Annotated in this window: 58 protein-coding genes; 34 read left to right on the top strand and 24 right to left on the bottom strand. The window is 41.2% G+C overall.

Annotated features, from left to right (window positions below; translation table 11 throughout):
- Positions 1–26 precede the first annotated feature (26 nt).
- The 4 genes from PP181_RS12850 (at position 27) to PP181_RS12835 (ending at position 4,869) form a co-directional block, all read left to right on the top strand.
- Entirely contained in the window at positions 27–587 is a 561-nt protein-coding gene (locus PP181_RS12850) for a YceI family protein (protein WP_272637419.1), read from the top strand.
- A gap of 234 nt (positions 588–821) precedes the next feature.
- Positions 822–2,855 carry a transketolase family protein gene (locus PP181_RS12845; RefSeq protein WP_154918813.1) on the top strand — a complete coding sequence of 678 codons (2,034 nt, stop codon included), beginning with the start codon at positions 822–824 and terminating at the stop codon, positions 2,853–2,855.
- Positions 2,856–2,866: 11 nt separating this feature from the next.
- Positions 2,867–3,520: a fructose-6-phosphate aldolase gene (gene fsa, locus PP181_RS12840; RefSeq protein WP_138258523.1), complete on the top strand. Its 654-nt coding sequence runs from the start codon at positions 2,867–2,869 to the stop codon at positions 3,518–3,520.
- A gap of 221 nt (positions 3,521–3,741) precedes the next feature.
- Positions 3,742–4,869 (top strand): formylglycine-generating enzyme family protein, encoded by a 1,128-nt coding sequence (locus PP181_RS12835; protein WP_154918814.1) that lies wholly within the window; start codon positions 3,742–3,744, stop codon positions 4,867–4,869.
- A gap of 6 nt (positions 4,870–4,875) precedes the next feature.
- On the opposite strand, the gene PP181_RS12830 is transcribed toward PP181_RS12835, so the two are convergent.
- Complete coding sequence (locus PP181_RS12830) at positions 4,876–5,574, bottom strand: LytR/AlgR family response regulator transcription factor (RefSeq protein WP_272637418.1); 699 nt, start codon at positions 5,572–5,574, stop codon at positions 4,876–4,878.
- Between the two features lie 193 nt (positions 5,575–5,767).
- On the opposite strand from PP181_RS12830, the gene trxB reads away from it, so the two are divergent.
- Positions 5,768–6,751, top strand: a complete 984-nt coding sequence (gene trxB / locus PP181_RS12825) for a thioredoxin-disulfide reductase (RefSeq protein WP_154918816.1) — start codon at positions 5,768–5,770, stop codon at positions 6,749–6,751.
- A 65-nt stretch (positions 6,752–6,816) separates the two neighbouring features.
- Here trxB and PP181_RS12820 read toward each other — a convergent pair whose 3' ends face one another.
- The 9 genes from PP181_RS12820 to PP181_RS12780 all read right to left on the bottom strand — a co-directional run bounded on the left by PP181_RS12820 (position 6,817) and on the right by PP181_RS12780 (position 13,711).
- Complete coding sequence (locus tag PP181_RS12820) at positions 6,817–7,263, bottom strand: hypothetical protein (protein WP_138258519.1); 447 nt, start codon at positions 7,261–7,263, stop codon at positions 6,817–6,819.
- Positions 7,264–7,375: 112 nt separating this feature from the next.
- Positions 7,376–8,425 carry a pyridoxal phosphate-dependent aminotransferase family protein gene (locus PP181_RS12815; RefSeq protein ID WP_272637417.1) on the bottom strand — a complete coding sequence of 350 codons (1,050 nt, stop codon included), beginning with the start codon at positions 8,423–8,425 and terminating at the stop codon, positions 7,376–7,378.
- A 5-nt stretch (positions 8,426–8,430) separates the two neighbouring features.
- A complete protein-coding gene (locus tag PP181_RS12810) occupies positions 8,431–9,441 on the bottom strand; it encodes a dipeptide epimerase (protein WP_272637416.1) in 1,011 nt (336 codons plus the stop codon).
- A 129-nt stretch (positions 9,442–9,570) separates the two neighbouring features.
- Positions 9,571–10,302, bottom strand: a complete 732-nt coding sequence (locus tag PP181_RS12805) for a head GIN domain-containing protein (RefSeq protein ID WP_272637415.1) — start codon at positions 10,300–10,302, stop codon at positions 9,571–9,573.
- Between the two features lie 120 nt (positions 10,303–10,422).
- Positions 10,423–12,243, bottom strand: a complete 1,821-nt coding sequence (locus PP181_RS12800) for a PspC domain-containing protein (RefSeq protein WP_272637414.1) — start codon at positions 12,241–12,243, stop codon at positions 10,423–10,425.
- 2 nt (positions 12,244–12,245) lie between these two features.
- Positions 12,246–12,581: a PadR family transcriptional regulator gene (locus PP181_RS12795; protein ID WP_099545205.1), complete on the bottom strand. Its 336-nt coding sequence runs from the start codon at positions 12,579–12,581 to the stop codon at positions 12,246–12,248.
- 16 nt (positions 12,582–12,597) lie between these two features.
- Positions 12,598–12,726, bottom strand: a complete 129-nt coding sequence (locus PP181_RS12790; protein ID WP_272637413.1) for a hypothetical protein — start codon at positions 12,724–12,726, stop codon at positions 12,598–12,600.
- A gap of 50 nt (positions 12,727–12,776) precedes the next feature.
- Positions 12,777–13,229: a nuclear transport factor 2 family protein gene (locus PP181_RS12785; protein WP_272637412.1), complete on the bottom strand. Its 453-nt coding sequence runs from the start codon at positions 13,227–13,229 to the stop codon at positions 12,777–12,779.
- The gene (locus tag PP181_RS12780; RefSeq protein WP_138258513.1) at positions 13,229–13,711 is read right to left on the bottom strand and encodes a DUF4870 domain-containing protein; all 483 of its coding nucleotides are present in this window, start codon (positions 13,709–13,711) and stop codon (positions 13,229–13,231) included. The genes PP181_RS12785 and PP181_RS12780 overlap by 1 nt, the downstream gene beginning before the upstream one ends.
- Before the next feature lie 194 nt (positions 13,712–13,905).
- On the opposite strand from PP181_RS12780, the gene PP181_RS12775 reads away from it, so the two are divergent.
- The 3 genes from PP181_RS12775 to PP181_RS12765 all read left to right on the top strand — a co-directional run bounded on the left by PP181_RS12775 (position 13,906) and on the right by PP181_RS12765 (position 16,138).
- Positions 13,906–14,361, top strand: coding sequence for a DUF4442 domain-containing protein (locus PP181_RS12775; RefSeq protein ID WP_272637411.1), 456 nt, complete (start codon positions 13,906–13,908; stop codon positions 14,359–14,361).
- A gap of 185 nt (positions 14,362–14,546) precedes the next feature.
- Positions 14,547–15,347: a TIGR00266 family protein gene (locus PP181_RS12770; protein WP_272637410.1), complete on the top strand. Its 801-nt coding sequence runs from the start codon at positions 14,547–14,549 to the stop codon at positions 15,345–15,347.
- Between the two features lie 137 nt (positions 15,348–15,484).
- Positions 15,485–16,138, top strand: coding sequence for a DUF2461 domain-containing protein (locus PP181_RS12765; RefSeq protein ID WP_272637409.1), 654 nt, complete (start codon positions 15,485–15,487; stop codon positions 16,136–16,138).
- 3 nt (positions 16,139–16,141) lie between these two features.
- On the opposite strand, the gene PP181_RS12760 is transcribed toward PP181_RS12765, so the two are convergent.
- Positions 16,142–17,710 (bottom strand): M81 family metallopeptidase, encoded by a 1,569-nt coding sequence (locus PP181_RS12760; RefSeq protein ID WP_272637408.1) that lies wholly within the window; start codon positions 17,708–17,710, stop codon positions 16,142–16,144.
- A gap of 114 nt (positions 17,711–17,824) precedes the next feature.
- Here PP181_RS12760 and PP181_RS12755 point away from each other — a divergent pair, with 114 nt between their 5' ends.
- Both PP181_RS12755 and PP181_RS12750 read left to right on the top strand, forming a co-directional pair.
- Entirely contained in the window at positions 17,825–19,525 is a 1,701-nt protein-coding gene (locus tag PP181_RS12755) for a GMC oxidoreductase (RefSeq protein WP_272637407.1), read from the top strand.
- A 4-nt stretch (positions 19,526–19,529) separates the two neighbouring features.
- Positions 19,530–20,123 carry a gluconate 2-dehydrogenase subunit 3 family protein gene (locus PP181_RS12750; protein WP_272637406.1) on the top strand — a complete coding sequence of 198 codons (594 nt, stop codon included), beginning with the start codon at positions 19,530–19,532 and terminating at the stop codon, positions 20,121–20,123.
- A gap of 281 nt (positions 20,124–20,404) precedes the next feature.
- Here the strand turns inward: PP181_RS12750 and PP181_RS12745 are convergent, their stop codons facing one another.
- From PP181_RS12745 to PP181_RS12730, 4 genes are read right to left on the bottom strand one after another with little or no spacing between them, the layout of a single operon-like run.
- Positions 20,405–20,758: a TIGR04076 family protein gene (locus tag PP181_RS12745; protein WP_272637405.1), complete on the bottom strand. Its 354-nt coding sequence runs from the start codon at positions 20,756–20,758 to the stop codon at positions 20,405–20,407.
- A 2-nt stretch (positions 20,759–20,760) separates the two neighbouring features.
- The gene (locus PP181_RS12740) at positions 20,761–22,158 is read right to left on the bottom strand and encodes a Na+/H+ antiporter NhaC family protein (protein ID WP_272637404.1); all 1,398 of its coding nucleotides are present in this window, start codon (positions 22,156–22,158) and stop codon (positions 20,761–20,763) included.
- Positions 22,159–22,160: 2 nt separating this feature from the next.
- Positions 22,161–23,204 carry an aldo/keto reductase gene (locus tag PP181_RS12735; RefSeq protein ID WP_272637403.1) on the bottom strand — a complete coding sequence of 348 codons (1,044 nt, stop codon included), beginning with the start codon at positions 23,202–23,204 and terminating at the stop codon, positions 22,161–22,163.
- A gap of 3 nt (positions 23,205–23,207) precedes the next feature.
- Entirely contained in the window at positions 23,208–24,914 is a 1,707-nt protein-coding gene (locus PP181_RS12730) for a DUF885 family protein (protein ID WP_272637402.1), read from the bottom strand.
- 73 nt (positions 24,915–24,987) lie between these two features.
- On the opposite strand from PP181_RS12730, the gene PP181_RS12725 reads away from it, so the two are divergent.
- On the top strand, positions 24,988–25,590 hold the full coding sequence (locus PP181_RS12725; protein ID WP_272637401.1) for an NUDIX domain-containing protein: 603 nt from the start codon (positions 24,988–24,990) through the stop codon (positions 25,588–25,590).
- A gap of 134 nt (positions 25,591–25,724) precedes the next feature.
- Entirely contained in the window at positions 25,725–26,741 is a 1,017-nt protein-coding gene (locus tag PP181_RS12720; RefSeq protein ID WP_272637400.1) for a hypothetical protein, read from the top strand.
- Positions 26,742–26,929: 188 nt separating this feature from the next.
- On the opposite strand, the gene PP181_RS12715 is transcribed toward PP181_RS12720, so the two are convergent.
- Entirely contained in the window at positions 26,930–28,198 is a 1,269-nt protein-coding gene (locus PP181_RS12715) for a D-alanyl-D-alanine carboxypeptidase/D-alanyl-D-alanine-endopeptidase (protein WP_272637399.1), read from the bottom strand.
- 185 nt (positions 28,199–28,383) lie between these two features.
- Between PP181_RS12715 and PP181_RS12710 the strand changes: the two genes are divergently transcribed.
- On the top strand, positions 28,384–28,581 hold the full coding sequence (locus PP181_RS12710) for a hypothetical protein (RefSeq protein WP_138258500.1): 198 nt from the start codon (positions 28,384–28,386) through the stop codon (positions 28,579–28,581).
- Positions 28,582–28,660: 79 nt separating this feature from the next.
- Here PP181_RS12710 and PP181_RS12705 read toward each other — a convergent pair whose 3' ends face one another.
- Positions 28,661–29,599 carry a LysR substrate-binding domain-containing protein gene (locus tag PP181_RS12705; protein WP_154918832.1) on the bottom strand — a complete coding sequence of 313 codons (939 nt, stop codon included), beginning with the start codon at positions 29,597–29,599 and terminating at the stop codon, positions 28,661–28,663.
- Positions 29,600–29,721: 122 nt separating this feature from the next.
- Here PP181_RS12705 and PP181_RS12700 point away from each other — a divergent pair, with 122 nt between their 5' ends.
- Positions 29,722–30,201 (top strand): Dps family protein, encoded by a 480-nt coding sequence (locus tag PP181_RS12700; RefSeq protein WP_154918833.1) that lies wholly within the window; start codon positions 29,722–29,724, stop codon positions 30,199–30,201.
- A gap of 23 nt (positions 30,202–30,224) precedes the next feature.
- Here PP181_RS12700 and PP181_RS12695 read toward each other — a convergent pair whose 3' ends face one another.
- Together PP181_RS12695 and PP181_RS12690 are read right to left on the bottom strand one after the other, a co-directional pair.
- Positions 30,225–30,629 carry an iron chaperone gene (locus PP181_RS12695; RefSeq protein WP_272637398.1) on the bottom strand — a complete coding sequence of 135 codons (405 nt, stop codon included), beginning with the start codon at positions 30,627–30,629 and terminating at the stop codon, positions 30,225–30,227.
- A 55-nt stretch (positions 30,630–30,684) separates the two neighbouring features.
- Positions 30,685–31,104, bottom strand: a complete 420-nt coding sequence (locus PP181_RS12690; protein WP_272637397.1) for a DUF2141 domain-containing protein — start codon at positions 31,102–31,104, stop codon at positions 30,685–30,687.
- Between the two features lie 217 nt (positions 31,105–31,321).
- Here PP181_RS12690 and PP181_RS12685 point away from each other — a divergent pair, with 217 nt between their 5' ends.
- The gene (locus PP181_RS12685; RefSeq protein ID WP_272637396.1) at positions 31,322–33,481 is read left to right on the top strand and encodes a TonB-dependent receptor; all 2,160 of its coding nucleotides are present in this window, start codon (positions 31,322–31,324) and stop codon (positions 33,479–33,481) included.
- On the opposite strand, the gene PP181_RS12680 is transcribed toward PP181_RS12685, so the two are convergent.
- On the bottom strand, positions 33,478–33,963 hold the full coding sequence (locus PP181_RS12680; protein WP_272637395.1) for a DoxX family protein: 486 nt from the start codon (positions 33,961–33,963) through the stop codon (positions 33,478–33,480). The two genes, PP181_RS12685 and PP181_RS12680, sit on opposite strands and share 4 nt — an antisense overlap.
- 159 nt (positions 33,964–34,122) lie before the next feature.
- Here PP181_RS12680 and PP181_RS12675 point away from each other — a divergent pair, with 159 nt between their 5' ends.
- Entirely contained in the window at positions 34,123–35,175 is a 1,053-nt protein-coding gene (locus tag PP181_RS12675; RefSeq protein WP_272637394.1) for an NAD(P)-dependent alcohol dehydrogenase, read from the top strand.
- Between the two features lie 86 nt (positions 35,176–35,261).
- Here the strand turns inward: PP181_RS12675 and PP181_RS12670 are convergent, their stop codons facing one another.
- Together PP181_RS12670 and PP181_RS12665 are read right to left on the bottom strand one after the other, a co-directional pair.
- Positions 35,262–36,620 (bottom strand): glycoside hydrolase family 113, encoded by a 1,359-nt coding sequence (locus PP181_RS12670; protein WP_272637393.1) that lies wholly within the window; start codon positions 36,618–36,620, stop codon positions 35,262–35,264.
- Positions 36,621–36,622: 2 nt separating this feature from the next.
- On the bottom strand, positions 36,623–37,228 hold the full coding sequence (locus PP181_RS12665; RefSeq protein WP_272637512.1) for an FMN-binding negative transcriptional regulator: 606 nt from the start codon (positions 37,226–37,228) through the stop codon (positions 36,623–36,625).
- 105 nt (positions 37,229–37,333) lie between these two features.
- Between PP181_RS12665 and PP181_RS12660 the strand changes: the two genes are divergently transcribed.
- From PP181_RS12660 to PP181_RS12575, 18 genes are all read left to right on the top strand, one after another.
- A complete protein-coding gene (locus PP181_RS12660) occupies positions 37,334–38,164 on the top strand; it encodes an alpha/beta fold hydrolase (protein ID WP_138258492.1) in 831 nt (276 codons plus the stop codon).
- 112 nt (positions 38,165–38,276) lie between these two features.
- On the top strand, positions 38,277–38,804 hold the full coding sequence (locus tag PP181_RS12655) for a DinB family protein (protein ID WP_154918840.1): 528 nt from the start codon (positions 38,277–38,279) through the stop codon (positions 38,802–38,804).
- A gap of 123 nt (positions 38,805–38,927) precedes the next feature.
- Positions 38,928–39,320, top strand: coding sequence for a hypothetical protein (locus tag PP181_RS12650; protein WP_272637392.1), 393 nt, complete (start codon positions 38,928–38,930; stop codon positions 39,318–39,320).
- A gap of 188 nt (positions 39,321–39,508) precedes the next feature.
- Entirely contained in the window at positions 39,509–39,691 is a 183-nt protein-coding gene (locus PP181_RS12645; RefSeq protein WP_154918842.1) for a hypothetical protein, read from the top strand.
- Positions 39,692–39,965: 274 nt separating this feature from the next.
- Complete coding sequence (locus tag PP181_RS12640; RefSeq protein ID WP_272637391.1) at positions 39,966–42,383, top strand: TonB-dependent receptor; 2,418 nt, start codon at positions 39,966–39,968, stop codon at positions 42,381–42,383.
- 62 nt (positions 42,384–42,445) lie between these two features.
- On the top strand, positions 42,446–43,588 hold the full coding sequence (locus tag PP181_RS12635; RefSeq protein WP_272637390.1) for a PepSY-associated TM helix domain-containing protein: 1,143 nt from the start codon (positions 42,446–42,448) through the stop codon (positions 43,586–43,588).
- A gap of 302 nt (positions 43,589–43,890) precedes the next feature.
- Positions 43,891–44,376: a DinB family protein gene (locus PP181_RS12630; protein WP_272637389.1), complete on the top strand. Its 486-nt coding sequence runs from the start codon at positions 43,891–43,893 to the stop codon at positions 44,374–44,376.
- 265 nt (positions 44,377–44,641) lie between these two features.
- Positions 44,642–45,019, top strand: a complete 378-nt coding sequence (locus PP181_RS12625; protein ID WP_272637388.1) for a DoxX family protein — start codon at positions 44,642–44,644, stop codon at positions 45,017–45,019.
- A gap of 299 nt (positions 45,020–45,318) precedes the next feature.
- Complete coding sequence (locus PP181_RS12620) at positions 45,319–45,864, top strand: DUF2975 domain-containing protein (protein ID WP_272637387.1); 546 nt, start codon at positions 45,319–45,321, stop codon at positions 45,862–45,864.
- Positions 45,865–45,867: 3 nt separating this feature from the next.
- Positions 45,868–46,074 carry a helix-turn-helix domain-containing protein gene (locus tag PP181_RS12615; protein WP_272637386.1) on the top strand — a complete coding sequence of 69 codons (207 nt, stop codon included), beginning with the start codon at positions 45,868–45,870 and terminating at the stop codon, positions 46,072–46,074.
- A gap of 454 nt (positions 46,075–46,528) precedes the next feature.
- Complete coding sequence (locus tag PP181_RS12610) at positions 46,529–47,389, top strand: DUF5694 domain-containing protein (RefSeq protein WP_272637385.1); 861 nt, start codon at positions 46,529–46,531, stop codon at positions 47,387–47,389.
- Between the two features lie 529 nt (positions 47,390–47,918).
- The gene (locus PP181_RS12605; protein WP_272637384.1) at positions 47,919–49,265 is read left to right on the top strand and encodes an amidohydrolase family protein; all 1,347 of its coding nucleotides are present in this window, start codon (positions 47,919–47,921) and stop codon (positions 49,263–49,265) included.
- A 301-nt stretch (positions 49,266–49,566) separates the two neighbouring features.
- On the top strand, positions 49,567–49,962 hold the full coding sequence (locus PP181_RS12600) for a VOC family protein (RefSeq protein ID WP_272637383.1): 396 nt from the start codon (positions 49,567–49,569) through the stop codon (positions 49,960–49,962).
- A gap of 188 nt (positions 49,963–50,150) precedes the next feature.
- Entirely contained in the window at positions 50,151–50,621 is a 471-nt protein-coding gene (locus PP181_RS12595; protein ID WP_272637382.1) for a DinB family protein, read from the top strand.
- A 357-nt stretch (positions 50,622–50,978) separates the two neighbouring features.
- Positions 50,979–51,713 (top strand): DUF6090 family protein, encoded by a 735-nt coding sequence (locus tag PP181_RS12590; protein WP_272637381.1) that lies wholly within the window; start codon positions 50,979–50,981, stop codon positions 51,711–51,713.
- 161 nt (positions 51,714–51,874) lie between these two features.
- Positions 51,875–52,612 carry a DUF6090 family protein gene (locus PP181_RS12585; protein ID WP_154919698.1) on the top strand — a complete coding sequence of 246 codons (738 nt, stop codon included), beginning with the start codon at positions 51,875–51,877 and terminating at the stop codon, positions 52,610–52,612.
- 90 nt (positions 52,613–52,702) lie between these two features.
- Positions 52,703–53,878, top strand: a complete 1,176-nt coding sequence (locus tag PP181_RS12580) for a serine hydrolase domain-containing protein (RefSeq protein WP_272637380.1) — start codon at positions 52,703–52,705, stop codon at positions 53,876–53,878.
- A gap of 126 nt (positions 53,879–54,004) precedes the next feature.
- Complete coding sequence (locus PP181_RS12575) at positions 54,005–54,553, top strand: nuclear transport factor 2 family protein (RefSeq protein ID WP_272637379.1); 549 nt, start codon at positions 54,005–54,007, stop codon at positions 54,551–54,553.
- A gap of 74 nt (positions 54,554–54,627) precedes the next feature.
- On the opposite strand, the gene PP181_RS12570 is transcribed toward PP181_RS12575, so the two are convergent.
- Positions 54,628–55,464, bottom strand: coding sequence for an endonuclease/exonuclease/phosphatase family protein (locus tag PP181_RS12570; protein WP_272637378.1), 837 nt, complete (start codon positions 55,462–55,464; stop codon positions 54,628–54,630).
- A gap of 10 nt (positions 55,465–55,474) precedes the next feature.
- The gene (locus PP181_RS12565; RefSeq protein ID WP_272637377.1) at positions 55,475–57,499 is read right to left on the bottom strand and encodes a S9 family peptidase; all 2,025 of its coding nucleotides are present in this window, start codon (positions 57,497–57,499) and stop codon (positions 55,475–55,477) included.
- Positions 57,500–57,671 lie beyond the last annotated feature (172 nt).

Genomic DNA, 57,671 nt, shown 5'->3' with positions numbered 1-57,671 from the left:
GACAAACAACTTAATTTTAGAACATTATGAAAAACAAACTATTCCTATTAATACTTCTTTCTAGCTTGGCTGTTGGTGCCCAATCAACTTGGACCGCGGACAAGGCACACTCAAAAATTGGTTTTGCGGTTACCCACTTACTAATATCCGAGGTGGATGGCAATTTTGACGAATTCGAAATTTCCGCCACTGCAGGAGATTCGTTCATGGACCCATCCTTTGAAGTTTCTATCAATACCGCTAGTGTTGATACCGACAATGAAAGAAGGGACGGACATTTAAAAAGTGCCGACTTTTTTGACGTAGAAGCCCATCCCAAAATGACTTTTAAGACAACTTCCGTTGAAAAAACAGGTGATAATACCTTTAAAATGATGGGAGACCTTACCATGCATGGAGTTACAAAACCAGTTACACTAGAGGGAAAGGTCAACGGTGTCATCACCGATCAACGAAGCCAAAAGCTTAAGGCCGGACTCAAATTGACCGGTACGCTAGATAGAACCGAATTTGGAGTTGGTGAAGCCAGTGCTGCTATTGGCAGTGAAATCGATTTGACAATTAACTTGGAGATGGCACAACAATAACACAACATTTTAGAACAAATACTAAACCCACTTTTGTGGGTTTTTTTATGCTCAAATAGTTGCACAAAAGAGACCAATGAGAATACTGGTAAAAAACCATGCTTTTTAAATGTATATATTACACATAATATTTGTTATATCTGCTATATTAATTTTAAATAGCGCTCCAAATGGGGTATATTTGGGGCGAGAAGTTTAAAAGCAACAAGTAAAATTCAAACAACCTTTTAATACATGAACCAGGAAATTGATCAATTGGCAGCGGACAACATTAGGGCGCTGGCCGTAGCCATGGTAGAAAAGGCAAATTCCGGACATCCGGGCGGACCCATGGGCGGGGCCGATTTTATGCATATTCTGTACTCCGAATTCTTTAATTATGACCCTGCAGATATGCATTGGCCGTTCCGTGATCGCTTCTTCATGGATGCGGGTCACTTATCTACCTTGATGTATGCCCAATACTATTTGCTGGGAAACTATAAGAAAGAGGATATTGCCAATTTTAGACAGTGGGGTTCAGTGACTCCCGGCCACCCCGAAGTTGATGTGGCAAGAGGGGTTGAAAATACTTCAGGACCACTAGGTCAGGGACATACCATGGGCGTTGGTGCTGCTATTGCGGCCAAGTTTCTACAAGCTCGTTTTGGGGATTGGATGAACCATAAGGTATATGGATTTATTTCTGATGGTGGTGTTCAAGAGGAAATATCCCAGGGAGCTGGCCGTTTGGCAGGGCATTTGGGCTTGAACAATTTCATTATGTTCTACGATGCAAACGATGTTCAGCTATCTTCGAAGACTGATGAGGTAACCTCGGAAGATACCGCCAAGAAATACGAAGCATGGGGGTGGAAAGTGGTAACTATTGATGGTCATGACCATGACCAAATCAGAAAGGCCCTAGCCGATGCCAATGCGGAAACGGAGAAACCCACCTTAATAATTGGTAGGACCATCATGGGCAAAGGCTGTGTCACCGCTGATGGTGCGCCTTACGAAGGTCATACGGAACTGCATGGAAAACCTATTGGTGACACCGGGGCGGATTATGAAATGACCTTGAAAAACTTGGGTGCCGATGTTGAAAATCCGTTTGAGATTTTCAAGAAAGTGGCCGAGTTCTATGAGGATGTCCTTGGAAGAAAAAGAGCCGCTGCACATGCCAAGAAAAAGGAAATCGATGCCTGGAGGTCAGAAAATATCGAGCTTTCCAGTAAATTGGATGGCTTTTTTGACGGTAAGTTACCAGAACTTGATTTTGGTTCCATAGCCCAAAAGGAGGGTCAGGCTACCAGGGCTGCATCCTCGAATGTGTTGGCATATTTGGCTGAGAACGTGGAGAACATGATTGTTTCCTCTGCGGATCTGTCCAACAGCGATAAAACGGATGGTTTCCTAAAAAAGACGACCATTCTTAAAAATGGGGATTTCTCCGGAGCCTTTTTACAGGCTGGAGTAGCTGAGCTTACCATGGCCGCCGTTGCCAATGGAATTGCGTTACATGGAGGCGTTATACCCGTTGTGGCAACGTTTTTTGTTTTCTCGGATTATATGAAACCTGCCATACGTTTGAGTGCAATTCAGGAATTACCTGTCAAGTATGTTTGGACCCACGATGCCTTTAGGGTAGGGGAAGATGGTCCAACGCACCAACCCATTGAACAGGAGGCTCAAATTCGATTATTGGAAAAATTGAAGAACCACAGTCATGCGCAAAGCTTTGTGGCCTTGCGTCCGGCGGATTCGCAAGAGACCAACGTTGCTTGGAAAATGGCCATGGAGAACAAAAAGACGCCCACGGGGCTTATTTTATCCAGACAGAATATCAAGGACGTTGCTGCGCAGTCCGGTAGTCGCTATGAAGCTGCTCTTGGTGCAGAAAAAGGTGGGTATTTGGTCAAAGAATCCAAGGATCCGGATGTAATACTAATAGCCAATGGTTCCGAGGTTTCTACCTTAATGGACGCTTCCAAACTGTTGGAGGAAAAGAAAGGGCTTAGGGTGAATATAGCCTCCATACCATCCGAAGGTATTTTTAGACAACAGTCTAAGGAATACCAGGAAAAAGTGATTCCAAGCAATAAGCCCGTTTTTGGACTTACTGCAGGTTTGCCCGTAAACCTAGAAGGTTTGGCAGGGCCAAATGGCAAGGTTTTCGGACTTGACCACTTTGGATATTCCGCTCCGGCAACAGTTTTGGACGAAAAATTTGGATTTACGGGAGATCAAGTGTATACTGAGGTGATAGAATTTTTAAACAAATAAAATAACGAACGATGAAATTTTTTATAGATACGGCAAACCTCGACGAAATTAAAGAGGCCCAGGATATGGGGGTACTGGATGGGGTTACTACCAATCCCTCCTTAATGGCCAAAGAAGGCATTACAGGAAAAGAGAACATCCTTAACCACTACAAAAAAATCTGTGATTTGGTGGACGGACATGTGAGCGCGGAAGTCATTTCCACAGATTTTGACGGAATGGTCGAAGAAGGGGAGAAGTTGGCGGCCTTGAACTCGCAGATAGTGGTGAAACTGCCCATGATCGCCGATGGTGTAAAGGCCTGTAAGTATTTTTCAGATAAAGGAATCAAAACCAATGTAACGTTGGTTTTTTCTGCCGGACAGGCATTATTGGCCGCCAAAGCAGGAGCTACCTACGTTTCGCCATTCATTGGTAGGTTGGACGATATCTCCACGGACGGACTTGGACTGATTTCGGATATCCGCTTGATTTACGACAACTATGGCTTTGAAACGGAAATTTTGGCCGCATCCGTGCGTCACGTAATGCACGTTTTGGATTGTGCAAAAATAGGTGCAGATGTGATGACGGGCCCATTATCCGCTATAAAAGGACTTTTAAAGCACCCTTTAACAGATAGTGGTTTGGCCAAATTCTTGGAAGATTACAAGAAAGGAAACTAATAGTTCACGCATTTAAAATTGGGTAAACAGCCTGATATTTAAACGCTTACTTTTGTGTGGTATTTATCTTACCATAACAAATCCCTCCATGAGGGTTTCATTGAAAATAGCATACAAAAACACCTGGACAGGCCAGGTGTTTTTTGTTAGGTGTAATAAGGTATTGCTATTGTCTTCCTGTGGCATAATATGTAGATTTACGGATGATTAATACATTTAGGATGCAAAAATTCTTCATAGTTTATATCCCGATAGTAATCTCACTAATTCTTTTAGGATGCAAAGAGGAGGCAAAAAAACCTGCAGATGGCCCGAAAACTGAAAATGAACCTAGTCCTATCGCCGCAACAGCGGCTAGTATACTGGTAAAGAAACCAGAAAGTATTTCCACACCGGAAGGTATGGTCTGGATACCTGGCGGGCAATTGAAACAAGGGGCCGTTCAACAGGACAAAATGGCCATGCAGCATGAGAAACCTGCCATTGATGTGTTGGTGGATGGATTTTTTATGGATGTTACAGAGGTCACCAATGCCCAATTCAAAAATTTCGTCTCCGAAACGGGATACATTACGACCGCCGAAAGAGCCATAGATTGGGAGGAGTTAAAAAAACAGGTGCCGGAGGGCACGGAGAAACCCCATGACTCGGTTCTGCAGCCCGGGGCACTTACCTTTAAAAAAACGAAAACATCTGTACCCAATCTGTATGATTTTTCACAATGGTGGAATTGGACCATTGGTGCGGATTGGAAACACCCCAATGGTCCCGGTAGTTCCATTGTAGGTAAGGACGACTATCCCGTGGTTCAGATTTCCTTTGAAGATGCCATGGCCTATTGCGAATGGGCCGGTAGACGCCTACCTACCGAGGCGGAATGGGAACTGGCAGCCAGAGCCGGACAAGTCGGAACCACCTTCTTTTGGGGCGATGATATTACGGTTCTAAAGGACCGAGCCAATACGTGGGAAGGGGAATTTCCCGTTACGAATACAAAAGCCGATGGCTTTGAATTGAGGGCTCCTGTGAAGTCCTATCCCCCCAATGATTATGGGCTATATGACATGGCCGGCAATGTTTGGGAATGGACCAGTGATTGGTATAATACAAATTATTATAAGGAGGCCAAAGCTTCGGGCATGGTTCAAAGAAATCCACAAGGTGCCAAAGCCCCGTTTACTCCAAATAACCCCTTGGCCAAGGAAAGGGTAATCAAAGGTGGTTCTTTTTTATGTAGCGCTTCCTACTGCGCAAGCTATCGCGTTTCCGCCAGGATGGGCTCCAGTATGGATTCCTCATTGGAACATACGGGATTTAGGACGGTCGCCACTGCAGCCATGCTTGAATAATCACGGTCAGTTCCAATAATTGAGCAATTTGTCCAAGGCGAGGTTATTGTTTCTGCTTATGGGTAGTCTTTTGTCCCTTACTTGAACATGGGCATGATTATACATTTCTATTTTTTCTATATTGACGATATAGGATTTATGTATTCGTAAGAATTTGTCATAGGGCAGTTTTTCCATAAAGGCCTTCATGGAAGAGAGTACGACTAACTTCTTTTCTTGAGTGACAATCTTTATATAGTCTCCCAAGGCCTCCACCCAAAGAATGTTCTTGGGTTTTAGCCGAACTTCCTTTAAATTGCATCGAACCAATATACTGTTTTCATCAGTTTCAATTTCCTTAGAAAGGTTGATGTTCGTAATAACCTTATGTATTGCTTTGTTAAATCGTTCTAAGGAAAATGGTTTTAATAAATAATCATTTACATTAAAATCGAAGGCCCTTATGGCATAGTTTGGATTTGCTGAGGTTACAATGGTGGAAAAGTCACCATTAAGATGTTCCAAAACTTCAAATCCGTTGATATCCGGTAGTTCTAGATCAAGAAACAGCAGGTTTATCGGGTTAAGTTTCAAAAAATCCCTTGCCTCTTTACCGTTTCTAAAGGATTTTATTAGTTCAAGGTGGGGATTCAAATCAATATTTTTTTCCAATATCTTGAGATGGATTTTAGAATCCTCCACTACAGCACAATGCAGTGTTTTCATAATAGCTTCAAATAGGTTTCTGCCTTATATACGGGGTTTTTTCAACTAGGTTCACTTTTTTATTTTAAGGTTTCGTTCAATCCATGTTTTCATCCTTGGGAACAATTGTAGCCTGTGAAAACTTTTGATAACTTAGGTGTAAGGTTTTTGTCCAAAAACTTACTTTTGTAGAACTAAATGAAAGCGTATTATTATGTCGGATGCAATAGAGCGAGTTAAAACATTAATTATAGGTTCCGGTCCTGCGGGATACACAGCCGCCATCTATGCGGCAAGGGCCGACCTAAAGCCGGTTTTGTATACAGGTATGGAGCCGGGCGGACAACTTACCACGACCACGGAGGTGGACAACTTCCCCGGATATCCAGAAGGAATAGACGGACCTTCCATGATGGTGCAGTTACAGCAGCAGGCGGAGCGTTTTGGAACGGAAGTACGCATTGGGATGGTTACCAAGGCGGAATTCGGAAAAAAAGAGGGCGATATCCACAAAATTACCGTGGACAATGATAAGATAATCGAGGCGGAGACCGTAATAATCTCCACCGGGGCTTCGGCCAAATATCTAAACATTCCAAGTGAACAGAGATTACGCGGCGGCGGAGTTTCCGCCTGTGCCGTTTGTGACGGATTTTTCTATAAGGGACAGGACGTCGCTATTGTGGGTGCAGGGGATACCGCTGCAGAAGAAGCCTCATATTTGGCAAATATCTGTAACAAAGTGACCATGTTGGTGCGTAAGGACTACATGAGGGCTTCAAAGGCCATGCAGCACAGGGTGCAGAGCCTTAAGAACATCGAAATAAAATACAATACGGAAGTGGACGAGGTACTGGGAGACCAAGTGGTGGAAGGACTTAGAATGGTGAACAACCAAACCGGGGAAAAGGAGGAGATTGCCATCACCGGTCTGTTCATTGCCATTGGGCACAAGCCCAACACGGATATTTTCAAGGGTCAATTGGATATGGACGAAACGGGCTATATCATTACCAAGGGCAAATCAACCAAAACCAATGTTCCCGGGGTTTTTGCCTCCGGAGACGCCCAGGATAAGGAATACAGGCAAGCTGTAACGGCTGCTGGTACAGGCTGTATGGCCGCATTGGATGCAGAACGATATCTTGCAACCATTGGTTCTGTAGCTGAGACCGTAGCGGACAACTATAATATTTAGGTAATATAGAATGGTACATAAAAAAAGCGCCTTTTGGCGCTTTTTTTATTTCAAGGTTTTAGTTTTTAGTCGATTCGTTTATAATTTTCGGCATAAATTCTATTGCCGTTATCGTCCAAGGTAATCTGGCTGTAATTGTTTTCGTCCAACACCAGTTCAAACTTAAAGACTTTCACGGTGTCCTGAACCTTCATCATTTCTGCGGAGGCAAACTCCAAACGCTCTTCCAACTCGTCTTCAGTATTGGTATAGGACCCATATCCAAACCATTCTACTGGATCGTCAGGTGAGTAGCGAGTCCACATTACTTTGCCTTTACTGTAGATTTTTACTTGCCGATATCCATTTACGTTTTGTAAGGTGTCCGAAACACCTTGTTCATCATAATTATATCGGTTGATTAGCTCCCAAGTCCCTTCCAGGGAATTTGGTGTTTGCAGTTTTGTGGAGGCAATACTGGTAAGGGTAACCAATATAAACATCAAAAAAACCGACCCAATTAATTTTTTCATGGCCAAATTATTTAATGATTATTAATACCATAAAAGATACAAATAATATTAATAATTTAACAAAATTTATATATAATAATTACAAAATATTCATTAATGTTTTATCTGGATTCTACTGTTTAAATGAATTTAAGGTATTTACAAGCAACTCGATATCTGAAGAGCGGTGCGAGGCAGAAAGCACAATACGGCTCATATTGTCTGAAGCATCATCGGGATAATTGAAGTTGGTAATCACCATCTTTTGCATTTCAAGGAATTCCACCAACTTCGGATTTAGAAAGGTAAATGTTGGGTGCCCATCCATGTACCTAAAATGCTTCAGCGATTCCAACTTCTCCAAAAATCGGGCTAGATTTTCCTGCAGTATTGTTCGTCTTTCATAATAGATGGGCGTTGCTTCCAAAAAGGTGGCCACCGCGGCAGGACTTGCCGGACTTGCCCCGCCATAAAACGAACTGTTTTCCATTTGTAGCAAGTCTTCCTTGTTTCCAAAAATAGCGCCCGCTTGTATCCCAAACCCCTTTCCCAAGGAGCAACATACAAATAATTTTTTAGGGTTCAACGCCTCCAAAGAACGATAGACACCGCTCCCGTTATTTCCAATAATACCAATGCCATGGGAATCGTCCGCCACGATGACTATATCTTTTAAGGGAAGTATTTTCAAACTTTCAAAATTGGGAAAACCACCACCTGAAAAATCAATGGCGTCCATGAAAAGTACCGGTGTTTTGGCGTTGGGTTCATTCAGGTAATTTCGCAGCGCTATGTTCAAGCTGGCATAGGTTACATAGTTCTTGACCTTGTTCCTGAAAAGTGCAGAGTGGGTATTGGGTGCAAAAAAGGGCTTGTAGGATTTATTGTGGATATAATCCGATAAAAACTGTCCCGCCAAATAACCGGATGATTGTGTTATACAAGCTTCACTGCCCACCAAATCTGCAAGATAGTCCTCTGCTAGTGCAAATACCGAGAACCGGACGTTTGATTTTCTGGAAGCACTATAATTGGTGCCGTATTTCCGGATATTTTTGATAAATAGCTCTTGAAAGGGTTCGTAGTCTTGGAGCCCCAAATAGGAAGTCCCGCCAAAGTACAGGTATTTTTCATCCGCTATCGTAATCTGTCTTCCGGGAAATGAATCGATGTACAAGGCCATGAAGCTTATAATAGGGTTATACCGCTACCGGCCAATTCCGGAAAAATGACCTTTCCGTTCTCCTGTATCTCCACGCCCTTGGCAATATCTTCCTTTAAAAGCATTGCTCCGTCCATATCCACGTAATCCAATTGTGGTAATAACTGTGCAATGGCCGAAATACCAACGGAAGATTCCGTCATACATCCTACCATGACTTTTAGTCCCAATTCTTTACCCTTTTTAATCATGCGCAGGGCAGGAGTGAGACCTCCACACTTAGTGAGCTTAATGTTGATTCCATTAAAATGTAAGGCACATTTTTCCACATCGGTTTCCACAATGCAACTTTCATCGGCAATAACGGGTAGGACACTATGATGTGCTACTTTTTCCATACCCTCCCAATCATCGGCCTTTAAGGGCTGTTCCAGAAATTCCACGCCAAGTTCCTTCAGCACCGGGGCATTTGCTATGGTCTCCTTGGCCGTCCAAGCACAATTGGCGTCTATCCTAAAAACGGCATCGGTATGTTTTCGTAGCTCCCGTACGATGGCGACATCGTCCTGTGTTCCCAACTTGATTTTATAGATGGGCCAGGGCATTTCCATCATTTTGGCCACCATATCCTCCACGGGCGCTATACCAATGGTGTAATTGGTAAGTGGGTAACGGTCGTTTTGTGTCCCCCAAAGTTCGTATAAAGGCTTGCCCCTTAATTTTCCATAAAGGTCATGGGCTGCCAGATCCATGGCACAAAGCGCAAAATTGGAAAGGCCCCTTGCCCTTAGAAATCCATGGAAGTCCTCTGGATTTTGAAAATCATATGCCGCCACCTCTTTTCGAACGGCTTCTATTTCGGCCATCATGCTCTCTATGGTAATTTTATAGTACGGATTGCTCGTGGCCTCCCCAAACCCTGTATGTCCGTTTAAGCTAAGAGACACAATCAAGGTATCCTGAAAATCATGGGATTCCCTAGAAATGCTGAAGGTGTGCCGCAGGGCAAGGATGTGTTTTTGAAGCTGTATCTGCATGGGTCAAATCTTTACACGAAGATGCAAAAGACCAATCAGGTTTCCAAGACCAAATTGGGAGAAATACAAAGAAAAACCCACTGATTTTTCAGTGGGTCCGTTGGTTGATTGATTGATGAAAGACAGTTTCTAATACTTATGTACACTTCCGGAAACCGATTTGTTCTTTTTCACCGTTGGGTCGCCTTTATAGGATATATTGCCTCCACTACTGGCATCCGCCGTAAGAAGGTCGGACACGTTCACGCTGATGTTGGAACCGCTGCTGGCTTCGGCACGGCATTCTTCGGAAATCAAGTCCTTCGCCTTAATATTCGCACCGCTGCTGCCGTCTACATACACTTGCTTGGCGTTTCCTGTAATTTCAATATTGGCGCCACTGCTTGCATCTATGTCCATGTGATTGGCGTTCACCTCTATATTCAAAATGGAACCGCTACTGGAATCTACATTGATATGGTCTCCATTAATTAGGTTTTGGGTCGTTAGCTGCGCCCCGCTGGAGCTTTCCAAGGAAGTAATCTCCGGTAGGGAAACAAATACCTTTTTGGTAGCCCTTCCAATGTTCTCAATAGCGTGGATTTTTAATTTTCCGTTGCGGATATCCGTACCGATGAGGTCGATGATATTTTCGTCACCTTCTACTGAAATGCTAAAGTCCGATGCCTGGGTAACATAGACCTGTATACCTTCCGAAGCATGGACCTCATTGAAATCCTCCGTTACTTCCCTGGATTCTTCCACTACTACGCCGTTCCCGGCCTTGCCAGACCCAAAGTCCCCAAAGTTTATGTCGAAGCCACAGGAGCTAAGAAATAGTGCAAGTACGAATGCGATGGTTACTCTAACTAGTGTTGTCATGATTGTTGTTTTTTAGGTTGTTGCTTTTTTGATTGATGTAAAATTGATGTTTTGTATTCTTTTTAGTAAATGATTGCTACCGATCTGTCGTTTTCTCTTTCTGAACTGTAATCTTTGAAATTAATTCTTGGAAATGGTCTTTCGCATCGTAGTATCACCGTCCTGTGCCTGTATCTCTATCTTGCTTTCATTTGCATCGATGTTGATATCCACTTTTTCTTCGTCGTTGTCCTTCGCATTGATACGGACCCCGTTTTCATCGATTTTCATTTTAAACGATTCCCCATCGGTATCATTGATGTTGATATCGATGCCATCTTCATTGATACGCACCCTGTTGTTGGAGCCTTCGTCAAATTCCATATCGGCGGGGCAATCAAGGCAACGTAGTTCGTTATCGTTTTCCATTTGCCAGGTATAGCCGTCCAAGTCGTTCGTATCTCGATCGGTATCGGCACGCATGACCCAACTGCGACCTTCCCCGCGATTATAGGTAAGAACGGTTCCCACGGGAACAAAAAGATTTACCCGTACTTCTTGGTCATTGAACTTACTGTCTCCCGGTATTTGCAGGTAGTTGTCCAAAACTAGGCTATTGCCGGACACGCTGTAATCATAATCGATGGCTTCCGCAGTTTCCTTGGCCTTTGCAAATGAGGGGCCGTTGGCTTCCCGCCGCACCTCGATCCTAAAAATGGTATCGGTAGATTTACGAATCCTGAACCGAACGTTTTCGGATACCAAAATCCGCTCTCCATTGTCATCGTGGGTGATAATCATATTTCCCATATGCATTTTACGGTCCCGGTCATAGTCGAACGTGGCCAGGCGTATGTCCAAGGTGTCCAGGGTATTTTCAAAATAGATTTCCCGTTCTGAGGTATCGCTACCGGAATAGGCATGCGATGCCGCTTCCCTAACACCAAAGATTATCAATACGATGATGGAGATCAGCCAAAGACCCAAGAGACTGAATTTGGCAATGTTCCCGATGGATTTCAGGTTTTTGACCAAAATCTTCAACCCTAAATACAGCAGGAAAAAGAACGGGATTCCAATGGCGAAAAAGGCCAATAGGGATACCAACCAGATGGGCATATTGCTGGAGTTGACCACATTGTAGAAGTCTATGCCCGGTACGTTCACCATGTCCATTACCCCCACGGAAATCAATCCTACGAACAGCCCTATCAAGGTAGAAGCCCCTATGATAATCAATAAGATTCCTATGAATTTTCCAAAAATCTTGAATAGGAACATAATAATGTCCCCAAGGGTATCAAAGAATGTTTTGCCTCCTTTTTTGACGGTATTGCCCACTTTTTCGTAGTCAACACTTTTTACACGATCCGCAACGTCCTCAAAACCCTCCTTTACTTTTCGCTCAATATTGCTGATATTCACAGCTTCACCCCGCATATCCAGTTTTTGTGCCGTGGTAGTCGCTTCTGGTATCAATATCCATAGAAGTCCATAGAGTAGGATAAAGCCTCCGCCGGAACCTATGGTCAAAAAGACCCAAAGGATTCGTATCCATAACGGATCTATTCCCAAGTAATGAGCCAGACCCGAGGATAACCCTGCTACATATTTTTGTTCGGTATCACGGTACAGCTTTTTTACACGTGGGGCCGGACCCGTAGTTTTGGACTTTGGTTCGTCCTCAAAAATGTCCTCGTCCACCACATAATCTTCGGGCTGACCCATAATGGCGATTACCTCGTCCACCTGCTTTTGGGTGATTACCTGTCTTTCGTTCTCCAATTTTTCGTAGAAAAGTTCTGCGATCCTGGCCTCTATATCGGCTAAAATTTCATCGCTTCCCGGCGTATTGGCAAAGGAGCGTTTTACACTCTCCAAATACCTACGCATTTTGTTGTACGCATCCTCGTCTATATGGAATAGCGTATTCGCTAGATTTATATTTACTGTCTTGTTCATTGTTAGCTGTTTTTTGTGTTGGTTACCAGATTGGTGGCTTTTCTCAATTCATCCCAGGTGGTGTCCAGTTCCTTTAGGAAAAGTTTACCGGTCTCCGTTAGGGTATAATATTTTCTTGGTGGTCCGGATGTGGATTCTTCCCAACGATAGTTTAGTAGCCCGGCATTTTTTAACCTTGTCAATAGCGGGTAAATGGTACCTTCCACCACCAGCATTTTGGCATCTTTTAGCGTATCCAGGATTTCCGAGGCGTACTTGTCTTGTCCGTTTAAAATGGACAGGATGCAGTACTCCAGGACTCCCTTACGCATCTGCGCTTTTGTATTTTCTACATTCATATTGTCTTTTTCTTTTTTATGCGGCCACTTTCCAAGTGGAGATTGCTCTGTCCGCGTTGTTGTGGTCTGCATGGGTTAACGGTTCGTTTTTTTCCCGATAGCTATCGGGAGATGAATAAACATCCTTGATTGATTTTTGATTCATTTTTGATTGATTCATAAACTCCAATGGGTGTGATGAGTACCCTGATTATTTTAATGTAAACTTATTACTCTGTGCATTAGCCAATGGTCGTCCGTATTTTTCCAAATGGCTATAAACTTCAATGGTTTTGATTCTGCGTCCGGTTCTTCTTTATTAAAAAAAGTGTGCATTCCTATCTGAACTGCCCCAAAATCGTTTATGGCATGGACCTCTACACTATCCTCGACCAGGGTTCTGGTTACCTTCCCACAAATATTGTTTTCAATACTTTTTAAAATTGCTTTTTTGTCCGTTGCCAAACCGCCTTTATCATGATAGAATTCCAAGTCTTCGTCAAAAATGGCCGTCTGTGTTTCCATATCACATGTATTATAAGCGGTGAAGTAGGTGTTGTCCAATTCCAGAATGGTTCTGTACAGTTCAGAATCCTTTGAAACCTGCCCAAATGCCATGCTTGTAAAAAAAGCAACGATGCTATATATGATTATTTTCAAAAGGTTCATTATTTTATGAATTTAATAGTTATGGGATACTGAAAAGTTTGTCCCTCATTGGTTCTGATGGTTGCCAATATGGTATAGACAATATTCACTACGAATAATGCGCCCTGTAATAGTCCTGTAATTCCAACAGGTACCAACCAAGTACCAAACCTAAAATCGTCACTATCCAAGTGAAAGTTAAGATTGTTCCATTTGTTCAAATGCCCGAAACCAAAAAAATCGAAATCGAAGATGTTTGGAAAAAAGCCTATGAAAAAGGGAATACTAATAATTCCCAAAACAATGGAATAGAGTAGGAGACTAATCTGAAAATTCAAGGCCTGTTTTCCATTATGGTCCACAAAGTCATATTCCTTTTTGTTGGCTGTCCATAATATCAATGGCACAATAAAATTCCCAAAAGGGATAAAGAATTTGGAAAACGTACTCGCATGTATCAATGCGGAGAGGTTTCTTTCGTGTTTTGATAGTGATTCGGTCATGGTTCGTTCTTTAATTTGATGCTATTTTATGTTACTAGGTTTTATAAGAATATATTGATTGCATAATAACTTACAATGCAAATATATAGTTAAAAGATGGTACTATGCAACACATAGTACTTAAAATTAACTTTTTATTAACATTTTAGGATATTGATTTTTATCGATATTTTTAGAAAATAAACAGAACAACAATGGCCGTAAACATCCGTAAATTCAATACCTTCACCTTTTTTAAGTTACCTTCTGCCTGGTGGTGTGGTGTACGTTTAAAATATTTGGACCAGCAGAAGGCCGTAGTAACGGTTAAGCATAGATGGTTCAATCAAAATCCCTTTAATTCCATGTTTTGGGCAGTGCAGGGTATGGCCGCAGAACTCTCCACAGGGGCCATGATGATCGATCAGATTAATGCCACGGGCAAAAAAATTTCCATGCTAGTGGCCAACAACAACGCCAATTTCTCAAAAAAGGCCACTGGAAAAATCACATTTACATGTGAGGATGGGATACTCATCAAAGAAGCTTTGGAGAAAACGATTGCTACGGGAGAAGGACAAACGGTCTGGATGAAATCGGTTGGTGTGAATACCGATGGGGTAGTGGTGAGTACTTTTAATTTTGAGTGGACGGTAAAGTTGAAGCAATAGAATTAAAGCTTCTTGTTTTATAATCCATGTCGTTAGTTGAAAAATTTCCACAAAACTATTTTAATAATGTTCTGATAGAATTCAATATAGAATCTTCTGTAACAAATTTTTCAAATTAACAACCAATAACTATCAAGAAAAAACAAAGATTCCCGACTTCACGGGAAAGAAAAAAATTACAAACTATGAACGCACACGAAATAGATTACGAGATTTTTGGGGAAGAAATGCAATATGTGGAGATAGAGCTAGATCCGCAAGAGGCCGTCGTAGCCGAAGCCGGTAGCTTTATGATGATGGACACCGATATTAAGATGAATACCATTTTTGGGGACGGTAGCAACCAGGATAATAGCGTATTGGGTAAAATATTTTCGGCAGGTAAGCGCATGCTAACGGGTGAAAGCCTTTTTATGACCGCCTTCCTAAATATAGGTCAAGGTAAAAAGAAGGTGAGCTTTGCCTCTCCCTATCCCGGTAAAATTGTGCCCATCGACTTATCTGAACTGGGCGGCAGGTTCATTTGTCAAAAAGATGCCTTTTTATGTGCAGCTAAAGGCGTCTCTGTCGGAATTGAATTCTCAAAACGATTGGGCCGCGGGCTCTTTGGGGGTGAAGGTTTCATTATGCAAAAATTGGAGGGCGACGGTATGACCTTCGTACATGCAGGGGGGACCTTGGCCAAAAAGACGTTGGGTCCCGGTGAGGTTTTAAAAGTCGATACCGGTTGTATCGTTGGGTTTACCAAGGATGTGGATTATGATATTGAGTTTATTGGGGGAATACGAAATACGGTTTTCGGAGGTGAGGGACTTTTCTTTGCCAAGCTAAGAGGCCCCGGGACCGTTTACATTCAATCTTTACCATTTAGTCGCTTGGCCGGTCGTGTTTGGGCTGCTGCACCTAAGGGAGGCGGAAAGGATAAGGGAGAAGGAAGTATTCTAGGTGGCCTAGGCGATTTGCTGGACGGTGATAATAGGTTTTAAAACACAAATACAAGTTCAAACGCAAGAATCAAGTTCAAGTTTAGAGTTTGGAGTTAAAAGATTTAAGTTGTTAGTTTTGAGCCAAAAACTAAGGGCTAAAGTCAAAAGCCCAAAGCTATAAACCAACAACGAAACAAGTGGATTTCAAAAACTTAATTACTTTTCTCCAAGAACTAAACAAAAACAACAATAAGGAATGGATGGATGCCAATAGAAAGTGGTATCACCAAGTTCGGAATGAATTTGTTGGATGGCTTGATGAACTGAACGATAATCTTCTACGGCAGTATGATGATTATTATGATACGCCAGGTAAAAAGGGAATCAACCGTATCAATAATAATTTACTATATCATCCAAAACGGTCCATTTATAAGGACCATTTTGGAGCAGGTTTGGACAAAAAACCCAATACGGGCGATTTTTATATCGAAATCGGAATGGAGGAATCCATGTTCGCCGGGGGTCTCTGGCGACCAGATTCCAAAAGATTGGCCAGTGTTCGCGATGCCATTGATTATAATGGAGAGGAACTAAAAGTCATTCTCCAAAAACCATCCTTTAAAAGGAAATTCGGTGGTCTGGTTGAGGATGTAAAACTCACAAGGCCTCCCAAAGGTTTTTCTGAGGACCATCCCCATATCGATTTGCTCAAACACAAAACCTTTGCCGTGATGGCAAAATTTGATAATACCTTGCTGTTTCAAGATAATTTCAACGAAAAGGTTTTCGGTGTCTATAAGGAAATGCTTCCCTTTCGAACATATCTTAACAAGGCCATTACCGTTTAAATGCTATTCGTTGGAGGCCGGAATTAATCTTGCGCTTAAGTCGGGCGTTTCCATATCGGCATCCAATGGAAACATGGGACGCTTGATATTTTTATAACCTAAACGCTCCAAATCTTGGTCCACGCCTCCAGGTGTCAAGGCCATAATCCAATCACCCCGCATATCATATAGTTCAGGAACCAGATAACCTATTTTTACTACGATAATGTCCGTTTCCATGGGGTTTAGGCCCAAATTTGTGAAATCACTTTTATGGTGATAGGGTTTTCTTTTTTTAGTAACTATTACATGTACGCTTCCTACCTTAACCACAACTTCCACTTCGGCATCTCGGTCTCCCTCTTTTATTGCTTCGATTGTTCCGGTGATTTCCAGAGGTGGGGCAAATCGGTCATCCACGTCCGCTCCGGCGGTTGCACTTATTTTTCCGCCAACGCCTACTTCCAGAGCTTTTTCCACCAATTCTGGCCCAGGAATAGAGGCATAGATAAGGGAAGGACCATTTTCGGATTTAAACTCGGGCCGATTTAAAATCTGTTGCAAGGTCCATGTTACATCGCCTGCGCCACCGGCCGTGGGATTATCGCCCATGTCACTGATCATGAAAGGTTTTTTATCACTCTTAAGCGCCAACGCCAAACTTTCTTCCAGCGTACCGACAGGGGCTACAAATTCAAAATCATTACGTACCTCCCAAAAGGCATTTGCCAATTTTTCGGCTCCTTGGGTCACCTTTTCCTTATCATCTCCCGTTACCATCACTACGGCATGATTCCTAGGTTCATCTGCCCAAGCATATCCTATCCAAATAGCGGCGTCTATGACACCGTCCTGATCAGCTACTTCAGGAACTTTGGCATATAGACTTTTACCGGGTTCGATGCGGGTGCTTGTTTTTTCCCCTGGCAGCAAAATTGGAACGGGTACCCATGCTTTATAGGCTGGTTTTCCTTTACCATTTTCCAAGCGTTCCAAAAGGAGACGTATGGAACGCTCTTTAGATTCCAAAGCATCTTCATGCGGGGCCATTCTATAGCAAGTGATAAGGTCACTCTGTTTGGCCAAAGTTTCCGAAACGTTACCATGTAAATCCATGGAGGTTGAAACCAAAACATCTGGGCCAACTACCTCTCGGATACGTGTAATTAAATCACCCTCAGCATCCTCCAGACCAACGACGCTCATGGCCCCGTGAATATCGAACCAAATACCGTCATAAGGACCATTTTCTTTTAGCATTTTCAAGGTTTTATCAACCATGGATTCGTAGGCTTCCCTGGTTACAATACCTCCAGGAATAGATTTACCAAGAAGCGTTGGTACCCAATCGGCCCGTTGGCGAATATCGCTATCTGCATCAAAAAAAGAATAACGCCCGAAAATGGAATCTCCGATTCTAGCATGAAAAGCGGCTTCCTCGGTTTGTGCCGGGGAAAATGTACTGGATTCAATACCGATACCGGCAATGGCGATTTTTGGCAGCTCTTTTTGTTCTGTTATCTTTTCGGATTGGTTTTTGCACCCTATAAAGCTAAAAAGGGAAAGGACAAATAAGAGGACAATTTTTTTCATAAGGGTATCTTAAGTTTCGTTAAAAATACTACTAATTTTTGTTTGATGGACGGGCATTCTCTTGTCATATCCTCGAATAACCCTATCTTTATTGGGTTAATTTTATAATTTTTTATGGCCAATTTTAATATAGATGCAAAAAAGGACATGACCTATGACGCCATTGTCGTAGGGTCTGGAATCAGTGGTGGATGGGCAGCAAAGGAACTTTGTGAAAAAGGGCTTAAAACCCTGGTTCTTGAACGAGGCCCCATAGTGGAGCATGTAGTGGATTACCCTACTATGAATTGGGATCCTTGGGACATGGAATACCGCGGAGGTCTCACTCCCGAAGAAAAAAAGAAGCATTACAAGAACATCCGCTCAGGATGGGTGGGCAAGGATACCGAACATTTTTGGGCGGATGATGAAGCCAATCCGTACACGGAAGAAAAACCATTCTTATGGTTGAGGGGTCACCAAATGGGAGGTAAATCACTTCTATGGGGAAAACAGACGTATCGTTGGAGCGATTTGGACTTTGAGGCTAATGCAAAAGATGGTCACGGTGTAGACTGGCCTATACGATATAAGGATATTGAACCATGGTACACTTACGTGGAGAAATTTGCGGGAATTAGTGGGGAAGCCTTAGGATTACCACAATTGCCCGATAGTCATTTCCTTCCTCCCATGGAACTGAACTGTGTGGAAAAACATGTTAAGGAACGAATCGAGAAGAATTTTGAAGGTAGAAACATGATTATTGGTAGGGTTGCCCATTTGACCCAGCCTCATAATGGAAGGGGACAGTGCCAAAACCGTAATCGATGTAGTAGGGGGTGTCCTTACGGAGCCTACTTTAGTAGTAATGCGGTAACCTTACCAGCGGCGAATGCCACGGGAAATTTGACCATTAGGCCATATTCCATTGTGCAAGAGGTTATTTATGATGACGCCAAAGGGAAGGCCACGGGAGTTCGTATCATTGACGCGGAAACGAATGAGGTTATCGACTATTCTTCGAAGATTATCTTTGTTAATGCCTCGGCATTAAGTACGGCACATATACTTATGAATTCTACCTCAAAGCGTTTTGAGAACGGTTTGGGCAATGACAGTGGTGAATTGGGCCATAACTTAATGGATCATACCTACAGGGTTGGTGCTATAGGTAAGGTTGAAGGTTTTGAGGATAAATACTACAAGGGAAGAAGGCCAAATGGTATCTATATCCCTAGATATGTAAATATTGATGAAAAATCCAAATCGGATAAGTTTGTACGTGGATTTGGTTTCCAAGGTAGTGGTTATCGAGGTGGAAATCCGGCGAATATAGAATCCTTTGGGGCCGACTTTAAGGACAGTATCTTGAAGCCGGGCGATTGGGAGTTCTTTATCACCGGTTTTGCGGAATGTTTACCGTACCATGACAACAAAATCAGTCTTAATAAAGATGTGTTGGATAAATGGGGACAACCCACCTTGACCATAGATGCCGAGTTTAAGGAAAATGAAAAGGCCTTGAACAAGCAGATTCAAGAGGACGCTGTTGAAATGTTGGAAACAGCCGGACTCAAAGATGTGATGGGCTTTGATAAGGAACATCCACCGGGATATGGGGTACATGAAATGGGAACGGCCAGAATGGGTAGGGACCCAAAAACATCTGTACTAAATGGATTTAACCAAGTACATGCGGCCAAAAACGTCTTTGTAACGGATGGCGCGTGTATGACTTCCTCGTCTTGTGTTAATCCATCATTGACTTACATGGCGTTAACTGCCAGAGCTGCGGATCATGCCGTATCCGAATTGAAAAAATTTAATATCTAAAATCATGGATAGAAGAAAAGCACTTAAGAAAGCGGGCCTATTGGCAGGGGCAACGATTGCGATGCCATCCCTTTTTTCCCTTTTACAATCTTGTAAAAATGAAACAAGGCTGGATTGGCAACCTGAGTTCTTTACCGAGGACGAAGCCAAGACCATTTCCGCTTTAATAGATACTATTTTACCAACTACCGATACCCCTGGTGGATTGGATGTAAAGGCCGATATGTTCATAGACAAAGTTGTTGCCCAAACATATGATGGCGAAGGACAACAAAATATGCGCAATGCGATTGCCGAGTTTAATGCTTCCTGTAAGGAAAAATATGGAGCTATTTTTCCGGAACTAAGTGATGCCGACAAAACGGCCGTACTGAAAGAGGCAGAAGCGAGCTCTCCAAAATTCAATCCCGGTGTTTGGGGAACCACGGTAGGGGACCAACAACCTGTAGGATTTTACAGATCAATGAAATCCATGGCTATTTGGGCTTATTTTACATCCGAGGAAATGGGAGAAAATGTATTGAGCTATGACCCCATTCCTGGAACTTACGAACCTTGTAAGCCACTTTCCGAAGTAGGTAATCGTTGGAGTCTGTAAAAGGAAACTCGTACCGGTTGTTTAGTAATTTGTAGAAATATAGCCTGTTCAACTACAGGTATCAATACTCGTTTCTTCTAAAAAAATCCACCTCACTTATTAGGGTTATGCCCTTAAAGTGGGGTGTTGTTTTTCGGCCTTAACTAAGAATTTGGAATTTACCAAAAATGAATCTCTTTACAAGCTACCATTTTGGTTTTTGGAACTTGGTGCTTGGGATTTCTGAATATTGAAATCCTGAAATGCTTTTATCTTTTTCCTTAAACTATCGGTTTACATTTTTATTTTTCCCATTTAACAGGGCTAACGTCATCGTGGTTTAGAACTCTCAGGCTATCACGATCTATTCGCATGACCAGTTTGCACTCAGGGTCTGGGCAGACGACTCGGGCATCGGTTTCCATCCAGTCTGCCGGATGGTTTTTTCGCTGTTTTGTGGGTAAGAGAGGTATGGTGGATTGTAGGGCATACAAACAAAAATCGGCCTTATCCGGCATGGACAGTTTTCCACCTTTTAGGTGAAATTTATCGCCAACTTTCATATTACAGGTGCAGTTACCGACAATGTTCTCAACGACCACAGTTAAATCGTAAAGTTCAAATTGATCATCTCTCAGTTCACTTTCTGTTTTCATTTTTAATCTTTTCTTTCATTAAATTTTCCCCAGCCAAAAATTAGGGTTATAACTGCCATGAGCAATAAGCCCCAAGACATAAAGTTGAACAAACCTACCTCTAACGGACTCACTTGCGGGATATCATATTCTTGGCCGGTTTTGGTCATATTCGCCATTAATATTACAGGAATAAAATAGGGTATCAAAAACGGGAATATACAGGCGATCAAGCTTAAGAGATTGGCGCGTCTAATTTTAGATACCCCTAATCGTTCGCCTGTTTTTTTTGTAAAGTCGGCGACCATTAAAATAGCGACAATGCTATGGGTAGTCAATAACACGGCCATACTCATGACCGTAACGATCCAACCTTCGGCATGCTTTTCGGTTTTCGCTTTGGCAGCGGCAAAATCCACCAAACGGTTCATAAGTCCACTGGCCTTTAACGTTGCTACCAGGCCCATTAAGAGTATGGTAAAAAAACTGAGTCCAACGGCCCTGTTGATACCATCGATAACAAAACTTTTGGTGGTGAAATTTTCGATATCCAGGGCAATGACCTTATCGAATGGCAAAAGTCTAAATACTAGACTTAAAACTGTTCCAAAAAGTAATCCAAATAAAAGTCCGTGTAAAAGATGTTTTCCTTTCAGGAAAAGATAGATTATGAATGCAGGCACCAATAACATAGGGAGTCCTTTCGGATTGCCCAACCCACCTATATCAGCAATGCTTGAACCTACGTTGTTGTAGGCCATCACACCATAGGAGACCAAAGCAAACAATGCTGCAGGAAAAACATATTTCAATCGGCTTTTTATGGTAGGGCCGATTTTGGCATCTTGACTTAGGGCGCTGGCAATGGTCGTGTCTGAAATAGGAGCGATAAAATCCCCAAAGGTGGCTCCGCCAATAATGGCCCCTGCCAAGGAGGGTAGATGTGCCCCTAAAACACCTCCAGTAGGGTAGAGTAGTGGACTACAAATCAATATGGTAGCGAAACTTGAACCCGTAGACAAGGAAACGATACAACAAATGATGAACGTAGAAATGATAAAACCTGGGCCTGAAAGTTTTACCTGATCGGTAAGCCAAATCAAGGCTTCCACAAAACCCGTAAGTGTCATAAGCACTCCTATGATGGATGCCAAGATCCAAGCGGTGATCATGATCATCACTATTTTTTGGGACATTCCAGCAATGACGACTTCGGAAAATGCGGTTCGGTCCTTACAAAGCAAAAGACCTAAACCCAAGGCCAATATTAAAATGGGCCAAAATCCACGCTCGTCCGGAGCACCTGAGAGGGCAATGCCAATAACTCCGGAAACAAAAACAAAAAAGGGCAACAAGGTCCCTAAGGTGCCACCATAGAATTCAATTTTTGGAAGGGCTTCCTGTGTTTCGTCAAGTTTCAAACTTAGTCTTCGTTAAGATTATATTTCATAATGGAACCATGTTTGCCGGTCTTATCGCGTTCCAATTCATAAAAGGGCCCGTTAGGGCCTTTGCTTCGGGAAACAATTGATTCTATTTTGGCAAGGTCATTCTGGTTTAAGGCAAAACTGTCCAATTTCTGTAGACTCTCTAGATGATTACGGTTTCTTGCACCTACAATGACGCCACCTACCATCGGCTTTTGTAGGATATATTTACAAGCAACTTCAGCGATACCTACCTGATATTGGTCGGCAATCGTTCTAAGGACCTGAAGTGCCTCTTGAAAAAGTTCATAACCTCCAAATTCATCAATGATCAATCTGTATTTGGTCAGGGAACGATTTTCATAAGGGGGAACAGGGTCTGGTGCGTTAAGATAACGGTCACTCAGGAACCCACCTGCCACAGTGCCGTAGCAGAGATAGGGAATGTTGTGTTCTTTGGCCAGGGCGGTCATATTCTTTTCAACACGCTGATCTAATACGGAATATTGCACTTGATTGGATGATATGGTTACACCGGCATCCAGCATTTCCTGAATGTGCTTCGTATCAAAGTTGGTAACCCCTAGAAATCGTATTTTTCCGCTTTTTTGCAATTCCGAAAGGTGGACAGCAGTTTCCAAATATTTCGGGAATTGATAATCCCACCAAGCGAATTGTACCAAATCCAATTGTTCTACACCAAGGCGTTTAAGCGAACGATCGATTATCCGGATCGTATCCTCTTTCTTGAGCGTTGCCAGGGCATTGTAGTCCGGAACATATTTGGTGTGCACTTGAATCGGTGACAATTCTCCCGAACGGAATTGATCCTTATATTTTTTTCTAAACTTGCCGATGAGTTCTTCTACCCCTGTATAAATATCGGCACAATCGAACGTGGTTATACCCGCTTTTACGAAATGACGCATATCGACCAAGGCTTGTTCTTCTGAGATATTTCCGTGACCTCCCGCCAAGTGCCATCCACCTTTGATCACCCTTGAAATGGTATATCCGGGTTGTAATTCTATTCGTTTCATGGATTAATTGGGGCTTGTATTTTTAAAAATGTCATAAAATTCATCAATGGGTATAGGTCCTGCCTTCATAATGGTATCCATAAAATATTTCAAATCGAAATTGTCGCCCAAACGTTCCTTTTCGGTTTTTAGTAATTGCGTGAATTGGGCTCCTCCCAAATAGTAGGAGGTAAGCTGTAAGGGACTGTTTATGATTCGTCCCCAAAGACTTTTGGCGAACTGTGGTGCCAATAAGGAAGTTTCGGTCGAGAATTCTAAAACTTGATCTTGGTTCCACCCGTTACAATGCACTTGCACGGATGTGTATGCCCTATTTGCATTTTCCAAGCGTTTTCGCAGATGCGCCAAAAGAGTGAGTTTATTTTCAGCCTCCCAGCCTGCGTCCAAGAGGACTTTTTCCGTAAATGTGGCCCAACCCTCGATATAAATCCCGTAAGGAAAGAGCAATCGAACGGGGTGTGGGGTTTCCCGACTGATTTTTAATTGCATGTAATGCCCTGGAAAAAGCTCATGGATGACGATCATACGGTTAAAGGGCTTGTTGAAGGAAGCCCAAAAATCGACTTGTTCCTGTTGGGGCAGGGTATCCGGAATGGAAGGCAAATTGAGCGTGGTCATGGGATTGGGGTCGAACGGGGGCGCGCTCGCCACCCAACCAATGCGGGCCGCGGGACCTGCACTTTCAGGCGCTGTTTGAATGCGTAGGGTCTGATTTTTAGGTAAGGTGGCAATATCATTTGCAGCGATGAAATCAACGGCCCTATCGGCCAGCTCTTGCCAAAATTCCAGATAATCCGCACTGTTCAAGGGAGCATCCTTTTCCATATCGGCAAAGGCCAAACCAATAATCTCCAAATCGGTTTTAGGAAGGTTTTTTGTGGGATAGGTCTCAATAAGGTACTGTGTGGACACTTGGGCGATGAGTTTACGTACCGATTCAATTTCGTCAAGGGCCATTTGGGCCAATTCGGTCGAAGTCAGTTCGCTGTCCGTATATAATTTTAACCTTCGGTCGTATTCCTGTTTTCCCAATATGGAAGTATCGGGCAGCGAAGTATCCTTCAAGCTTTCTAAGGCAAAAGTTTTTAAGGCTTCGATACTCTTTATCGCGTTCGCCATTTCCGGACAAAGTTGGGAGATTTGATCCCAACCCAAATTTTCATACTTGTCTTGCGATAGATAGGTGAGCGCATCGGATAAATTTTCCAGACCGCTCTCCAAATCGATTTTTGAAACGTTTTTCAGGTTTATTTGTGCAGCCGACGCCAATTTTTCAATGGCTATAAGCCGATGGCAAATAATATCTACTTTTTCGTTGTCCAGAAGATAATCGGCCTTTGCCACCGATGGGATAGCATCCAAAATGAGCTTCGCATACAAGTTTAGGGAATGGGTGTGTCTGGCGAGGTTTTTCCAGGTATCGATTTCCGATTGGGCCTGAACACGTAACAACCTGCCGTCTTTAGGGTCAATATTGGCAGTGGGTTGGGCAATTAGGACCAAAAAGTTTTCGTTGAAGCCAATCCATTGTTTTATATTTTCTTGGGATAGGTCCTCATATTGAAATACAGAAGGTCGCATACCCGCTTCCAATGCTTCGGAAGGATAAAATGCCTTCCAAGCAGCTAGGTAGCTTTCCCCTAAATCTTGCGCTGAGACGGAGAAATTAAATAGGAAACATAATAGCCAATGGCCGAATTGGGTCCTCATAGCATAAAAAACAGGTTTGGTCTAGTTGAGAAAGATAGCAATTTATGCGGATTATGTTCGTTAAATTTAGCACATGGAAAACAGCAGAATAAAAAATATTGAACACGAAATACTTTCCGATAATTGGTACACCCTTAACAAATACACTTTTGAATATCAGAAGTTCGATGGCAGCTGGGAGGTTCAAAAACGGGAATCCTATGACTGTGGCGATGGTGCCGCCGTCCTGCTCTACAATACCAATAAAGGGACCGTGGTGCTTACCCGCCAATTTAGGATGCCCACCTATGTCAATGGGAATACGAACGGAATGATGGTGGAGGTCTGTGCGGGTTTGCTGGACGGACTCACGCCGGAAGAGTGCATCTTAAAGGAAATCCTTGAGGAAACGGGCTATCAGCTGACCGAAGTGACGCAGGTATTGGTCACCTATATGTGCCCGGGTTCCGTGACCCAGAAACTCTATCTGTTTGTTGGTGCCTACGAAGACGCCATGAAAATTGAAGAGGGTGGCGGTGCCGAACATGAGACCGAAAATATTGAAGTTCTTGAAATCCCTTTCGAAAAGGCCTTGCACATGATGGCTACAGGTGAAATCCGTGATGCCAAGACCGTGATGCTGTTGCAGTATGCGCAGCTAAATAAGTTGTTAGGGGTATACGAAGTTAGGGATTAGGAGTTTAAGTTAAAAGTTCATAGTCCTAAGTTTCAGGTTTCAAGTTTTAAGTTGGGAGTGAATTGGAAATAATTCAATTTCTAAATTCAAATTCGTTGTAATATTGAAATCAGCGATTAGCATTAATTGTTTAAATGAAGAAAGTATTACTCTTATTTATTTTAGTCCTTTGCCAATACTCATGTAGTCCATATGAAGAAATGGAAGGGGATTGGATATTGGCCTATTACATTACAGTTAATGGTCAGGATCAGTCTATAAATAATGACTGTGCTTTCTTATCAATTGAAGGTTCTAAATGGAAAACCCTTGAGTGCAAGAGGCCAGATACAGGAGTTGAATCAAAAGAACAGGTTTTTTCGTTTAAACGGAAAGGTAATAAGCTTTATTTCAGAGGTTTAAACGATAATACTTTTGAAATAGTTACACTGTCCAAGGATAGTATGGTAGTTCAGGTATATGATACCACAAGTAATTTGAAATTTGTTTATAAGAGACTTCCTTTAAAGTCTTCTAGAAACTGGGATGTAAGGAATAAAAGTTTTCGATTTATTGGAAATAACGGTGAAGCATACTGGGACTTTTTTAGTGATACTTTGATGATTGAACATAGTATTGGTCAGAAAGATTATCATTCAAAGGAATGGTGGACCGAAAATTTTGAAGATTATACATTTCTAGTTTTAAATCAAATTGATGCGCCACAACCTATTTTAATTGATTCTGTTAGAACCGAATCTGTTTACGTCAGCGTTATCGATACAAAATTTAGTAACTATGAATTAGAAATGATAAAGCCCGAAGAGGGCATAAGGGAAAAATTAATTGGAACGTGGAAACTTTCAAATGACCTTCCAGTTCCTAGACCTCCCGAGAGTTTCGCTTTTAAATTTGAAAAATTCGAGATAATGAAAGAAAATATCCATGCCGGGGATGGGATAAGCGTCGTCAAAACAGATTGGATTTTATCGGCAGATTCCGAAACAATATTGTTTCCTATTGAAAAGTCTAGAAAGTTTAAATATTGGAAAATAATGGAGCTGACTAACGACAGAATCCATCTGGACATGCCAGATGTCTTTCTAAATGATATAAATCAAGGGGTAAAGCAAAACCGAGTAATTAGATCTTATAGAAAAGTCAAGGACTAGGAGTTCATAGTTATAAGTTTCAAGTTTCAGGTGGGAATTGAAAAATGAAAAGTCGAAAATGAAAAATGAAAAGTTTTTCTTTGCTAACTGCTAACTGCTAACTGCTAACTGCTAACTGCTAACTGCTAACTGCTAACTGCTAACTGCTAACTGCTAACTGCTAACTGCTAATTGCCAAAAGCCAGCACCTAATACCCCTCCCGTAGTGCCTCAAAAATAGTTTGCATTTGCTCTTTTACTTCGGATGGGGAGTGCCTAAAGTGATTGTTCATAAAACTAAAAATCAATAAACGGCCTTTTTTGGTTCTGAGATACCCGCTCAGACAATAATTATTGCCCAAGCTTCCCGACTTTGCAAAGATGTACGGCGCTTCCTCTCCACCATACCAAGAGTTCAACGTACCCGAAACACCGCCCGCTGGAAAAATACTGAAAAGACGTTCTTCGGGAACTTCTTGATACAACTCGTTTAACACATACACCATGGATTTGGGCGTAAACAGGTTGTATCTTGATAATCCCGAGCCGTCCACCCAACGGGGTTGCTGGGGAAGGTCCTTCAATTGGTTTTTTAAGATATGGTTGCGGGCATTTTCCGAGTTCAGGGTATCCGTCAATACGCCAGAGGCCATGATGAGCAACTGTTCGGCAATAAAATTATCACTTTCATGCATGAGTCGGACATACAAGGAATCCATCTCGATGCCGTAAAGGGTTTTCTTTTCCCCCTTGGGCATTTCATTGATCAAGGTTATCGGCCTAGCAAACAAACCTTCCAAAACACTTTTAACCGTATTGGCATCGGTTATAAAAGGAATTTCAAGGGAATCCCTTTCGGCCGAATCAAAATAAAAGAGGTTCCTTTTCTCTTCTCGGTTCCATGAATGTTGGATTTGCAACACACTATCCTTAAAATAGGCAGGAGTTACTTTATAATCCGGAGTATCATAGATCATCACCGTATTTCCAAAAATAGGTAGAGCACTTCGCTCCGGGGAATAATACCAAGCAAAATCGTCCCAAGACCATCCCGGACCCATCCTCGTATCCTGAAAGTTGGAGTAGTGGTATGCCAGATTTATGGTGTTTTTTAAGAACGAATAGGCTGTACTGTCCTTTAGGTAATGGTGCAGCAAGGAGGGATCGCCCGTTCCTTCAAAAAATAGAGTGTCGTTTTTTTGAAGATACCTAAGTGCAGGTGCCTGTTTTGGCAATGTTTTTAGGGCCGTGTACAAGGTGAAGATTTTGGTGTTACTGGCCGGCGTAAAATATTTGTCGCTGTTATAACTATATAGGGTATCCTTTGCAATTGGGTCAAGGACTAATAACCCGGTAAATTGGTTATCAAAAAAAGGGGAATTCAAGGTTGTACCAATCGATTTTTCCGTTCTTTTTTTAACGCTGGCGCAACCAAATACAAGGGCTGAGAGCAACAATAGCAGGGATATTTTTCGCATGTAACTATTATGTATTTTATTGTTATCCAATATTTTAGGATATAGTTTTTACTTTTTGTATTTTCCTAAAATAAATTTCCAAAGACGGTTTAACATTTTTTAATCGATTTTAACTTTTTGAATGCAATTTTATATTCGCTTTGGGGTTTAAATTTACACAACAACTAATTTAAAAACGTGTTTAGATGAAAAGAACAATGTTGGAGTACAGTAAGACGGTACTCCAAAAGGTTAGTTTTGATGCCAAATTGTTTTACAAGGAGCTTAAAAAGGCCCTTGAGAGATTGCTGCCCGAGGAGGTAGCCGAATTAAAGGTCTGGTTGGAGTCTTTCGTAGATGACAAACCGGAACTTAGACCAAGTTTAATGTATCTTAATAAATAATCGAAAAGCCACTGAAAAGTGGCTTTTTTTTTGAACCAAGAGGATAAACTAGGTTTACTAACCACCACTTTGAATTTGATTACTTGTTTAGGGGGCTTATGATTTTTACGTCCTGAAAAGCAATGGCCCCGCGAACCACTCCAGAAATAACATCTCGCAGGGCTTCCGTAATTTGTATTTTCAGTTCGCTTTTATGATAAATTAGGCTTACTTCCCGTGCCGGGGATGGTTCCTTAAAGTACTTTAGGTTCTCTTTTTTATCTGCTTCCAATTCCAAGGTATTTAGAAATGGAAGTAAGGTCATACCAAGGCCTTCATTGGACAGGTTGATCAAGGTCTCAAAGCTTCCACTCTGTAATTGAAAGTGGTCACCGCCCAATTTTTTTGGAGCTTTGCAGAGGTTTAATACGCCTTCCCGGAAGCAATGGCCGTCCTGTAATAATAATATATCGGATACATCCAGATCTTCTACTTCCAAGGTCGAATAACTGCCCAACCTGTGATTTTTAGGGACGTAGCCCACAAAGGGTTCATAGTATAGCGGTCTCTCTATGATAGTGTCCACCTCCAAGGGCGTGGCGGCAATTGCAGCGTCCAAATGGCCGTCCTGGAGATTTTCGATCAGGGTTTCGGTATTCTGCTCCTTGATGATGAGGTTCACCTTTGGGTATTTGTTGATGAAGGTTTTTAGGAACATGGGCAACAAGGTGGGCATAATGGTAGGGATGATGCCCACGGTGTAATCACCACCAATATATCCTTTTTCCTGGTCAACAATATCCTTGATCCTGTTAGCCTCGTTGACGATATTCTTTGCCTGGGCCACAATTTTTTGGCCGACTTCTGTCACCGAAATCGGTTTTTTTCCACGGTCAAAAATTTGTACATCCAACTCATCCTCAAGTTTTTGAACCTGCATACTTAAAGTAGGCTGTGTCACGAAGCTTTTCTCTGCCGCCAAGGTGAAGTTTTGATATTCCGCGACTGCCAATACGTATCTTAATTGGGTAATTGTCATGCTAACGATTTTAACGATAAAGGTATTAAAACTATCAATATTATTTATGACTATCGTCATTTTTATTCAATATCTTTATACTTAGTATTGTAATTGATAACTTAATATATAAATAAACAGATATGAAATTAAATAGTATAGGCTTAGAAACCGACAAATCCGAAGAGATTAGTAAGGATTTAAATTTGCTTTTGGCCAATTTTCAAAGGTATTATCAAAACTTACGTGGAATACATTGGAATATTAAGGGCAAAAGATTCTTTGACTTGCACTTAAAGTTTGAAGAGTTATACACCGACGCAAACGCTAAAGTAGATATGTTGGCAGAGCGTATATTAACCTTGGGCGGTGTCCCTATGCATACTTTCGAGGACTACATTGATATGGCCTCGGTACCTGTAGGCAAGAATATTACCAAGGATGATGAAGCAATTCGTTTGATTGTCAATTCGTTAAAGGAATTGCTAAGTATCGAAAGAGGTATTTTAAAAGTCTCGGGCGAGGCTGATGATGAAGGAACTAATTCCATGATGAGCGACTTCATTACGGAACAGGAAAAAACGGTTTGGATGATGAAGGCTTGGCTGGCAGAAGACATTTAATGGGTATAAAGCATGCGAATTGGTCAGTTATTAAGTTCTCGAATTTTATAACTGACCATTTTTTTTATGAGCCCCAAAGGAAGTTTTTCGTCAAAGGGAAACTGAACGGAACCTTTCCCTTTCTTGTAGCCTGCCAATTCCGTCTCAAATGCCGCATGTGCGGAAGGGGTGGCATAAAACCCAAAATGCTTCTTATGGGCCGCGAAGTATACCAAAGGCTTCCCGTTCAGTTTGTACGCCGGTATTCCATAACTTATTCCTTCCACGGCCTGAGGAGCGGTTTCTTTGACCAGTTTCTGCAGTACCCGTAATTGCTCCTGTATTTCTATAGGAAAATGGGCAACATAGCTCTCAAAATCGGAAGCCTTGATCATGGTTGAAATAGGAAGGTGCCATCTAGGATATAGATTTAAGATTAGGAAATTCATTCCATAAAGAAGACCTCCAAATGGAAGTCTTTTTGTTTATGATCGCTGTTTTATTTTAGAACCGTATCCTGAATTCCAAATCGGTATCGGCTACCTCAAACTTGGAACTTTCAAAACTAGGGGGACCATAGGTCAATTCCCCTGTTGTGGCGTAACTCTCCTTGGGCATACCTGTTGGCTCAAAATCCATACGTTGGTTGCCGTTGGCATCGTGCATCAACATAAGTGCAAAGGTGCCGGGTTCAACATCGGTAAAGGTAAGTGTCACTTCACCTGTGCTTGCATCCACACTTTGATTTTGGATGCCGGCCCCTTTCATAAAGGTATGGGCGGTGTGCAGGGAACCAATGACCTGTCCTTCGCTTGAGAGTACGTTTTCAATGGTTACGGTAATGTTTACGCCCCTTTTTTCTTGGGCATATCCGGTCATTACGCTTGTCAGTACCAATCCTAAAATAAATCCTAATTTTTTCATGTTTTCGGTTTTTAAAGTTATTCGATGCCTCAAAATTGCGTTATATCCAAACCACAAAAAAAACGCACCTACCCAATTGTTGAATTTTTGGAGTGAGTTGTTGACCTGTTTTTTTGGAACAGTTCAGGTGGGAAATTCCACACTTCGGTCAAGCCAAGTTTGACAACTTTTTCCATTTGGGGAGTTTTGTGCCGTAATCAATCGGAATAAAAACATCATGAGAATTTTATATCAGTTTATATGCATACTAATTACCTCAGGGACCTTTGCACAAACCGTAGTATCTGGAGTGGTGCTGGATGCAAAGAACAGTCCAATAGAAGGCGCAAATGTTTATTTGGAAGGAACCTATGACGGTGCCTCTACGGATGCCCAAGGTAGTTTCAGTTTTGAAACCACCGAAACGGGCACACAGCACTTACTGGTTTCCATGCTTTCCTATGAAACGTATTCCCAAGCGGGGGACGTTTCCTATTTGAAGGACCTTAAGATAACCTTGTACGAAGCTTTGAACGAACTTACAGGGGTTACCCTAACTGCCGGGAGTTTCAAGGCGGGCGACAATTCAAAGGCTTCGGTATTAAAACCTTTGGATATCGTTACCACGGCAGGGGCTGCAGGCGATTTTGTGGCCGCCCTACAAACGCTTCCAGGAACCAGTACCGTAAACGAGGACGGTAGGTTGTTCGTACGGGGAGGTGCCGCCGGGGAAACCCAAGTCTTCATTGATGGCCTACGGGTTTTTCAGCCTTTCAATGCCACTGCGAACAATATTCCTACACGGGGTAGATTTTCCCCCTTTTTGTTCAAGGGGATTACCTTTAGTACCGGTGGATATTCCGCGGAATACGGTCAGGCACTTTCCAGTGTACTTTTGTTGAACACTACGGATATCACGGATCAAGAAAAGACGGATATTTCCCTTATGTCCGTTGGTGGTGGACTGGGCCATACTGAAATTTGGGGCCAGGAATCCCTGAGCATCAATGCCAATTACATCAATTTGGCCCCGTACCAGGTCTTGGTACCTTCCGATCAGGATATGCGATGGAACAAACCTTTTGAATCCATTTCTGGGGAAGCGGTGTTTCGTAGTCTGGGGGACAAAAGTATGTTCAAGCTGTATACGGGTTTCAATCATTCCAATTTGGACATTGCGCAGGCCGATATCAATTTTGAGGAATTTGTGCCTTTTAGTCTGAAAAACAACAATTTGTACTTGAACGCTTCCTACAAACATTTTTTCGATAAGGAATGGACGCTTACCACGGGCGCAAGTATCTCCAATGATACTAACGATATCAATGTGCTGAACAATGCGATTGACTCCAAGGAAACCGCCGTACACCTCAAGGCCAAAATGGGAAAGAGCTTTACGAACCGACTCCAATTGAATTTTGGTACGGAATATTTTGTGCAAGACTTTGATGAAAGTTTCGGCAGTGCTGGAGTAGACCCCTTTCAATATGGTTTTGACGACGGATTATGGGCCGGTTTTGCGGAAACGGATGTCTACTTCAGCAATCGGTTTGCCATGAAATTGGGCGGACGCATGGAGCACAGTGCGCTATTGGACCAGACCACGCTCTCACCCCGATTTTCATTGGCCTATAAAAGTGGCGAAAAGGGACAATTTTCGTTGGCTTATGGGGACTTCTATCAAAACCCATGGTCTGAGAACCTGAAGTTTGACCAGAACCTAGAGGCCGAAAAAACGTCGCACTACATCCTAAATTATCAATACTTGGATAACGGGAAAACCTTCAGGGCGGAGGGGTATTATAAGAATTATGACGGATTGGTGAAGTTCAATACGGATATGCCCGGGTTCAATTCCGTATTCAATAACAACGGAGGCGGCTATGCAACGGGGCTGGACCTTTTCTGGCGGGACAATAAGAGTATCAAAAACTTGGACTACTGGATTTCCTATTCCTTTTTGGACACCGAAAGGGATTACCGAAATTTCAGGGAAAGGGCCACTCCCAATTTTGCACCTAAACATAGTTTCTCGCTGGTTACCAAATATTGGGTGGAGGATTTGCGTTCCCAGGTAGGGTTTTCGTACAATTATGGTTCCGGAAGACCGTACAACGACCCCAACAAAACCGAATACCTAAGTGAAAAAACCAAACCCTTTAACAATTTGAGCATCAATTGGGCCTATTTACTGTCCCAACAGAAAATCCTATACTTTTCAATCAGCAATGTGGCAGGATTCAACAATGTTAATGGATATCAATATGCGGATTCACCCAATGATCTGGGGTTTTTTGAAAGACGTACCATCCGTCCAAATGCGGATACCTTCTTTTTTGTCGGTTTCTTTTGGACCATCAGCCAGGATAACAATAGCAATCAGTTGAACAACCTCTAAAGAACATATCTGGAAAAATAGTAATCAAAACTATATTTTCCGGCGCCAAAGCCCAAAAAGAAAAGTCCGAAACAAAAGAAGCTGAATACGGGGAGAATATCCCAACTGCCGTCCCATGATCTAAAAAGGATGGTTATCAGCATCATACAAATGATAAAAAAGGCGGTGATTCTGGTATTTGCACCCATAATCAACAAAATACCTCCCATGGCTGTTGTAAAACCTGCAGACCAAGCAAAGGTTTTTGGCATAAGACTAAAGGGAATACCAAAATTCGATACTTTTTCCACAAACCAGGGCGCCACCTGTAAAAGCTCTAAACCTTCATCTGCCCATGGGGTGCCAAGTAGTTCCTTGGAGAAAATAAAGGTTAATAAACAGCCCATTATGACCCTAGGAAGTAATAACAATATATTGGGAAGTATTCCCTGCACTTCGTAAGGTTTTAAAATTTTCTTGAAAAATTGTCGTACACGGACCATCTGTCAGTGTTTGATTAATAAAAGTTAGCTTAAGTTTAATTTAACAAAATTTTAGGAATTGTAAAACGAAATTTGAACAATATGCATCCACGATTTTAGCATATAGATCAACGAACTCCCTTTATTTTTTTCAACTTTACAAAAATTAAAGCACAAACAATGACGGCACTAAAAGCATACGCAGCTTCTTCAAAGGAGGCGGATTTAAAACCTTTTGAAATAAATAGGCGGAATATCACCCCTGATGATATCAAAATCGATATTCTATATTGTGGGGTTTGCCATAGCGATTTACATCAGGTACGCAACGACTGGAAAAATTCCCAATATCCCGTGGTTCCCGGGCATGAAATCATTGGAAAAGTCGTGGAAGTAGGAGAGAACGTTTCCAATTTTAAGAAAGGCGATTTGGTGGGCGTGGGCTGTATGGTAGACTCCTGCAAAACGTGTAGCTCATGTAAGGATGATTTGGAACAATTTTGTGAGAATGGCGCCACCATGACCTACAATAGTAAGGATAAACACCTTGGTGGACATACTTTTGGGGGGTATTCGGAAAGCATTGTGGTCGATAAGGATTTTGTATTGCGAATTCCTGAAAATTTGGATGCCAAAGCGGCCGCTCCGCTACTTTGCGCGGGAATTACTACCTATTCCCCGTTGGCCCATTGGGGGGTAAAGAAGGGTGATAAGGTGGGCGTGATCGGTTTAGGAGGTTTGGGCCATATGGGTATCAAGTTCGCCCATGCCATGGGTGCCCATACGGTCATGATCACCACCTCTCCAGACAAGAGTAGTGATGCCAAAAAATTGGGGGCGGATGAAGTTCTCATTTCAAAAAACGAAGACGAAATGAAAAAACACGCAGGCAGCTTCGACTTTCTTTTGAACACCATTCCTGTTGGGCATGACATGAACCCTTATTTGAACCTGTTGAAGCGCGACGCCAGTATGGTCATCGTTGGGGCTGTGGAACCTTTGGACCCTTTGCATGGCGGCGGATTGATCATGGGAAGAAAAAGTATTGCAGGTTCATTGATAGGCGGTATAAAGGAAACACAGGAAATGCTCGACTTCTGTGGCGAACATAACGTGGTGAGCGATATTGAAATGATCAATATCCAGGATATCAATGAAGCGTACGACCGTTTGCAAAAATCGGATGTGAAATATCGATTCGTTATCGACATGAAATCGCTTAAGGAAAGCTGATTCAGGAACGAAGCATTCAGAAATAAAAAAGACGGTCCTTAACCGTCTTTTTTATTTATTACTACCTCCATTGTCTTAATGTGTGATTAAGGTTTTTTACCAAACCACTTGGCAATCACATTTTCGGCAGGTTTGTACCGGGGGGAGAAATCAAGGTCGGTTTTTGCACTTTCCGCAGTGGTCCTATTTTGCCATTCCCAGATATAAATGCCCGCAAACCAAGGTTTGTCCCAATTCTTTTTGAACATGGCCTCATAGGCCAGTTGTTGGGTCTGGTCTGATTTCTTCATGGTATACTTATTAAAATAGGAACCCCATTCCCATGGTTTTATGGTAGCATCCGGGGTGCTTTTATAGCCCACTTCCGTAAAAAGGACGGGTTTGCCGTATTTTGTGTGAAGGGCCTCTAAAGCGGCCAAATGTTTGTCCCAGCCTTTTTCGATGCTCTCCAAAGTGGGGTGTTCCTCTTTGGTAAGTGGGAAATAGGCCTGTATGCCAATATAGTCCAGTTGGTCCCAAAAATCGATATGCTCATATTCGTCGTGCCAGTTGGCGGCATAGGTGAGTTTGCCATCGTAAAGGGTACGGATTTCCGAAATGAGTGATCTCCATTTTTCGGGTTGTTTTTTGATGGAAGTTTTTAGTTCCGTTCCCACACAAAATAGTTCCGTGTTCGTTTCTTGGGCTATTTTGGCATACTTGAGCATGTTTTTTCGGTAACTTTCAAACCATTGGTCCCAAGCATGGTCATCCTTTAATTGGATGTTGGCCCGCCAACCTTCGTTCATCCATAAATGGGGTTTTAAGTGCACGTGGAGTCCTTTATTGTGCAGGTCGTTGATGGCCCTTACGATGCTGGAATCCCTTCGGTCATAGGTTTCCATAGATTCAGGGACTTCCATTTGGGTTGTCTTCTCGTTTTCCTGATGTAAAAAGGGAACGACGGCCACCCACTCCACGTTTGCTTTTATCAGATTCGCTATGGCTTCCGTATTGTCGTCCGACCAACCAGAGACACTCGCGCCCCTGTGCTTTTTGTCAATTTCATAATAATGATTTGCCTTCCCCGATGTGTTCATGGCGCTATGGTCCCATTGAAAATCATGTCCCTCATTGGCATTGATGAAGACCACTGTTTTAAAACCAACGACCAGAAAAACGATGGGCAGTAAAAATCGGAATGAAAATTGACGCCACGCGGTACGACTACCTTTTTTTCTGCCCACATTTACAAAATGGACAAGTACTAAATAAAGCAAGCAACAAAGTAGAAAAAGGATGTGGAAACCTATGAGGATGAACTTGCGGGAGGCCAGTTCAAAGAAAAAGGAGATATATTCAGAAAGGTTTTCATTTCTTCGGGAAAACCGGACCAGGAAATATACAAACGTTGCTACCCATAGGAATAGGTAGAGCAAAACCAAATGTATACCGCGCTTTTGCATTGTTACGTCTTTTTTTCCATTTCAACCGCAATTGCCCTGGCACCCGCATCACGATCCTTCAACTCCGATATGATCTTGGAATGGTCGTGTTCCCTACCTTGTGACAATTTATAGGTTGCCTGGATGTCAGTAATCAAAATTTTAAATCCGACTACACCGCGTATCTGTGCCAGGGTCTTTGGGGACATATCGTGCAACGAAATGGGATGCTTGGAATCCTTTTCATATTTGTCCACCAATCGATGCATGGAGGCCAACACTTCATCTTCCGATAAAATACGGATTCGACCGTATACATGCACGGCGATATAGTTCCAAGTTGGTACTTCTTCATCGGCATACCAAGAGGAGGACACGTAGGAATGGGGACCGTTAAAGATGCAAAGCACTTCATCAGTCTCCGTAAAATGTCGCCACTGAGGGTTGGCCTTAGCTATATGGGTCACCAGTGCCTCGTTTCCATCGGCATCGGTATCCAATTCCATGGGTATATGGGTGGCCCAAGGTTTTCCATCGACCTGATTTACCAAAATTCCAAAGCTGTTCGCTTTTATAAATTCCTTTACGCTAGCAAGGTCCTCGTTTTTATAGTGTTTGGGCGTATACATACCATAAAAGTAGCAAAACATTGATTCAGGTAACAATCTAAGTGAACGCGTTAAGCAAATTTATTTTTAAAGGGTACTTTACTCCAAACTTAAAATAGAACTAAGATGCCATTTATAACGAACAAAAAAGGAAAGGAAATTGTTGACATATTTTATGAGGACTACGGGGAAGGACAACCGGTTATTTTAATTCACGGTTGGCCTTTGAGCCGAAAGTCGTGGGAGCAACAGGTTTGGAAAATCGTTGAAGAAGGATACCGTTGTATATCCTATGACCGCAGGGGTTTTGGAATTTCCTCCGCACCTTGGGGCGATTACGACTATTCCGCCCTGGCCAGTGACCTGCATACAATTATTGAGAAACTGGAACTGACGGATGCCATTATTGTAGGTTTCTCCATGGGCGGGGGCGAAGTGGTACGTTATTTGACGGATTATGGAAGCGATAAGATTGCCAAGGCCGCCCTGATTAGTTCCATCATTCCATTGGTAAAAAAGAAGGACGACAATCCGGCCGGGGTGCCCGAAAATGTCTTGGACAATATCAAGGATGCTTTGCAGAAAGATCGAGTTGGATTCTTGAAGACCTTTCACAAAGGATTTTACAATTATGACGATAATAAGAACAAGGTCAGCGAGGGACAATTGGAATATGACTTTATCGTGGCCTCGCATGCCTCGCCTAGAGGTACCATACAGGCTGCCTTGGCATGGATGCACACCGATTTTAGATCGGAACTCAAGAATGTGGACGTACCTACATTGATTGTACACGGTGATGCCGATAGTACAGTACCTATTGAAACTTCGGCGGAGCAGGCTGCCAAGGGTATAGCTGATAATACGTATGAAATTATCAAAGGTGCGCCCCATGGATTGAACATCACCCATGCGAAGGAGTTGAACGAAATTTTGATTTCTTTCCTTAAAAAATAAGTGGGATACCTAAGAAGCAAAAAGGGCCTTTTTAAGAGGCTCTTTTTTATTAAAATTATAATTAATTCATAAACAATAGTTTAAATATCTTGGATTGGTAAAATCAATTCAAATGTCCGAACTGGAAATCCTCAATAAACAAACGGAAACGGCCTATGATTGGACCCATAAATTAATGGATTCCGTTCCTGCCGAGAAATGGGAAATCATCCCCGAAGCTTTAGGCTCAAATCTTAGCTGGCAGATAGGTCATCTGGTCGTGAGTATCTACTACCATTCCATCATGACCACGGTGGGGCATTTACCGGAACTTTTGGAAAAATTGGACCTACGATCGTATACCAAATTATGTGGCTACGATACGTTTGCAAAAGAAATGAAGGGAACCTGGACCCCAGCTGCCCTTTGGTCCGATTTACAACGGATGCAAAACACATCCTTGGAGGTCATCAACTCGTTGTCAGAATCCGACCTGTGGCAACCCGTGGAACCGACCAAAGTACCACACCCCGTGGCCAAAACCAAGTTTGAGGTCATCGATTGGAACATAAAACATACCATGTGGCATTGCGGGCAAATGGCAACTATCAAGCGATTGGTGGATGCACCTTATGACTTTGGACTACAAAGGAGGAATTGAACATTCGCAGTGCCGCCGGATCTTAGCTTTCGTATTTCTAAATTTTTGTATTTATAACAATTTTTTTACGTTTTTAGATAGTGTTTTAAGAACTAAGTTGTATAAGGTTAAACTTGTTGTCCCATGAAGAAAATATACGTGTTGTTCTTGGCATCCCTTTTAATGTCCACCCAATGTGAGTCTGACGATGAACCTGTTTTACGTACTGAGTTTTATATTCAAAACGATTCAAGTACTGAATTGATATGGATATCAGAAACTGCCGGTGAAGTAGTTATTAAAGAGGGTACAAAACAATTTATAGGTTCTGTAGTGGATTGGGTCGTATTTGTGAAACCGTTCAGCGGTATTGCTTTTGATAAGGTAATTCTCTACCGAAAGGCAGAAAATGGCGACTTAATTAAAACCTATGAACAACAGCCCATAGTGGATGATGTATGGCGTTTTAATGCACTCTCAGAATTGGAGGGAGCATATGCTCTTATACTTACCGATGCTTCCCTAGTGCAAGAATGACCTAAGGCAAATCTTCCTTCTATCATGCCAAAAATTAGATTTGAAAGAAAGTTTCAAGTTTTGGCCAGAATCAAAAAATTATGGGGTATTTTGAGATTTAATTATAGATAAACTAACATTGTAATCAAGCAATTCAATCCACCTATCTCAAAAGGGCATACTTGTTTTTAACCCATTAAAGATTCTTTATGAAAAAACCTGCTCAAAATCTACTTTTTGCAATTGGAATTTTAAGCATCGCATTGGGTGTTTATCTCCATTTTTCGGAGGTCAACAAATTTAATTCCTATTCGGGAATTGTATTTGGGGTTATATTGATTAGCGGTGTATTCGTTGCTAAAAAGGGATTGGACAAAAATAACAAGGAATAAATTGTTTGCTTTTAGGGAATTGCCATAATCGGGTTAGAATATGGTCAAGCCAACAGGCCATTGGAATTATTTAATCCTACAATATGGATTAGGAAACATACTATATATTCCTGAAATTGTGCTTCACGCTATAAAATTTGCTTATCACCAGCATCACATAATCAGACCATTAAGAAAATTTATTTAGATTTAATATAAATAAGTTGCGCATGTCAGAACGCACATATATTTTTGTCTTGTTCTTATAATTTATATTAAGTCTAAATAAAACCAAATGAAAAAACTTTTTTGTATCCTGACCTTATTGTTCATTTCAAGGGTAACCCTTGCCCAAAATGGAGCAATTTCAGGAACGGTAAAAGACAATGACCAATTACCACTTTGGGGTGTAAACGTGTCGCTGGTAAATACTCCAAAAGGTGCACAGACTAATGAAGCCGGTGCTTTTGAAATCTCCAATATTGCCAATGGCGACTATATACTTTCCGTTTCCTACTTGGGTTATAGAACTCGCGAAATTCCCATTTCAATATCAAATAATAAAACTGTCGATCTTGATATTATCTTGTACGAAGGCAATGAAATACTAAGTGAAGTTACCGTACAGGGGCGTACCAATAAGTTTTCTAGAAAGAAAACGGCTTATGTCGCAAAGCTTCCTTTAAAGGACATTGAAAATACTCAAGTATATAGTACCGTTACCAACGAAATTTTAAAATCGCAAATAGTTACAAATTTTGATGATGCATTAAAAAATGCAACGGGCGTTGAGCAACTTTGGACTTCTACCGGTAGGGGCGGGGACGGTGCAGGATATTATTCGCTTCGCGGTTTTTCCATTCAACCGCAATTGGTGAATGGACTGCCCGGACTGACAAATGGTACCATCAATCCTGCAAACATAGAACGGATTGAAGTATTAAAGGGCCCTTCCGCAACGTTGTTTGGCAATGCAGTTAGTTCTTATGGAGGACTTATCAATGTAGTTACCAAAAAACCCTACGTGGGTACAGGAGGGGAGCTGTCGTTTACTTCCGGTACCTATGGCCTAAATCAAATTGTAGGAGATTTCAATACCCCCCTGAGTAAGGCGGACAATTTATATTTTAGGTTGAATACCGCTTACACGACCGAGGAGAGTTTTCAGGATGCAGGTTTTAGAAAGTCCTTTTTTATTGCTCCGTCCTTATCATACAAAGTAAACAATAGACTCTCATTTTCTTTTTATGGTGAAATTACCCAGGCAGAGCAGACAAATCCCACCTTCTTATTTTTAAACAGAAGCGCACCTACAGTGGCATCCAATCTAGAGGAACTGGGATATAATAACAAGTTATCATTTACCAGCAATGATCTATCCTTACAGAACCCAACGCAGAACTACCGTATTGAAATGGATTATAAGCTTTCCGATTCCTGGCAATCGCAAACGCTCCTTTCCAAAAGTTCTACTTCTACAAAAGGTTATTACTCGTATCTCTTTGATTATGGTATCTTGGAGGGAAATACCTATACCCGATTTATCAATAAACAAAACGCAAATACACAAACAACCGATATTCAGCAAAACTTCATTGGAGACTTTAAACTGGCTTCCTTAAGGAATCGAATGGTGATAGGTATTGATTATTTCAACGAAACACAGACCAACAATAGTACAGGTTACGCATTCTATGGCAATATTACCCCTAATGGAGGTTCAAACGGGGACGACCCATTTACACAGGAGGTAGAAGATGACCTTTTTCCTCTTTCCACTTCAGGAGTTGATGCCGCGCTCGCTTCGCAGGGGGTCAGCAATGTGAAATCCAAATATCATATTTACAGTTTGTATGCTTCGGATGTAATCAATTTTACGGATAACCTTTCGGCGATGATCGGTCTAAGGGTGGATCATTTTGACAATGAAGGTAATTTACAGAACCAGGGCGATGATTTTGACCAGACCACACTTTCACCAAAATTCGGCTTATTGTACCAGCCCATCAAGGACAGGTTATCCATTTTTGGAAACTACCAAAATGGCTTTACCAACGTAGCTCCCCAGTTGGTAGGAGATCCCAATGAAGGACCTCAAACTTTGAAAACCTTTGACCCCGAACAGGCAAACCAGATTGAATTCGGTTTCAAAACCAATCTTTTCGATAACCGACTGAATGCTACCGTTAGTTACTATGATATCAAGGTTATTGATCGCGTCATCACAGACCCTTCTTCGCCTTTCAATAGAATTCAGGGTGGTGAAGTAGTAAGTAGTGGATTTGAAATAGAAATAAACGCCAACCCTGTAAATGGTTTGGATATTAGGGGCGGATTTAGCAATAATGACAGTGAAACTACCAAATCTGACAATGCTCAAATTTTGAACAGAAGACCTCTTGAGGCAGGTCCCGAAACGTTATATAACTTTTGGGCAAACTATGAGTTTCAAGAGGGAGCTTTGAACGGTTTTGGAATGGGATTGGGGTTCAATGGGGCAAGCGAACGCTTTGCCATAAATTATGAATCTACCGGAGAATTTATTTTGCCAAGTTATACCATTGCCAATGCATCCCTTTATTACCAATCCGTAAATTATAGAATTGGGCTAAAACTGAACAACGCGTTCAATAAGGAATATTATAAAGGTTGGACAACCATAAACCCACAACAACCAAGGGCATTGTTGGCAAATTTTTCGTACAGATTCTAAACATAATTTTAAGAAAGGGCAAAGGCGATAAAACGCTTTTGTCCTTTTTAAGTTTACTAAGGATGACATTTAAAAAAATCATATTTCAACTTCACAAGATATTGGGGCTTTCGACCGGACTAGTGGTGTTCATCGTTGCCATCACGGGATGTGGTTGGGCCTTTAAAGAAGAAATTGAGAGTCTATATGACGATTACAAAAAGGTTGTTCCGGAAAACCGTCCCATACTAACACCAACCAAGGCAAAGGATCTCGCGAAGCAAATTTTTCCCGATAACACGGTTCATGGAACTTTGTTCAAAAAAAAGGACGATGCCATTGAAGTAATATTTTACGATGCCGAACCTGAATTTTATCAAAGCGTTTTTTTAAACCCATACTCTGGCGAGGTTATCCAGGTGGATGACCATCTATCCGGTTTTTTCGCATTTGTTTTAAAAGGGCACATGCGACTTTGGTTACCAAAAAATATTGGCGAGCAGATAGTTGGCGTTTCAATTTTGATTTTCATTTTCATAATTATTTCAGGTTTCATATTATGGTTGCCCAAAAAACGTAAAAACTTAAGGCAGCGCTTAAAATTTGATTGGAAAAGTACTACAAGATGGAAACGTAAAAACTTTGATCTACATACGGTTATTGGCTTTTATATTTGTGCATTTTCATTGGTACTGGCCTTTACGGGCTCATTGATGTCTTATAACTGGCTTAAATATGCAGTATATAAGTCCGTAGGTGGCGAAAAGGAACCTGTTTTCATGATACCGGAAAACATCAGTAAAGCGGACGAAAAGGAAGATGTTTTACCAATGGATTATTTGATAACGAAACTTTCTATCGAAAATCCCGATGCGGAAAGTTTTGAGCTTCATTATCCTCATACATCGGAGGAAAGTATTTATGTGGAGGTATCCCATAGTAAAGGTCTTTATTACGATGCGGATTATAGATTTTTTGACCAGAACACCTTGGAGGAGATAGAAACCCCTAGTATCTATGGAAAATATGAAAATGCAGGGGTTGCCGAAAAAATCCTACGCATGAATTATGATATCCATATTGGCGCGATTGGTGGGATTGTTGGAAAAATTATTGCCTTTTTAATAAGCCTATTGACCGCTAGTTTACCTGTAACCGGTGCTTTGTTGTGGTATGGGCGAACCTACAAAAGGAAGAAAAAGGTTTTGGACGGTGTTAAAGCCTGACTTATGTGCTACCAAATTAAAACTTTATTGGTCCTTAAACTCCCAATAAACTAGAGGTTTACTGAAACATCATCACCGAAAAAAATAGTTGTGCCGCTCCAATATACTTTTTAACAGGCCTTGTGAAAATCGACTTTGGTAACGAAAATGATGGTCCTTATTTTAGGATAACAAACCCTTTCCATAGAGCGTTGTAACACATTCAAATTATCACTTGCAAAAAATAAAATTTTGGGGATTTTGGAACTTTGTCCCTATATTTTGGCAGGAAATGTTGTGAAAACAAAAATTGGTTTAACAACATGGGATACGGTAAGAAAATGACTCAGGCTGAACTTATAATTTTAAACCTTACGGAAATCCGGAGAAGAAGCATAAAGCTTTGGAAAGCACTTCCTGAACAGTATTACCGTTGGAAACCTGACGAAAGCGCGATGACCGCAATAGAAATGGTAAGACATGTTTTGGAAGCGGATTATGGGTGGAACATAATAATCAACAATGGCTCCATGGCCCATTATGAAACACCTTGGAAGCAACGACCCTTCATTAACGTTGTGGACGAACTGGCATTTGCCGAACCTTATAGAAATCAATTTTTAAAAAGTGTACGGCAATTTTCGGATACCGAATTAAGCGAATTCCAGGTAGTGCATCCGGGAAACGGGGAAAGAAAAGCCCTCGGAAAATATATCTTACGGATTGGATACCACGAAGCTGTCCATGCCGGTCAATTTTTATCCTATTTAAGGGCCATGAATGTTGATAGGCCCCTAATATGGGACTAAGAGCAGAATAGACAATTGGAATAGAATCGATTTATGTACTATGTGATTTGTCCGCCTTTGGTATTTTTAATCTCTTCGTCTCCATATCAATTTACCTCTACCATATTCATATCGAGTGCTGCTGAATACTAAATCCTCATTTCCAAAATGGAATGGGGAAATACCTTTTCAACTAGCGGTGTTATTTTCATATTATCGTTTCTAAAATTCGGATCTAACGAATCAAAATCTGAATTATATTTGGAATCAACCTAAAACCATCCAAATGGCAACCACAAAAACCAACAAAATCATCTTCTGGACCACCACCATTATTATTTTTTTAATGGAAGGGGTCATGCCCGCACTGACTTCCCAAACCGAGCTCGCCAAGGAGGGTATACGACATTTGGGATACCCGGAATATTTTGGGAACACTTTGGTCGTATTTAAGGTATTGGGAGCACTTACCTTGATCATTCCCCAAGTCCCTGCACGAATCAAGGAATGGGCCTATGCTGGATTTGCTTTCGACTTTATATTTGCCAGTATCAGCCATTTTGCGGTGGACGGTATGGATTTCCAATCCTTTTTCCCTTTAATTATTTTGGGAATACTGATCGCCTCTTACGTGTCCTTTCATAAACTTCAAAAAACCAATTAGCTCCAGCTTTTATTTTTTTACTGTGCGGTTCGTCCTAAACAGCCTGCCCCCAAAGAGTATTTGAGCCTTTCGTTTTGCTCTGTAAGTTGCGTTCAAAAAAAATATGTTTTCTTTTCACCCAATGCTCAAGGTAGATTAAAGTCGAAGGGGATTCGATGATATATATTTCCTCATTTTCATGCCAATAACCAAGCCAAGCCTAAAAGAATATCATTACTAGTATTTATCATAAAGTGAAAAATATTTATTGTTTATCAATAAATAATTAGTTACTTTTATTCCATCTAATACTATTAATCATGAAAACACGGGTTAAAGCAAAAAATCTCATATTTAAAGGTTTGAAAATCATTTCTTGGATAATTTTTGTGGGGCTCTCGGTGGAAGCAGGTGGCCTAATCGTCAATTTTATTTTTAGTCTTCTCCGTCCAGAATTTATCCAGAACCTTTATCAGAAACTGGATATGAGTCAGTTATATCAAAGTAGTAAGTTGGCTTTTTTTGGAATGTACGGGTTTGTTCTTACCGTATCCATATTAAAGGCCGTCCTATTCTACCAGGTTGTTTTATTGGTAACTAAAATTGACCTGCCCAAACCCTTCAATAGCTGGGTTTCCAAGCAAATTCTTAAGATAAGCTACTATACGCTCTCCATTGGATTATTAAGTTTTATTGCGAGGAAGTTGGCAATGGATTTGGGACACAATGGTTTTACATTGAATCATTTGGATGCGTTCTGGGCAGACAGTCAGGCATTCATATTGATGGCGGCCGTTATTTATATTATTGGAACAATATTTTCCAAAGGAGTGGAGTATCAAGAAGAACTGGAAGAAACGGTATAGACTATGGCAATTATTGTAAACTTGGATGTAATGATGGCAAAGCGTAAAATGTCGCTTAATGAATTGTCCGAAACGGTCAATATTACCTTGGCGAATCTATCCAAACTTAAAACAGGGAAAGTCAAGGCCATTAGGTTTAGCACATTGGAAGCCGTTTGTGTGGCTTTGGATTGCCAACCTGGGGACCTGTTGGAATACTCAAAGGAATAACAATCCAAATTAATTAAAGTGCCTGCAGGGGGTTAATTATTTGATGCCCGAGGAGCCTGCCCTGAGCCTTTCAGCTAAGCTCAAGGTAAACTAAAGTCGAAGGGGAGTCGCTTTCGGTGGGTGAGCGTAGTCGAACCCACATATTTCCCCTTTTCCTTGCCCAGACCAATTTTTTAGAGGATTTTGAAATTACTTTATCCATGAAAAAAGATATTACGACTATGCTTAGGCAGAGCTGGTGTTTGTTCTGGTGTGATATTACTTGATTTCAATAAGTTATTAAAAGGGTATTGCTTAATTCGTAAGGTTCGGTGTGTATACTTTTACCGAAGCTTGCGAACATATATAGTAGGTGCATTGCTAAAAAACTGAAGCCTTTCGGGCAACCATTTAAGAACTTTTAGCGTCTTTAGAAGTAGTAACCAAACTGAATAATTTATCAATTCAACGTACTATGAAATACTTTTCAATTATAGCGCTCGCCTTTCTTATTATATGTTGTGGAAATAGACAAGAGGAATCAGAAACAAAATTCAATGAAAATACGAATACTAAGGAAGTATTACTTATTGGTACATTTCATTATAATAATCCTGGTGCGGATGTAGCCAAAACCAAATCATTCGACATTCTTAACAATGATTCCCAATTGGAGTTGAAAGAAATAAGTACAAAAATAACAGCATACAATCCAACTAAAATATTTGTAGAATGGCCACATGAAGAGCAAAAGGAATTAGACTCCCTATATAAATTATACAGAAATGGTACATATTTTGACAACGATAGTCTTTCCGATTTTTATTTAAAAAATGAAATTTTTCAACTGGCATTTAGGGTTGCAAAAGAGAATGACCTTGAAAAATTATATGCAATAGATTATTCGACTTCATTTCCTTTTGAGGATGTTATGAAGGAAATTGAAGAAAACAATCAGACTGAACTTAAAAGGCAAATTGAGGAAGGTATCTCTAAATTTACGGTTGATTTTGACCAAAAAATTGAATCTGGAACTTCTCTTACGGAACTTACTTACTTTTTAAATAGTCAAGAGATGCGAAAAATGTCCAATAATTTTCATATCAACTTAATGCTTTTGGCCGGTGGTATACAGGATTTTTCCGGACCTTTATTGGCATCGGAATGGTATAAAAGAAATTTATATATGTGGTCCTTAATTCAAAAAAATGTAACGGAATCCGACCAAAGAATTATGGTTTTGGTAGGGTCCAGTCATGCGGCAATGTTTGAGCTATTTATTAAGGAAAATGACCATTGGAATGTAAAGGAACTAAAACAGGTTATGGAAAAATAACGAGGTTTGAAGTTATCAAATTAAATTTTGACATAGTTAGTCACGATAATTATCGTGGAGTTAAATATCAAAAGTATTTACTGTAAAATACGTTGCCCCCAAAAACAGCATTATACAATATTGCCTATGCTTTGGGTGTCAAACCATCGGTTTGTTTCGATAGGTGAGTGCGAAGAAAACCTATGTTTTTTTCACTCAATGCTCAAGATAGTTTAAAGTGGAAGGCACTTTGCCGACTTAGGGTTCGACTCCGCTCACCCTCCGGCTTATCTTTTATCATTGGACTTAATTAATATGTTTTCGGTGCCTGAGCGCGGTCACTGAGCAGCCTGCCCTGAGCTTCGTTACAAGATGTGGTACCTGAGCGCGGTCACTGAGCGGAGCCGAAGTGAAAGCGAACCCACATATTCTCCCTTTTCCTTGCCCAAACCAATTTTTTGTAGGATTGTTAAGGGACTTCCCCCAAAATTAAATTTGGCCATCGCCTTTGAAGGTCATAGTAGTATTCATCTTTAAATACATTTTTATTATGAGGTATCTGATTTATCTCGTTTTAGTTTGTTGTTTTGTTGCCTGTACCTCTAATCAACAGCATCGATTTGACTTGGTCATTTCAAATGTCAACCTCATTGACGGAACTGGAAAACCAATACAATCCAATGTTTCTATAGGCATAAAGGATGGAAGAGTAACCGCCATAGATTCAGTGTCAATTGAAGGTGCCAAAAACAGTATCGATGGTACGGGAAAGTTCCTTATTCCTGGTTTGTTCGACTGTCATGTGCATACCAGTGAATTCGAAAAAGACTTTCCTAGATTTATGCATTATGGGGTTACATCTATATTCATAACCGGTGGAAGTTCATGCACCAATGAATATTATGCCAGTATGCGCTCTTATGGCAATCAGGACACATTACCTGCCCCAATAGTGTTTCATACAAGTCAACATTTTACCATGGAGGGCCGGCATCCGTTGAAAACATACCAAGGAAACTGGGAAGACGGTAAAACGGTTTTCTTGCTTAATGACACGCTTCAAATAGAAAATTTGGTAAAAGAGGTAACCCAGTACCCCATAATTGGAATTAAGCTCACGATTGAAGATGGACCCCATCCTCCTTGGGTGGAGCGAATGCCGCAAGCTTTTATCAACAAGGTTCAGAAAGAGGCAATGAATTACGATACGGAGGTTTTTGCCCATGTTAGTGACAATGTGGAACTTGAAATGGCGATGGATGCGGGTATTCAAAACATTGTACATTGGACAGGTATAGATATTGACTTTCAAAGAGATACGGTCCTTTTGGAAAAAATATATCAGGTGAGGCCTTCCTTTATCACAACCTTTATGATCGATAAGGGCTTTTTATATCCTTTGTTCCCTGAATGGGTGGCCGACCTTCGCCAAGAAAACGTATTTGATGAAGCGTATTTTGAAAATGCGAACAAACCCGAGTTCTTAGCACGGGCTGAACAAAATATGGGATTCTGGAGGGATTATTTTCAGAAAGATAGTGTCAAGTTAGCTGATATTGCGGCCTTCCAAGTGGAGGATATAATAGCTCTGTCTGAAAACGGAATACGTTTCGCCTTAGGTACCGATACCGGTTTTTTTGTAATGCCCGGTTATAGTTTACACGAAGAAATGCAGTTGCTTGAGATGGGGGGTATGGAACCCTTGGATATTATTAAGATGGGTACCTATAATGCTGCGGAAATGATGCATGCCCAAGATAGTTTGGGGTCCATTGAAATGGGCAAAATCGCAAATATGGTGCTGTTGGACAAGAATCCACTGGACGAGATTCGCAATACAATGGCCATTAATACCGTCATTAAGAGAGGAAAAGTGCAAAAACGGATTGAAAAATAAGTTGAACGATATACGATACACCAATGTCCCCTAGTAATATGTGATGCCTGAGTAGCCGGTTTTAAGGAGGATGAGCCTTTCGTTTTGCTACGCAAGGTGCGCTCAAAGAAAATATATTTTCTTTTCACCCAATGCTCAAGGTAAACTAAAGTCGAAAAGGAGTCGCTTTCGGTGGGTGAGCGTAGTCGAACCCACATATTTCTCCTTTTTCTTGACCAAATCATTTTTTTGTAGAATTTTAGAAGATTCCCGTAGGAGACCACTAATTTTAATGTGGCCCATACTGGTTAAACAAAAACACATGAAATACGCCTATACGATACTTTATGTTAAGAACGTTTCCAAAACCCTTGAATTCTATGAAAGCGCCTTTGGCTTTGCCCGTAAATTTGTAACACCTGAACATGATTATGGTGAATTGATTTCCGGCGAAACCACCATCGCCTTTGCTTCAGAGAAACTTGGTAATTCCAATTTTAAAAATGGATTTCAAAAGATAGTGAAAGACAAAAAGCCCATGGGTGCGGAGTTGGTGTTTACTACGGAAACAATTGAGGAGGATTTTAAAAATGCGCTAGCATCAGGAGCAACGGAATATGAACCAATTATTGAAAAGCCTTGGGGGCAAAAGGTAGGATATGTACGAGACAATAACGGATTTCTTATTGAAATCTGTACGCCAATTAATAGCGATTAACGCATTATATTCAAAGCCCTACTGTAGATATAGATTGCCGAATACCTAGCGAAGATTGACCCATCTATTCGCCCTTTTCCTTGCCGAGGTAAATAATTTATTCGAATTTTAGCTAAGAGGTGCTGCCCGAAAGTTTGTTTTATGAAATGAAGGCAACACACTCAATAGGAATAGCTAATAATCATGACATGGCGAGGAATAAGGAATTGGCCGATAGGCTAGCAGAAGTGCTTCTAAGCGGCCGATGGGTTGCAAATACCAATTACAAGGAGCTATTGGAGAATCTGACCTGGAAACAGGCAACTCAAAAAATAGGGGGGCTGAATTCGATTGCCGCGCTTACCTATCATGTGAATTATTATATAGGCGGTATGCTGCCTGTCTTGAAAGGAGGTTCACTTGAAATCCGTGACAAATTCAGTTTTCAGCTTCCTAAATTAGAATCCCAAGTCGATTGGGAACGCATGACAACCGAGTTCATTGCAAATTCAGAGGCTTTCGTGGAAGCGGTTTCCAATCTCACCCAGACCCAACTGGATTCGGTTTTTATAGACGAAAAATACGGTACGTATGCCAGAAACATTGAAGGCCTGATCGAACATAGCTATTACCATCTTGGTCAAATTTCGTTGCTTAAAAAGATGATTACAAATAGGTGACCGAGTAGCCCTCCCTGAGCCTTTCGGCTAAGCTCTAGGTAACCAAAGCTGATGACACCTCGCCGCCTTAGGGTTCGACTACGCTCACCCTCCGGCTTATTTTTATCATTAGGCAAATATGTTTTCGGTGCCTGAGCAGCCAGCTCTGGGCCTTTTGGTAAAGCTCAAGGTAAACTAAAGTCAAGGGGGAGTCTTTTTTCCGGTGGGTGAGCGTAGTCGAACGCACATATTCTCCCCTTTTAATTGTACAAACCAAATTTTTATAAGACTTTTAAGGCACTTCCCCTAAAATAGAAATAAACGTACCTAGGTAAGTTTATACACTTGTTGTGCTTCATTATCTGAAACCACTAACCAATGATAAAATTCTTTAGAAAAATTAGACAAGAATTAATCTCTGAAAATAAATTCAGTAAGTATTTGATTTACGCAATCGGAGAAATAATACTTGTCGTTATAGGAATATTGATTGCATTGGGAATAAATAATTGGAATGAAGGGAATAAAAAAGACACTGAGGAAAGAGAGTACTTGACTAATTTATTAGCTGAATTTGAAACAAATCAAGAAGAATTAAAAAGAATTAATGCATACCATAGATTCGTAAAATTAAAGACAAAAGAACTATCAGACTTAATAAATCCTAATCCGAAAGATATTTCTCCAAGCAAACTTGATACTTTGATGTGGGCAGTGGCTTTTATACCCGAATTTAAAGCTCTTAACTCAATGATATCTTCAGAAAAACTTGAATTGATTAATGATTATCAACTCAAAAATGAAATAGCAAACTGGAGATTAACTTACGAATTGTATAGCTACAGTTTAAAGATAACTTATAACCAATTTAATAGTCATATTTATCCATTTATGACAAAAAATTATCAATTAAAAAATTTCAAACACTCTCTATTACAGGGTGACGAAAGCTATTTTTCAGTTAATCAAAAATCAATTTTGTCAAACCCTGTTTTTGAGAATCAAGTTAAATTGAGGAATATAAATGCAGAAATGATTTATGAACGGGCGACAAAATTAATTGATATTCAAGAAAGTATAATTAATGATATTGAACGGAAATTAGAAAAATAAAAAATAACGAAAGCACAACAACAGCTATAGCCCATCGCCGGCCAAGGATGGGTAATTTTTCCTACATTAGAGATTATTAATTATACCTGGAAAGGTCTGGGCATTGAGGCGCCGGGCCATAGCCTGGACCGTTGTGCTTCATTATGACCAACCAATAACCAATGATAAAATTCTTTAGAAAAATTAGACAAAAACTACTCTCTGAAAATAAATTCAGTAAATATCTGATTTATGCAGTCGGAGAAATAGTTCTTGTGGTTATTGGAATTTTGATTGCACTTCAAATCAATAATTGGAACGAAATAAGAAAAAACACAGAAAGGGAAAATAAATATTTATCAAACCTTAATAAAGAAATTATCAATGATTCTCTGTCCCTTGAAAGAGGCTGGTTTAATAATCGGCAAAAAAAAATTAAGAGTTTAGAACTGGCTAGAAGCTATGTGATGGGAAATTATAGTCCAATAGATACACTTCAATTTATAAATATTGTTGGTTTTGGTGGAATAAATAGTAGAGCATCTTTTATAGGTTCTTCTCGTACCTATAGTGAATTGGTCAGTACAGGAAATTTAAGTTCAATATCCAATGACAGCATACGAGAATTAATTGTAGAATATTATGCTGGTAAGGATTTTTTAAAGGAATATTTGAGTAATATAAGAAGTGATTATGCCACCTATGTGAATGGAATTAAAGTGTATAATTCAAATTATCCGGATAGCATTAATACAATTGAAATTCCAAGAATTTTAAGAAAATTAAAAACCGATGAATTTCATAGCTTAATTAACCAAGAACTAACTTACACTTATTCTATTGAAAGGCAACTTCAATCTAGTAAGAGAAGAGCATATATACTTAATAAGAGAATAGAACAATTCTTAAGGAATAAATAACGAAAGCACAACAATGGGTATAGTGCATAGCACCCTTCGGGATGCTACGACACCATACACGGGCCGTTAGCAGTAATTTAAACCAAGACTATGAAAAACCTTTTGATTCTATTTTTAATTACTGCTTGCATTTCCTGTAAGAATTCGACTGATAATAAAGCTGAAACAAGTCCAATTGGTTTAGAAAAACTTCAGGCAAAAATAGATTCACTCTTTAATTCCGAAATCGGAGAAAATGAACCTGGTGCTGCAATTGCAATTTCATATGGTCAAGAATTAATTTTCGGTAAAGGCTACGGATTAAGAGATTTAGAAAAAAAGGAACCTATTACTCTCAATACTAATATGAGAATGGCCTCAGTTAGTAAGCAATTTACAGCGCTATGCATATTAAGCCTTATAGATAAAGATTTACTTTCTTTAAATGATACTATAAGTAAATTTTGGGACTTTCCTGTTTTCAAGGATATTACGGTTGAACATTTACTTAATCACACCTCTGGACTGGCAGATTACGAAGAACCCTATTTCTTAGAGAGATGGGATAAATCAAAGATTGTCGAAAATAAAGATATTTTAAAATGGCTTGAGACTAATCCCAAACCATTGTTTGAGCCTGGAAATGGTTGGGAATATTCAAATACTGCATATCTGGTTTTAGCTCTGTTGGTAGAAAAAGTAAGTGGGCAAGAATTTTCATCCTTTGCCAAGGAAAACATTTTCAACAAAGCAGGCATGGAAAATACTAATTTTTACAACCTCGCCAAGCCTATTGAAATTAAAGAAAGAGCATATTGCTATGAAAAGGATAGTCTTGGAAATTGGGGAAAAGTAGATGGTTTTTTTATGAATGGTATTTTAGGAGATGGTGCAGTTTACACCAGTGTTAATGATTACTTGGAATATGATAAAACATTGCGAAACGAAGAATTACTTTCGAAAAAGGCACATGAATTAATTTTTAAACCGAGTTCTAACATTGATGGAGAATGGCCTAATACGGGGCACGAGATGATTGACCTCTATCCCTTCTTTAAAAATAAAGAAATAGGATATGGCATGGCTTGGATTGTTACAGACGACATGGCGACTCATAGAGGAAGTTGGTATGGCACGAGAACAATGGTTGTAAGAAGATTAGATGAACCCCTAACTATTATTCTATTTTTAAATTCAAATTCCGATAAGCGAGAAAATCTAATGATAGAAACATATGAATTGGTAAATGATTATTTAAAAACTACTGCTAACAATGGTTATAAGTAATTGCTTGTTCTCGCTTACTTCTGAAATTCCGAGAGGATTTTCAGTTTCGTGTTTACTTGCAAAGTTTAGTGCTAAACCACGCAGCTATTGATGGCCTATACAGTTGTACCACATAAAAATAGAAACATGAAATATTTATTTTACTTCGTCATTATTTGGATTGTTCTAGTGTATTCATGCAATGAAACCGAAAAAACATCAGATACCATTAACATTCAAGAGTTAAGTCAAGAACAGGTTGAACAAGAAGTCTGGGATGCCATTAAAGGTAGATTTATATCGTGGAAGGAAAACGATTTTGAAACTTATATGGCCTATCATCATCCCGATTGGAAGAAATGGGAGTCAAGAAAAAATGAATTGACAACAAAGGAAGGAATGGCCAAATTTTGGGAAATTATGAAGACGGAAGAAGAGTGTTTGGAAATGGAGGTTACCCCCATAGAAATTGAAATACTGGATAGTGGTAAATCAGCAATTGCTCACTACACACATACTGAAACATTCACTTATTACGGTGAGGATACGCCTGATGGACTAACAAAGGGAAATACTTTTAGAGGAACCTTACGATGGAGTGATTTTATGGTAAAGGAAAATGGTAAGTGGCTTGTAATTGGCGGACATCGGGATATGAGTATGCCAGAAGGAAAGTTGGTTCAAGTAAATGACTGAAAATAATCCGTGTTACAAAAAGATGTATAGTGCTTACCCTTCGGGATATGCATTCAAAAAATAGAAAATATTTTTTACTCAATACTCAACGTTGCCAACACGGGTAAATGATCCGAGATATGTTTGTTGTTTTCCATTCGGTCATCAATATGGAGGTAGCGTTGCACCTCTAAATTTTCCACAAAAATATAGTCAATACGCCGGTCCAAGACCATATCCGGGTCAAAGCCGTTAAAGGTACCTGTAGGGCCATAAAAAGGCGCTTGGGTGGCTTGCTGCCCGTCCGTAAGCTCCCGTTGCATTAATTGTATGGGTTCGGAGTCCGGCTCCAAATTAAAATCCCCCGTCACCACCACGGGCAAGTTTTGGGTATTGACCGCCTTGATCTTTTGTAAGATGAGGTTCACGCTCTGCTTTCGGGCTTCGGTGCCTACATGGTCAAAATGGGTATTGAATACATAGAGTTCCTTCCCGCTTTGTATGTCCTTGAACCTTCCGTAAGTACAGATACGCTCCAAGGCGGCATCCCAACCTTTAGAAACTTTTTCCGGGGTGGGGGAGAGCCAAAAGGTATTGGTGCTTATCAGTTCAAAATGTTGACTATTGTACAAAATAGGGGAGTACTCGCCCTTTTGTTTGCCATCGTCCCGGCCTACGCCAATATAACTGTAATCCGGTAGGTGCTCGTCCAGATAGTCCAACTGGTTAAGCAAAACCTCCTGCATGCCTACAAATTGGGGGCCATAGTGTTGCACAAGCCGCACCATAGCCTCCTTTCTAAAATTCCAGTTGTTTACGGTATCGTTGACGTTGTCATACTTGATGTTGTAGGACATCACTTTGAATTCCTGTGCCTGTCCAACTACAGCCATACATACCGTAAAAACCACAAAAAATACATTTCTCATCATGATCGCAAGACTAATCTGTTTTGTATTTGTTGAACCAGGCCAATACCGAGGCAATTTTGGCGACCAAATTGCTGGGCCGGTTCGCAATGCCATGTCCGGAACCGGGAATACGTACCATGGCGGTTTCAACACCTTCCAACTTTAATGCCGTATAGAATTGCTCCGATTCCGCAATAGGGGTTCTATAGTCTTCCTCTCCCGTCAGCAACATGGTTGGGGTGGTCACATTCCCGACATAATTTAGCGGTGAGCGTCTAAAATAGTTTTCCGGGTCTTCCCAAGGTTTCTTCCCGAACCAGTATTTTGAGAAGAAAGCAGGACTGTCCGCATAGAGTACAAAACTCGTCCAGTTGATGACGGGCTTGGCTACCACGGCGGCCTTAAAGCGGTCCGTTTTGCCCACGATCCACGCCGTCAATACGCCGCCACCGCTACCACCGGTCACAAACAGGTTATTGGTATCCACATAGCCTTTGGCGATAACAGCGTCCACACCGCTCATTAAATCCTCATAATCATGGTTGGGATAATCGTGGTGGATGAGGTTCCCAAATTCCGCCCCGTAACTGGTACTCCCACGCGGATTAGAATACAACACCACGTAGCCTGCTGCGGCATAGGCCTGAATCTCGGCACTATAGACGGAACCATAGCTTTGGAAGGGTCCACCATGTATTTCTAGGATAAAGGGATATTTTTTGTTCGGGTCAAAGTTGGGTGGGGTTACGATCCACCCTTGAATTTTTCGGTCATCGAAGGAGGAGTTCCACCAGATTTCCTCCACTTCGCCCACATTGCGGAAGGAAAATAAATCATCGTTCAAATAGGTAAGCCGTTTTGTTCCTTTTTTATCGGCTACGGCCAAATCGGACGGGTGTTGCGTACCGCCCAAGGTATAGGCAAAGGTACCTTTGTTGGACACGGTAAAGTCGGCCTGATTATAAGGTCTTCCCAAGGAGAGTCCCCCAAGGCCTTCGGCGATGGTGGTGACTTTGCCATCCAACGTGATGTGTCCAATTTTGGAATCTCCTTCGGAATCATACTGAAAATACAGCCCTTTTCCGTCCGCTGCCCATTGTACATTGCCAATGTCCCGGTCAAAATCCGCCGAAAGCAAACGGGAATTGCTACCATCAGTATTCATTACGTACAATTGGGTCAATTCATAGCCTTGAAAGGTATCGTCGTTCCCCGTATAGGCAATCAGTGAACCGTCTGGAGAAAGGGTAGGGGAACCATCTGGACCAAAACGGTCTGTGAGCGCGGTTATGCTATTATCGCTAAGGTCTAATTTATAGACCTCAGAGTTGGCCGGTTCAAAGGCTTCTTCGGGGTGGAAATTGGCCGAGAAATACAGGCTTTTGCCATCCTTGGACCATACCGGTGCACCATGATCAAATTCGGAGGAGGTCAACTGCTTTGGGGTACCGCCGTTGATGGACAGCGTAAACAGTTGGTCGTTGCCTGCTTTTAAATAGCCCTGACCGTCGCCCCGATAGTTCATTTTATCGATATATGTTGGTGGGGTGTTCCATTTGGCACCTTCCGGTTTTGAGGGCATTTTAATGAGGGATGCGTCCGTTGCAGGCACGAACATGTTAAAAGCTACAAAGCGGTCATCGTGCGACCAGCTTACCGCTCCGGGCGCTTTTGGCGTATTGGTCAACGGGGCCGTTTCCTTGGTATCCAGCCACATGAGGTAGAGTTTCATCTTGTCATCGGCCCTATTCGATTTGAAGATGATCTTTTTACCGTCGTGCGACCAACGGGGATAGTAATCGTTCTGGTTCCCTGTAGTCAACGGTCGGTTTTGGCTGCCGTCAAAATTCACGATCCAAAGGTTGGACAGGTTTTTATCGGTCATGATATCCTTAAAGTTGCGCACATAGATGATTTTAGAGCCATCGGGCGATATCTGCGGGTCCGAAACAAACTCATATTCAAAGATATCCGTGAGTTCGAGGTTGGTTTTGGTCTGCGCCGATACGGTCGTTACACAGAGGAGAAAGGCGATTACGCCGATGCAATTTTTCATAGTGTCGTTCTCATTTAGTTTAAAGCCTCAATGTAAGGATTTCATAGTGAAAAGTTTTAAGGGACTGGTTATAAGTTTTAACTGAAAAACTAAAAGTGAAAAATAAAAAGTGTTTTTTTGCTAACTGCTAACTGCTAACTGCTAACTGCTAACTGCTAACTGCTAACTGCTA

Source organism: Maribacter sp. PR66 (genome assembly GCF_028464205.1).
GTDB lineage: Bacteria > Bacteroidota > Bacteroidia > Flavobacteriales > Flavobacteriaceae > Maribacter > Maribacter flavus.
This window is presented reverse-complemented; position numbering and strand designations above follow the sequence as displayed.

Coding starts and splice junctions, on each gene's coding strand:
- PP181_RS12850 (WP_272637419.1), top strand. CDS start 27: ATGAAAAACAAACTATTCCTATTAATACTTCTTTCTAGCTTGGCTGTT.
- PP181_RS12845 (WP_154918813.1), top strand. CDS start 822: ATGAACCAGGAAATTGATCAATTGGCAGCGGACAACATTAGGGCGCTG.
- fsa (WP_138258523.1), top strand. CDS start 2,867: ATGAAATTTTTTATAGATACGGCAAACCTCGACGAAATTAAAGAGGCC.
- PP181_RS12835 (WP_154918814.1), top strand. CDS start 3,742: ATGCAAAAATTCTTCATAGTTTATATCCCGATAGTAATCTCACTAATT.
- PP181_RS12830 (WP_272637418.1), bottom strand. CDS start 5,574: ATGAAAACACTGCATTGTGCTGTAGTGGAGGATTCTAAAATCCATCTC.
- trxB (WP_154918816.1), top strand. CDS start 5,768: ATGTCGGATGCAATAGAGCGAGTTAAAACATTAATTATAGGTTCCGGT.
- PP181_RS12820 (WP_138258519.1), bottom strand. CDS start 7,263: ATGAAAAAATTAATTGGGTCGGTTTTTTTGATGTTTATATTGGTTACC.
- PP181_RS12815 (WP_272637417.1), bottom strand. CDS start 8,425: ATGGCCTTGTACATCGATTCATTTCCCGGAAGACAGATTACGATAGCG.
- PP181_RS12810 (WP_272637416.1), bottom strand. CDS start 9,441: ATGCAGATACAGCTTCAAAAACACATCCTTGCCCTGCGGCACACCTTC.
- PP181_RS12805 (WP_272637415.1), bottom strand. CDS start 10,302: ATGACAACACTAGTTAGAGTAACCATCGCATTCGTACTTGCACTATTT.
- PP181_RS12800 (WP_272637414.1), bottom strand. CDS start 12,243: ATGAACAAGACAGTAAATATAAATCTAGCGAATACGCTATTCCATATA.
- PP181_RS12795 (WP_099545205.1), bottom strand. CDS start 12,581: ATGAATGTAGAAAATACAAAAGCGCAGATGCGTAAGGGAGTCCTGGAG.
- PP181_RS12790 (WP_272637413.1), bottom strand. CDS start 12,726: ATGAATCAAAAATCAATCAAGGATGTTTATTCATCTCCCGATAGCTAT.
- PP181_RS12785 (WP_272637412.1), bottom strand. CDS start 13,229: ATGAACCTTTTGAAAATAATCATATATAGCATCGTTGCTTTTTTTACA.
- PP181_RS12780 (WP_138258513.1), bottom strand. CDS start 13,711: ATGACCGAATCACTATCAAAACACGAAAGAAACCTCTCCGCATTGATA.
- PP181_RS12775 (WP_272637411.1), top strand. CDS start 13,906: ATGGCCGTAAACATCCGTAAATTCAATACCTTCACCTTTTTTAAGTTA.
- PP181_RS12770 (WP_272637410.1), top strand. CDS start 14,547: ATGAACGCACACGAAATAGATTACGAGATTTTTGGGGAAGAAATGCAA.
- PP181_RS12760 (WP_272637408.1), bottom strand. CDS start 17,710: ATGAAAAAAATTGTCCTCTTATTTGTCCTTTCCCTTTTTAGCTTTATA.
- PP181_RS12755 (WP_272637407.1), top strand. CDS start 17,825: ATGGCCAATTTTAATATAGATGCAAAAAAGGACATGACCTATGACGCC.
- PP181_RS12750 (WP_272637406.1), top strand. CDS start 19,530: ATGGATAGAAGAAAAGCACTTAAGAAAGCGGGCCTATTGGCAGGGGCA.
- PP181_RS12745 (WP_272637405.1), bottom strand. CDS start 20,758: ATGAAAACAGAAAGTGAACTGAGAGATGATCAATTTGAACTTTACGAT.
- PP181_RS12735 (WP_272637403.1), bottom strand. CDS start 23,204: ATGAAACGAATAGAATTACAACCCGGATATACCATTTCAAGGGTGATC.
- PP181_RS12730 (WP_272637402.1), bottom strand. CDS start 24,914: ATGAGGACCCAATTCGGCCATTGGCTATTATGTTTCCTATTTAATTTC.
- PP181_RS12725 (WP_272637401.1), top strand. CDS start 24,988: ATGGAAAACAGCAGAATAAAAAATATTGAACACGAAATACTTTCCGAT.
- PP181_RS12720 (WP_272637400.1), top strand. CDS start 25,725: ATGAAGAAAGTATTACTCTTATTTATTTTAGTCCTTTGCCAATACTCA.
- PP181_RS12715 (WP_272637399.1), bottom strand. CDS start 28,198: ATGCGAAAAATATCCCTGCTATTGTTGCTCTCAGCCCTTGTATTTGGT.
- PP181_RS12710 (WP_138258500.1), top strand. CDS start 28,384: ATGAAAAGAACAATGTTGGAGTACAGTAAGACGGTACTCCAAAAGGTT.
- PP181_RS12705 (WP_154918832.1), bottom strand. CDS start 29,599: ATGACAATTACCCAATTAAGATACGTATTGGCAGTCGCGGAATATCAA.
- PP181_RS12700 (WP_154918833.1), top strand. CDS start 29,722: ATGAAATTAAATAGTATAGGCTTAGAAACCGACAAATCCGAAGAGATT.
- PP181_RS12695 (WP_272637398.1), bottom strand. CDS start 30,629: ATGAATTTCCTAATCTTAAATCTATATCCTAGATGGCACCTTCCTATT.
- PP181_RS12690 (WP_272637397.1), bottom strand. CDS start 31,104: ATGAAAAAATTAGGATTTATTTTAGGATTGGTACTGACAAGCGTAATG.
- PP181_RS12685 (WP_272637396.1), top strand. CDS start 31,322: ATGAGAATTTTATATCAGTTTATATGCATACTAATTACCTCAGGGACC.
- PP181_RS12680 (WP_272637395.1), bottom strand. CDS start 33,963: ATGGTCCGTGTACGACAATTTTTCAAGAAAATTTTAAAACCTTACGAA.
- PP181_RS12675 (WP_272637394.1), top strand. CDS start 34,123: ATGACGGCACTAAAAGCATACGCAGCTTCTTCAAAGGAGGCGGATTTA.
- PP181_RS12670 (WP_272637393.1), bottom strand. CDS start 36,620: ATGCAAAAGCGCGGTATACATTTGGTTTTGCTCTACCTATTCCTATGG.
- PP181_RS12665 (WP_272637512.1), bottom strand. CDS start 37,228: ATGTATACGCCCAAACACTATAAAAACGAGGACCTTGCTAGCGTAAAG.
- PP181_RS12660 (WP_138258492.1), top strand. CDS start 37,334: ATGCCATTTATAACGAACAAAAAAGGAAAGGAAATTGTTGACATATTT.
- PP181_RS12655 (WP_154918840.1), top strand. CDS start 38,277: ATGTCCGAACTGGAAATCCTCAATAAACAAACGGAAACGGCCTATGAT.
- PP181_RS12650 (WP_272637392.1), top strand. CDS start 38,928: ATGAAGAAAATATACGTGTTGTTCTTGGCATCCCTTTTAATGTCCACC.
- PP181_RS12645 (WP_154918842.1), top strand. CDS start 39,509: ATGAAAAAACCTGCTCAAAATCTACTTTTTGCAATTGGAATTTTAAGC.
- PP181_RS12640 (WP_272637391.1), top strand. CDS start 39,966: ATGAAAAAACTTTTTTGTATCCTGACCTTATTGTTCATTTCAAGGGTA.
- PP181_RS12635 (WP_272637390.1), top strand. CDS start 42,446: ATGACATTTAAAAAAATCATATTTCAACTTCACAAGATATTGGGGCTT.
- PP181_RS12630 (WP_272637389.1), top strand. CDS start 43,891: ATGGGATACGGTAAGAAAATGACTCAGGCTGAACTTATAATTTTAAAC.
- PP181_RS12625 (WP_272637388.1), top strand. CDS start 44,642: ATGGCAACCACAAAAACCAACAAAATCATCTTCTGGACCACCACCATT.
- PP181_RS12620 (WP_272637387.1), top strand. CDS start 45,319: ATGAAAACACGGGTTAAAGCAAAAAATCTCATATTTAAAGGTTTGAAA.
- PP181_RS12615 (WP_272637386.1), top strand. CDS start 45,868: ATGGCAATTATTGTAAACTTGGATGTAATGATGGCAAAGCGTAAAATG.
- PP181_RS12610 (WP_272637385.1), top strand. CDS start 46,529: ATGAAATACTTTTCAATTATAGCGCTCGCCTTTCTTATTATATGTTGT.
- PP181_RS12605 (WP_272637384.1), top strand. CDS start 47,919: ATGAGGTATCTGATTTATCTCGTTTTAGTTTGTTGTTTTGTTGCCTGT.
- PP181_RS12600 (WP_272637383.1), top strand. CDS start 49,567: ATGAAATACGCCTATACGATACTTTATGTTAAGAACGTTTCCAAAACC.
- PP181_RS12595 (WP_272637382.1), top strand. CDS start 50,151: ATGGCGAGGAATAAGGAATTGGCCGATAGGCTAGCAGAAGTGCTTCTA.
- PP181_RS12590 (WP_272637381.1), top strand. CDS start 50,979: ATGATAAAATTCTTTAGAAAAATTAGACAAGAATTAATCTCTGAAAAT.
- PP181_RS12585 (WP_154919698.1), top strand. CDS start 51,875: ATGATAAAATTCTTTAGAAAAATTAGACAAAAACTACTCTCTGAAAAT.
- PP181_RS12580 (WP_272637380.1), top strand. CDS start 52,703: ATGAAAAACCTTTTGATTCTATTTTTAATTACTGCTTGCATTTCCTGT.
- PP181_RS12575 (WP_272637379.1), top strand. CDS start 54,005: ATGAAATATTTATTTTACTTCGTCATTATTTGGATTGTTCTAGTGTAT.
- PP181_RS12570 (WP_272637378.1), bottom strand. CDS start 55,464: ATGATGAGAAATGTATTTTTTGTGGTTTTTACGGTATGTATGGCTGTA.
- PP181_RS12565 (WP_272637377.1), bottom strand. CDS start 57,499: ATGAAAAATTGCATCGGCGTAATCGCCTTTCTCCTCTGTGTAACGACC.